The following is a 57,671-nucleotide window of genomic DNA, read 5'->3' as shown; positions in this document are numbered from 1 at the left end:
CTCTTCAGCTCCTCCGACCAGGGCAACCCCATACAAAGCCGCATACAGTTTTCGAATTGATTTTGCAACGTGAAGATCCTGCCAGGTGCAATGCTGATTTTTTGCCGGATAGCTACGTTGTAAAGATCCGTAGTATTGATGCCCGGAAGTTCCACCCATAGCGTTAGTCCGCCCTGTGGCCGGGATACTTTGGTACCAGCCGGAAAGTATTCGGCAATAGCAGCCATATAATGCTGGCAATTGGCCTGTAATGTTTGCCGCATGTTGCGCAGGTGGTTTTCATAACGCCCACTCTCCAGGAAACCCGCTACCACTTCCTGCGTAATAGCAGAGGAAGAGATAGCGTGCACCAGTTTTAACTTCAACACCTGCTCTTTGTAAATGCCGGGCGCCACCCAGCCCACTCTATAGCCAGGGGCCAACGTTTTAGAGATCGCGCTGCACCAAAGCACCGTGCCTGTTTTGTCGAAGGCTTTGCAGCATTTAGGGCGACTACTTCCAAAGTATAAATCACCATACAAATCATCTTCAATCAGTGGTATATGGTGTTGGGCCAATAGTTCTACCACTGCTTTTTTGTGGCTGTCTGGCATACAGCTGCCCAGGGGCGTATTAAAATTACTCACGAGCAAACAGCAATGGATATCGGGAATAGCTTTTTCCAGCGCTGTTATGTCTACGCCTGTCTGGGGATGGGTGGGTAACTCCATGACCCGCAGTCCCAGGCTCCGGGCCAGTTGTAATATGCCGTGGTATACGGGGCTTTCCACGGCGATGGTATCGCCGGGTTTAGTGGTGGCCATCATGCAGAAGGAGAGGGCATTCATGCCGCCGGCGGTGGTAATGATGTCATCGGGTTGCAGGTGGCCTCCCCAGGTATAGGAACGGCGTGCTACCGCCCTGCGCATTTTTTCGTTGCCGGGCAGGGGTTCATAAGCGGTGCCACTACCGGAAAGCGACCGCATGGCTTTGATCATTTCTTTATTGAGCCGGGCTACGGGCAACAATGCTTCGGAAGGTACGCCGATGGAAAATAAGGTAAGGTCAAGGTCGGGCTGTCCCATGTGGCTGTATACTTTGTTGATCAGCGGTACAGGTTCTTCTTCACTGAAGGCCGGTGCTGGCCGGCTGATTTCCGGCAGCGGCAAGGTACGGTGCCGTTGGTGGCTGACGAAGTAGCCGGATTGAGGCCGCGATTCGATGAGCGATTGACCTTCCAGCTCCAGGAATACCCGTTTGGCGGTGTTCATACTGATGCCGTGTTCCCGGCAAAGCATTCGCACGGAAGGGAGCCGGTCGCCCGGTTGAAGCGCCTGCTGCCGGATCAGGTGGGCGAGGTTCCGGGATATTTCCAGGTATAAATATTCCTTTTCCATCTCCAAATATAAACTGTATCTATTAATAAGTATAAAACTGTATCTGTGTCCATTGGTCGCTTTCCCCGATTTTTGTGGGAAAAAGGAAAGATGAACACATTAACAGTCACCATCAGAACGGGTAAAGACAACATGGATATCCCGATGATACATGATTATTTATCGACAGGCTCTTATTGGGCGCAGGGCATCTCCTATGCGGTGGTGGAGGGGGCTCTTGCACATTCGTTTTGTATGGGCGCTTTTGTGGAAGGGCAACAGGTGGCGTTTGCGCGGCTGATCACCGACTATCACACCTTCGGTTGGCTGGCCGATGTGTTTGTGCTGCCGGCATATAGAGGTAGGGGGATCTCCAAGCAGATGATGGCGTTTTTAAAGGAGCAACGGTGGACAAAGGGACTGAGGCGGATCATGCTTAGTACGCTGGATGCACACGAATTGTACCGGCAGTATGGGTTTAACGATATCAGCAAGCCATTGTCGCTGATGGAAATATACCGGCCCGATATACACCGCCACTTTACGGTCACGGAAGGGACATGTGGATGATAGCGGTATAACCGGGCCTGGTACGGTGTTTAGAATTTAATCAGCAGTTTCTCGGAAACCAGCTTATTCTCTTTATAATATTCGAAATACCAGTCGCCGCTCTTTTTCAACACAATGCCGTGAGTGGTATCGTTGTCGGCGATAAAGTAGTCCTGCACCGATGTTTTAAACAAGGTTAACACTTTCTTCGGAGTGAGGTCTATCAACTGGAAGCCATTGGGGGTTGCCTGTGCATATAAGGTGCCGGCAGCTTCCTTTACTTCGGCTACTGCAGCGGGAGCAGGAGCGGGTGTTGATGCCTGGATAGTGGCCGCTGGCGCCGGAGCTACTGCTACCGGTGTGGTAGCCTGCGGAGCTGCGGTAACGGTACCATTGTAAGCATAAGGGACATCTTTCAGGGACGTGAAAGCGTCTTGCAGAGCGAGGTTATAGGCAGTAGCGAATTCCTTCTCCCGGCTTTTTCCTTCTTTACTTTTAAAAATGATATTACCCTGGCAGTCTTTCAGGATGAGTGTCAGGTTGGTAACGAACAACCCTTTTTTCTGCGCTACATCTGCATTCAGCGCATTGCAGCGGTTGCCGGCCAGCTCCTTGGGCACTTCGGCATTATCGAAATAAACGGTAAATCCCTTTTCTTCCAGAAGCGATTTGGCCAGGGTGTTTAACCCATATTGGTTGTCTTCCCGGGTGAAACCGAATTTCTCAGGTACCAACACATATTTGTAATTATTAATTGTGTTCTGGGCATACGCCGTACAGGAAATAAGTAAAGCAATGATGAATGTGTATCTCTTCATATGGTAGTTTGTCTGCTGATGGGAACGAATATATATAAAATACTCATTAAAACCCTTCATCATTGAAGACAGACCGATCACTATTGTTGCAAAAAGATTCGATCAGGAACGCTATGATCACCGGTAGCCTGGTGAATGACGATAATGCAAAGATCACCGCCTAACAGGTATATGGCGTTGGAAAGTCATTAATCATTAGTGAGGACGCCATTGCTCCAATACCCCCTGCCGCAATATCCGCACGCTATTTTCCGCTTCTGGAAGTGTAAAATGCCCAAACCCCAGCCGCATGGCGGTAAGGTCTTTATGCTGATACAATAATGTTTTAGGTATAAACAGGTTGTTCCTGGCGCAGGCTTTACTCAATTGCAATAAGTTAATCGGTTGTTTCCACTTTGTCCATACCGCCAGGCCCCCGGCCGGTTTTTTAAAGTCGATGAATTCGTGTAGTTGTTCCTGTAAGATGTCGACAATATGATCCCGTCGCTCCTGGTACACTTTCAGCGATTTTTTCAGGTAACGGTGTATGTCTCCTGCTTCAATCATCTCTCCCAATACCTGTTCCATCAGTACATCGCCCTGGCGATCGATAATGCCCAGGTGTTTCCGCATTTCTACCATCAGGTTTTCGGGTGCCACAATAAATCCTGTTCTGAAGCCGGGGGCCAGCGATTTTCCGAAGGCGCCGGTATATACCACCATGCCATGGCTGTCGGCGCTGGCAAGAGGCAGTACGGGGCTGTTGTCGTAATGGAAATCGTAATCGTAGTCATCTTCCAGTATAATAAACCCAAATTCGCTGGCCAGGTGCAGCAGGGCAATGCGGCGGGCGGCGCTGAGCGTAACGGTGGTAGGGTAGTGGTGATGCGGCGTGATGTAGAGCATCCTGATTTTATGGTGCTGGCAAATGTTTCTCACTGCGTCTACATCAATGCCTTCATCGTCGATAGGCACCGGCATGATCCGGGCGCCTGATTTTTGGAAGATCATGTTCACCGAAAAGTAGCTGAGTGCGCCCACCAGCACGATATCACCGGGCGATAGCAATATTTCTGAAGTAATGAATACACTCATTTCCGTGCTGCGGGTGATGAGGATATTGTCTTTTGAAATGTGCAGACCGCGCGACTGGTTCAGGTAATTGGACAGGTGCTGTTTAAAAAACTCGCTGCCATCGTGGTTATAGTAGCCCAGTTTTTTATGGTTGCTTTTTCTTTTCAGGTTAGCGCTGTAAAGGCTGGACAGGTGATTGATCTGGGTAAGCCGTATATCTGGTGTGCCATCGTTGAACACATATTCACAGGAAGAGTGTTCAAAGGGATTATCTAACAAGTTGCTCTTTTTGAAAGAGAAGCCGGTCACCAGCGGATAGTGAGCCAGCTGGTTTTCCTGGGCACTGCGTATTTTCTGTGGTCGGGTGATTGTTTTCCCGATGATGAAAGTGCCTTTATTCGGGCGTGTTTCCACCCAGCCCTGGGCATCCAGCTCTTCATATACCGCCACGATGGTATTCCGGTTTACGGCCAGCAGGTCGCTGAACTCCCGGGTGCCTGGAAGCCGGGCGCTGGTAACCAGGAAACCACGCTGGATGGCGTTGATCAGCTGATGGGCTATCTGTAAATAAACAGGCGTGCCCGACCGCCGGTCTATCTGCACAAAACTTTTATAGGGTACCTGTGTCGGACTACTCATGTTGCTATTTTAAATATAGTTTAATAGTCCGGCAAGATATTTTATTTCTCCTGTATTTATTTATAATTAAAATATTTATAATGTATAGTGCATTTTTTATCTTTTTATAGAGAGAAAATAATGCCCGGAGGGCGCTGTTGATAAGATTTCTGGAGAGAGTATGTAAAACCGGACCAGTAAAAATGTGAAAACTGGCCTAGTGGAGTCATCCGGTAAGCGCCTACTTTTGGGCGGAAACAAGTTGACTATGGAAGAACTACTGCAACAGATTGTTGGTCGCGATACCCTGCATGCCCGGTGGCTGAATACCCTGTCTTTTATGGAAAATGCCGGCGCCCGGAAAATATCTGCCTGTGAGCATCCGACGCTGGTGAACTTTATCCAGCTGAAACACGCAGCAGAAGAGCATCGCCACGCCTATTACCTGAAAAAACAGATTGCCAAAGTAGATCCGGACCACTGTAAAACTTACCAATTGCACGAGCTGATGGCGCCGCACCAAACGCGGCATTACCTCCATCAGCTGGACATGCAAACCTGCCGTTACCTGAAAAAAGCGTTCGGCCTGGAAGGGCAGGCACTGAAATATGCCGCCTATCTCTTTGTCACCTACGCCATAGAAGTACGGGCCGACTTGTTATACCCGGTATACCAGGCTGCGCTAGACAAAGCCCAGAGCAAAGTAATGGTACGGTCTATCATCCTGGAAGAAGAAGGGCACCTGGAGGAAATGATTAACCAGCTCAATGAGTTTGCGGCCGATTGGGAAGTACATGCCCGGCAGGTACAGTTGCTCGAGCAACAACTATTCGATACCTGGATGGCCGCCGTAGGCCAGGAACTATACCAATACGCCTAACCACATTCATACACTACTTATAATCCACTCATAAGATGACATCCGCTATCAGAAACGACTGGACCCTGGAAGAAATCCAGGCCATCTACGACCAGCCTTTGCTGGAACTGGTTTTCCAGGCAGCTACCATACACCGGCAATACCATGCTGCAAAGGAAATACAGGTATGCACGCTTTTATCTATTAAAACCGGCGGATGCCCGGAAGACTGCTCCTACTGCGGACAGGCAGCCAGGTATCATACCGATATTAAAGTACAGGCCCTGCTGCCCACTGAAACGGTGATTGCACATGCGCAGAAAGCCAAAGATACCGGGTCTACCCGTTTCTGCATGGCCGCCGCCTGGCGCGAAGTGCGCGACAACAAAGACTTTGATCGCGTAATCGACATGGTAAAAGGAGTGAATGACCTGGGACTGGAAGTATGTTGCACACTGGGTATGCTCACGGAAGAACAGGCGGTGCGCCTGCAGGAAGCCGGGTTGCATGCTTATAATCATAATCTCGATACCTCCGAAGAATACTATAAAGAAATTATTTCTACCCGGAAATTTGATAATCGTATCAATACCATCAACAACGTACGCAAAGCCGGTATCACCGTTTGCTCCGGTGGTATTATCGGGCTGGGAGAAACGCATCGCGACCGTATTGCTATGCTGCTCACGCTGGCTACGATGCCTAAGCACCCGGAATCGGTGCCTATTAATGCACTGGCCAGGGTAAAAGGTACGCCGCTGGAAGATAATCCTAAAGTGGATGCCTGGGATATGGTGCGCATGATTGCCACCGCCAGGATCGTGATGCCGGCATCTACGGTGCGCCTCACTGCCGGTCGTATCGAAATGACGGAGTCTGAACAGGCCTGGTGCTTTATGGCAGGGGCCAACTCCATCTTTACCGGCGAGCGCCAAACCCTGCTGGTAACGCCTAATCCCGGCGTAACAGAAGATATGCAGATGTTACAAAACCTGGGGCTGGAGCCTAAGCTGAGTAAGAAAGAGGTATCGGCCTGCTGATAGCCCTAACGATCATAGCTATACGTAAATTAGAAGGGGAGCGCTGAAAGGCGTTTCCCTTTTTTGTTTACCCCCCTTCTGAAAAAAAATTAACTTTATTTGTCCCCCCGGGAAACTTTCATTCGTCATCTGGATGAAAACAAAACTGATAAACCATGAAAGAGTTTGTATTAATCTTCCGACTGAGTAATCAATCCCAGGAAAAGCCGTCCGCAGAACAAATGCAGGAAAGGATGAACTGGCTGGCCGGTATCGCCGCACAAAATAAATTAGTAGACAAAGGCAATACCTTATCGCCCGTAAGCGCCAGAACAGTAAGACCTGATAATGTTGTAACAGACGGCCCTTACACAGAAATTAAGGAGTTTGTGAGCGGGTATATTATAGTAAAGACCGACACCATCGAAGAGGCCGTAGAAATGGCCAAAGCCAATCCCATCTTTAAGCTGGGCGGCAATATAGAAGTACGGGAAATCATGAAACGTGATTAAAACCAGCAGCTGATGAGTGATCATGCAGCCTCTCCCCGCGAGCTATTGCCTCACCTGTTCAGGGTGGAGTATACCAAAATGACGGCCGTACTATGCCGTCATTTTGGATTGCAGCATATTGAAACAGCCGAGGATATTGCCAGTGAAACATTCCTAAAAGCTATGGAATCATGGGGCGCAAAGGGAATACCGGAGAATCCTACCGCCTGGCTATATACCGTGGCAAAAAATAAAGCCAAAGACTATCTCCGCCGGCAGGTGGTTTTTGAAACACAGGTAAAAGATGCGGTAAAGCCTCGTGAACAACTTGCCTTCGAGGAGCCTGACTTTACGCCGCAAATGATCAACGACAGCCAGCTGACCATGATATTTGCTGTTTGTAATCCCAGCAACGCACCAGCGGCGCAGATCTGCCTGGCCCTGCAGGTGCTCTGCGGATTCAGCATAGCGGAAATTGCCGCCGCCTTTCTCACCAAAACAGAAACGATCAAAAAGCGGCTGTTGCGCGCCAGGGCCAATCTCCGTAAAGATCACTTCCAGTTGAAACAGCTGGACCCCGCCGCTATTGCCGAAAGACTGGATACTGTTTTAAGAACCATCTACCTCCTGTTTAACGAAGGCTATTTCTCTGTGTCAGGAGATCAGCTGATCCGGAAAGATCTCTGTTCAGAAGCATTGCGGCTGGGACTCATCCTCACGGAAAATTCGCTTACCAATACTACCCATGCCAACGCCCTGCTGGCGTTGATGTGTTTCCAGAGCTCCCGCCTCGATGCCAGGGCTAATGAAGCCGGGGATACCATTCTCTTCGAACAGCAAGACAAGCACCTCTGGAGCCAGGAACTCATCGATAAAGGCAACTACTACCTGGTGAATGCCTGCACCGGCGACGAAGTATCCAAATACCACCTGGAAGCCGGCATCGCCTACTGGCATACTACGCCCACCGATCAGCATAAATGGGAGCATATTTTACATCTCTACAATCAGTTGATCTTGTTGGAGTATTCGCCGGTAACAGCGCTGAACCGGACCTTCGCTTTTGCCAAAGTGTATGGCTCCGAAGCAGGTATTAAGGAAGCAGAAAAATTGCAACTGCACGACAATAGCTATTATCATTCCCTGCTGGCCTACCTATGGGCAACTACCAACATCGATAAGGCTATTGCCGGTTACCAGCAAGCCATACGACTGACAAAATCGGCAACAGAAAAGAAAACGCTGGTAAATGCGATAAAGCAATTGGAAGAGAAGCGCTGGTAAAAAGAAGAGACTGTATTTCAACATAGAAATACAGTCTCTTCTTTTTACAGTCTGATTAAAATCAACGTAAAACTACTTCGCTTTTTTAGCCACCAGTTTACCAAGTACTTTACCGGCTTTAGCGTAGGCGTCGCCGATACGTGGACCGGTTGCAAACTGGCCTTTACCGCCTTTCATATCATTTAACATGATTTTGCAAAGCGGCTTGGATTTATCGGCAGCATCATAGATGTAAATTTCGAGATTGACAGCCGCTTTGGCAGACTGTATACCAACGTTATATCCGACCTCAATAAATTTAGTGTGGACTTCCATCAGGTATTTAGTCGTAGCATCTTCACTGATTGTTCTTTTGGAATATTTGGTGAAAGTCTCATTAAATTTAGGCTGATAGTGGACTGTTCTGTCGTTGATCCAGCTTTTTTCCCATTCATCTCCCGAACCGGGTGTTTTGGCATCTTTCTCCGCTTTTTTTCTTTTAATATAAGTAGCTTCTTTACCATCTTTACCAACGGTTATATTCTCATACACATATGCTACCTGTATTTCTTTAACATCTTTGAGAAACTCCAGGTTACCTTTAACGATATCCTGTGATTGTGATTTGTTACTCACAATGAACGATCCTGCCAACAGGATCAGGGCAAACAATTTTTTCATACGATAAAAAGATAAAATGAAAGTTTAGAAAATAAGATTATTAGAAATTAAAGAGCGAGCCGATACTGAATACATTAGGTTTGTCGTCTGTCAAACCTTTCATGTAACTCAATTTTACCTCAATGTTATGCACGCGGCCAACGCCTATGCGAAATCCTGTATTGGCCATTGGTCCGGTAGTATTGGATTTGGCGCTGGCGGAATAGTCGCCTGATACGTTGTCATGATAATCTTGATTGCGGCTGCTATAATGAAAACCGTAGCCTGCGCCCACAAAAAATCCAAAGCGGCCATCGGCATCACGGCTGGATCCACGTCCGAAGTTGGCATTAAATACCAGTGGGACGTTAAATATAAAGCTGAGATTATTGCTCTCTCCACTATAGGAACCATAGCTGCTATTGTAGCTGCCACCCAATCCTATACTCAGGGGAATACCCAGCGATAAAGACATATTGTCTTGCTCCATAAAGTTAAAACGGGGAGAATAGGTAAGACCGCCCACCGCAAAAGCATCAGACTTAGCTGCTGTTTGTACAAAAGCAACCACACCCGCGCCATGCATAAAACTTTGGGAATAGGAATTAACTCCGGCAGCACAAGCTGCGGCCAACAAAAATAATTTTTTCAATGTGATAGATTTAGGGATTTGAAAATGTATTACAGTTTATAGGTAAATTATCTCGGATAACAATACGGAGCGCAAGGTAGAAGTTTTACGGCGGCTTTCAGAAGTGGATGCGAAGAAATAGCACTAAAATGTGACGCTAAACCTTTCATGATAAAGGATTGAGCGCCAATTTTAGCAACTACGTTAGGACGCTGGAAGTGAAAACAATGGGACCTTTAGTTATCTTCTTCCGATTCGGTTGTTTCTTCCAGTTTATTATCGCTACCCCGGCGTAGTTGTACTTTAGGGTTGCTTTGTGTGCCGGTAACATTAAACGGAATACCGATAATACCGAATGGAGGTAGCCCCACACGTCCTTTCAGATTGAGTTTGCCATCCATGCTCACCTGTCCCTCAAACCGTGGCCGGAAGCCGGCAATACGGAGTTTGGTTCTCTCTATGGTAATAATATTATTGCTGATACTGGATTTAATATCGACTTTAGATACATCGGGATCTTTGATATCCGATTTGCCGGTGGACTGGCTCACAGCGTTCATCAGTTTAAATCCTTTCAGTTTTATTTTTTTCACCGACAGCACGCCGCCGCCTTTCAGGGAGGGGTAAATCGGGTTCATATTGCCATCCAGTTTACCATTGAGGTGGTAGTCTATCCCTACGATGCCGCTGGCGCTGGCAGCTGAACTGGCCATATCGTGAAAGATCTTTATTTCATTATAGGCGCGCCTGATATCGAATTCTTTTGCGCTGATATGGTAGTCGAATGCAGCCCGCTGGGGTTGGATGCAGGTGTAGGTAGCATCCATTTCCACGGGAGCGCCAATAATATTAAAGCCGGTTTTATTCATCACCACTTTGCCGCTGTCCAGCACTACCTGGCCATGGAAGCTGTCGATATCCATACCTTTAAAACGGATCTTCGCCGCCGCTGCGTTGAGGGTGAGCGCCAGGTTAGTGGGCAGCCGGACTACGCCGGAACCGGAGGATACGGCTTTAGGTGCTGTGGCGGCAGGCTCCGTGGCATTGGTCATCAGTTCATCTACCAGTATATAATTGCTTTTAAAGTCGAACGTACCGTGCAGGGTTTGATTCGGTTGGGTGGCATAACCAATCACGTTACTTAAGAAGCCGTTCATGGTCAGCTTTGATTTACCATAATTGGCCACGAAGGTATCGAACCACATCTTGTCCTGGTCGAATCGGAAAACACCATTGCTGATGCGGCAGGGCAGGGGGAGCAGGGAAGTGGTGAGTACAACATCCTTCACCGTGAGTGTACCCCGGTTATTAAGTTTATTATAACGCCCAGCAACAGCATCGGCCTGGGTACCACTGAGCGCCAGGTTGGTGGCAATGAAGCCTTTCACATCGTAGCCTTGCAGGGCAAATACTTTGTAGATGGCGCCCAGGTTGATCACCCCGTTGGAGGTAATATTGTACCGGAGGTTATCAAAATTGTTAAGGTCTGCTTTCAATACAAAGGGCTGTCCTTCGAATTCAAAGCCCACTGGCTTCAGGTTTATCTTCATCGACTGAAGGGTACCGGTGGTGTTGGTAACGGTGGCGTCTATATTAATTTTCTGGATAGGCGTTGGGTAATATTTGGTCCGTATAGTACCGTCGTTCATGGTGAGTTGGGCGGTAGTAATGGGAAAGCGCCTTTTCGCCGGGATATAACTGCCTTTGGTATTTACATCTATGTGTAGTGCCCCGGTGATATCGAGACTGTCCATACGATAAAATTGTTTGATGTCGGCTAGGTTCATTACGGCGGCCAGCTGGGCATCTACTTCCGGAGCTTCAGCGTTGTGGAAGCGGAAATAGCCCTTGATATAATTGCTCAGGAGGTTGGCGTTGATGTTGTCGATACTAAAATGCGTATGGGCGTAGTTGCTGTCGGGGCAGTTGGCCTGCACCTGGAAGCTGATATTTTTAAGGGCTTCCGGCAGGGAGGTAAATTTAAAGTAGCCGTTGTGCAGGCTGGCATCCAGGTTAAAGGCCGGGATGCTGGCAATTACGGTGTCGGGCCGGTGTTTGGGACCGCGGTCCTGTATGCGGGTGGCGTACAGGCCATCGGCCAGCAGGTGGGCCTGCAGGCGACCTTTCAGCTCAAAGGAAGGATAGCCCATGGCCTTACTCCACTTTTCCAGGTCCAGGTCTGTATTCATTTTTACATGCACCTCCGGTGTTTTGAGTCCTTTTACCCGGATGATGGAGCTGAAATAGTCTTTGTCAATGTTGAAGAAGATAGAATCCACGTTCACATAGAGACTATCCGTATTGAGTTGGGCGAGCTTCGACTGGAAGTTCAGGAACAGGTTTTTGATGGGCGCCGGTGCTTTCGGATTGGCGATCTGGCCATTACGTACCTGCATGTTAAAGGTGAGGGTGGGCATGGTGTTGGTGGCTGCAATATATTCACCAATGAGACTGGCATTTACATCGGCGGTACCCTGTACATCGGTATGTTGCATCCAGGTGAGGTATTCCGGTGGGAGGGCGCCGAAAATGGCATGCAGGCTGGATTCCATGGAGCTAAGGCGAAAGTCCATCTTGTAGCCGTTTTTCAGGAAGGCGAAGGCGCCTTTCAATCTTACCGGCAGCTCATTTATTTTCAGGTCATTTCTCTCGAAAATAAAATCGAGGGAGTTGGTATTTATTTTAGTGATCAGTTCTCCGTTTAGTTTTTTAGACAGGAGATAGGAGGTGTTGCCATAATTGAAATCGAGTGAGCCGATGTTGATTTTAGAGTACAGGTCAAAAACCGCTTTACTCAAGTCTCCTTTACCGATGTAGTTCACTTCTTTGGCTTGCAGGTACATGGGGAGCGACTGGTCATCGTAAATAAGGTGGCAGTGTTCTATCTGTATCCGTTCAATTTTCATGGAGGCGCTGCTGCTGTCGGATTTGTTGGTATTGGTGGCGGGGGCCGACTGGTATACGTTATAGTTCGGATGCCCGGCGGAATCCACCATGATATGTATTTTCCCTTTGGTCAGGTATATTTCGTCGATGTTGACGGCGCTGGAAAAGAGGCTGCCCAGGTTTACGCCCAGGGCTACTTCGTTGGCAGCAACCAGGGTATCCTGTTGGAAAGGCGCGCCTCCTTTGAGGCTAAAATCGTACAGGGTCAGCGTGAGTGCCGGGAAGTGATTAAAAAAGGATAGCCGGGCTTTGGAAAAGTTCAGTTCCCCGGTAATGCTGTTGTTGGCCCAGGTCTTTATTTTATTGGACACGGTGGTGGGAAACAGCATGGGGAGCAAAAACAAGAGCGCAAGAATAGCGGCTAAAGATATGGATATAATTTTTAATATTTTTAATGCGACTTTTTTAATGAAGGCATTACGCATATGATTCTCTGTATATATTATGGTCTTGCCCGCAAATACCCGAAAAATGGCGGTTTACATGCCAGGCAATTGATGATGGTTACCCGGCGAAGGTAGTTTTTTTTTAAGTGCGGGAAGGTAGGCGGGGGATAGTTTAATAGCATCTTAAGATTTGTGCTGCGGGAATAAAGGAGGTGGGTCAAAGTGAGGTAGCTCATTGCTATTTCGTATAGTCTTTATTGTTAGGAGTTGATAGCATGTTCAATATCCAGCCTTGTTGCTACCTGTAAATCACGTGGGTGCTATCATTCATTTTATTCATTCCCGGGCTAAGCATTGTTCATTCTTTAGCCCCTGGCCGGGAGCCGCTTTTTAATCTGAAATATTTATTGCATTTTTGCTCCCTGAAATATTCATTCATTATGTTAAAGAACCTATATCTGGCGTGTACGCTGTTTGTACCCCTTTGTACCCAGGCAGCCCCCATTAATGATTCCCTGGAAATTTCCAGTCAGCAGGTGGAAAAGACGATTGACTCCATCCGGAAAGCACAAAAGTATGAAACCGGTTTGATCCACCTTCCCGGTGGTAAGGCAGAAATCAAGATCCCGGCAGGCTTTAAGTTCCTGAACAAGGAACAGAGCAAATATGTATTGACCACGCTGTGGGGCAACCCTGAGTCGAATGCGGCCAATACCCTGGGCATGATCTTCCCGGAAAAATCAGATCCTTTCAGCGATAGCAGTTATGCGTTTGTGGTGGAATATGAAGACATCGGTTATGTAAAAGATGACGATGCTGAAAAAATCAACTACGATGAAATGCTGAAGAATCTGCAAAAGGACGAAAAGGAAGAAAATGCACAACGTCTGAAAGAAGGCTATCCGGCCATTCACCTGGTAGGCTGGGCGCAGGCGCCGTTTTACGACAAGGAAAATAAAGTGTTGCACTGGGCCAAGGAAATTCATTTCGGCGACCAGGACGGCATTAATACGCTTAACTACCAGATCCGTATCCTCGGCCGGCATGGTATCCTTTCGCTGAATGCGGTATGTACTATGCAGGAACTGCCACTGGTAAAAGCAGACATCGGCAAGGTACTGCACATGGCCACCTTCACCGACGGGAATGCATATACCGATTTTGATCCTAAGATCGACAACGTAGCTGCCTGGACTATCGGAGGACTCGTAGCCGGTAAAGTGCTGGCGAAAGTAGGTTTCTTTGCTATCATCGTGAAGTTTCTGGCAGCCGGCTGGAAGTTTATTTTGCTGGGATTTGCCGCCCTGGCTGGATTTATCAGGAAATTATTCCGTCGCAATAAGGAAGAAAAAACACTGGAAGGCGACACTACGGTAGGTGGCACTCCTGCCGAAGGCACTGTGCCTCCGGCAGAAGAACCTACCTCTTCCCTGTAACCAGTAGCGGTATACGATAAAGCATTTACATTTGTTGCAAAGGCGCGAAGCCACAAAGCGGTCAAACACTTTGCCCCTTTGTGGCTTCGCGCCTTTGCGCAGAAAATAGCGTATATTTAAGGATACCTCCCCGCTAAAAATAACGCTATGATTCCCACCGTATCACTCCGCAGTAAGGAAGGCAAATGGATCATGGTTGCCACCATCCTGGCTTCAGCGATGGCGTTTATAGACGGTACTGCACTCAACGTAGTGCTACCTGCACTACAGCGGGCTTTGCAAGCCTCCGCCGCTGATCTTTTCTGGGTATTGAATGCTTATATGCTGATGTTGGCTGCATTGATACTGATTGGCGGCGCGTTGGGCGACAAGTTAGGACGTAAGAAAATATTTATGACCGGCATTGCCATTTTCATATTGGGGTCGGCCGCCTGTGGCGTGGCGGATAGCGCGCTATGGCTGATTATCTTCCGGATTATCCAGGGCATCGGCGGCGCCTTGATGATACCGGGAAGCCTGGCCATGATTGCCGCTTCTATCGATGAAAATGAGCGGGGAAAAGCGATCGGTACCTGGTCGTCGGTTACTACGCTGGTAACTATGGGAGGGCCGGTATTAGGCGGCGCCCTGGCCGATGCTGGGCTGTGGCGTTACATCTTCTTCATCAACTTACCTATTGGAGTAATAGCGTTACTGCTGTTAGCTACCAGGGTGCAGGAAAGAAAAGAAGACAACAGCGCGCCCGGTATAGATTTTATTGGCGCCGGACTGATTGCCCTGGCGCTCGCCCTGCTTACGTTTGGACTGCTGCGTATGCCTTCACTGGGCTTCGCTCATCCGCAGGTGTATGGCAGTTTGATTGGCGGCGTATTGCTGCTGTTGATTTTTATCGGGATAGAATATAAAAGTGCAGACCCTATGTTGCCATTGACCTTATTCCGGAATATGACTTTCACAGGTGCCAATCTCCTTACTTTTTTCCTATACGCCGGCCTGGGCGCCGGCATGCTGTTCCTATCGCTCAACCTGGTACAGGTACAGGGGTACAGCCAGCTGGAGTCTGGACTTACCTTTTTACCTTTTACGATACTGATGATTTTGCTGGCCCGGTACGCTGGCAGCCTGGCAGATAAATATGGCGCCCGGCTATTCCTCGTATTGGGCCCGTGTGTTGCTGGCGCCGGTTTGTTATGGTTGTCTTTTGTAAAACAAACCCAGGGCCCGGCCGATTACTGGACTACCTTTTTCCCCGGTATGCTGGTATTGGGACTAGGCATGTCATTTACAGTAGCGCCATTAACGGCTACCGTGATGGGCGCTGTGAGTCCGCATTTATCGGGTACCGCCTCCGGTATCAACAACGCCGTTTCCCGTCTTGCCGGCGTTTTTGCCAACGCGGTATTTGGCGCGCTGGCCGTATTGTTTTTTTCCGCAGTGGTGCAACAGCGCATCGCCGCACTTTCGCTTACCTCCGCCCAGCGGGCTGCTGTAATGGAGCAAACGGTAAACCTGGGCAATGCCGCTGTCCCCGCCGGTATAGCCGCTTCACAGCATAGCAAGATCGTCGCTGTCTATCATCAGGGATTTATTGATGCCTACGGCAACATTTTACGTATAGCCGGTGGATTGGGATTCCTGGGGGGATTGATGGGAGGGTTGTTTGTAAAGCAGAAAGCTTGACGCTTTCTGCTTTACAAACAAAATTTAGTTGGAAGGATAATATTGCTGCAACCAGCCAATCAGCTTCGTAAATACATCCATGGTAGCCGCAGCGCCCACGCCATGCTTTTCGTGCGGGTATCTTTCGAATCGCGTGGGAATATGCAGGGACGCAAGTTTAGCATACAGCTTCTCTGATTGACTCACATGTACCAGCGGATCTTCGTCGCCATGAAACAACAAAGTAGGTACGCCATTGGCAGCACTGAGCCGATGATAAGGGCTGGCGTCATAGGCCAGTTGAGCCGCCGGATCAGCTACGCCCAGCAGGCGCACTACTTTTTCGTCGGCGTCTTTATTTTCCTGGCGCACTTTTTTATCTGTGAAGTCGGTAGGCCCCCAGAGGTCAACCACCGTTTTCACCTGGCGCAGGGAATCATAGGCATAGGCGTATTGTAGGGCCAGGTAAGCACCGGCGCTGCCGCCTATCAGCGCAAACTGCGTACCGTCGAACTGGTATTTTTTCGCTTTGCTGCTGATAAAAGCCAATGCCTTCCGGATATCGTCTAACTGTGCCGGGTATACGTTTTTTCCATCCCTGATAAGGCGGTAATTCATAGATATAACGCCATAATGCAGTTTGCCTGCCAGTTCGCTGATGAGCTGCGCAGGCAGTTCTTTTTTATCGCCGCCTGTCCAACCGCCACCATGCAAGTATACAATCATCTTTGTTTGCGGTTGGCGGTCTTCCGGAAGATAGGCATCCAGCATATTATCTTCCCCGGCATCGCCATAAGGTACATCACGAAGGGTGATATAACGACTCGCGGCAGGCGTATAGGCGTTAGCGTTAGCAAGACCATCCCGCAGATTATTTTTCCGGAGATAGCTGACCAATGTATCCGGGTGATCGCTTTGCATTCCCTGTACGCCCTTGCGTAACACGGCATTCCAGTCGCCGGGACCTTCCGTAGGCGTTTGTGCATCCAGCCACACGGCCACGTTATGCCGGCGGGCGACAGCCAACATAGTACTGTCGGTGAGGTTGTCCAGCACGGAAACCGTCACCATGTTCAGGAAGGCTTCCAGCTGTGCTGGCGTATTCATTTCATCGGGCAGGCTGGTCATCAGGGGTACCTGCGGCGCGATGCTTCTCCAGGGGCGGTATTGTTCTTTTTTATTCAGGTATACCACCACCTGTTTTTCCATGCCAGCGGCCTGTATTTGTTTCCAGGTTTCTGCTACATCGGCTTCTTTAAAATCGAGATAGATATTTACTTTCCCCTTTGCCGCCTGTAATGCTTCGGCAAAGGTAGGTATGCGGTAGGTCTTACCATCATTACCTTTCAGCGATAATTGCCGCAGCTGCGCCAGGGTGAGGTCGGCTACTTTTCCTTCACCGCCGGAGGTCCGGTTGACGGTGGCATCGTGCATCAATACCAGCTTCCCGTCTTTCGTGGTGCGCAGATCCAGTTCTGCATAATCGGCCCCGCATTGCGCGGTGGCCTCTATGGCGGCCACCGTGTTTTCAGGAATATGGATATGATAACCCCGGTGCGCCACTACAACAAATTTGTGCGGCGTAGCCGGCAGCACGGGTGTTGCCTGTTGAGCCAGAAGCGTATAGTGGGTGAGTAAGGTGCCTGCGAACAGCAGTAATTTTTTCATGCTATAATATCTGTTTAGTATCGGTTACAAATACACGCGTGCTAACGGTATAAGTGCCACCGGTAGGATTGGTGTATTTAAGGTCTACATAAAAAGCACGGTACCCGCTTTGCGGCAGGGGGGTGCTTACTTTTACGGTGGACTGGTGCGCAATGCCCATGCTTTTCGACGTCCATTTGTCGTTCCGGAAATCAATATCCGGGGAGTCGGCAGACCATAAGATTACGTCTACCAATTTGTCGGCAGTGGCTTTGGCGGTTACGCTTACTTTACCACGACGCGTACGGGTGGTCCAGTTGCAATCGGGATAGGGCTGTTTGGTGAGGGTGTTACCAAAGAAGGCGCTCAGCGTTTCAAAAGCCTGTGCTTTGTTGCCCAGGCTATGTCCTGCGTTGGGCACATAATTGATCAGATTTTTGCCGGGTATGCTGTCGATATAATTTTTGATATTATCTACCACCCAATACTCATCGTTGGTGCCCATAAAAATCATTTTGGGCATGGTCAGGTTTTGACGATAGGAGTAAGGATCAATCATGGTATTGATGGCCTGGCCTTCACCGGTATGGGCGGTTTGTGGGATGCCCAGTTTTACATAATCTTCTATCTGAATACTGTATTCTTTCCATGTTTTGATTTGGTAGTCGAGGCTTACCGGCATGTTCAGCACATCTATTACCATCGGGGCAATAGCTGCTACGCGGCTGTCGTTGGCACCGGTGAGCCAGGTGGTCCAGCCACGTTTGGAGGCGCCGGATACCACGAAGCGGGACACAGGAATAGATTTGCTTTTAGTGAAATCCTGTACAACATCCATAGCGCGCACGGCGCTTTTTACCATGGGAAACAGCAGCGGCCAGGTATAGTCGCCATCTTTTTTGAAGTTATGCAGGGTAAATGAAATCAGGGCATCTTCGGTGAGCTTCCCAAAGAGTGGCTGGTTGGGCGTTTGCCGCAATACAGAAGTTACTGCGTGATTGGTCGTGGCCAGGGCGGCTACCTGCTGGTATAGTTCATCCGTAGCGCCGTTCCAGTTAGGTTGTCCGTCGCGGTTAGAGCCGCCGGTTACAAACAGCAGTGCGCCATCGTAATCGATGGTACCGGGCACAAAGATAGTGAGTTGATGTGTCCAGGTATATTCCCGCCACTTTTGAGAGGTGAGCAATATGCTGTAGGCGGTGGTGTTATTTACCTGGAAAGAGTCTTTTACTTCCCAGTGAAAGGATTTGTCGTCGTTATCGAGATAGGCTCTCAGTGCAGTGGCGGCCGTGGTAGCCTGTTGAGCCATGGCCGCAGCCAGGAACAACATGTTTACCAGCAAAACAAAAAATAGCTTCTTCATATACGGATTAATTGTGGGTATAGTTATGATACGTTTAAGATAAGCAATACTTACCAGGGTTTACCAGTACCCTGGATAATCCATGGTTTGGACCAGGGACTATTTTGTGCGCCATTGGCGCCGAAAGAGGAATAGTTGGTCACTTCCAGCCGTTTCAGGGCATCGGTTAAATTGGCCTTATTCAAATTCCTTTCTTCCAGCATGTAATAAAGGCGTACTGGCACCACGGTGCCTTTGGCATAGGGGCCTGCATGTAGTTGCGGATAGCCGGTCCTTTTAAAGTCGGCCCAGGCTTCGGTGGCCGCGGTCCAGCTGGCGGCCCATTTTTGTTCCACAATCTGCTGTTGCGTATGATTGTATTTTACCGCAGGTTGGGAGATATAGGCGGCGTAGTAGCCTGCCAATCCCCAGGTAGTGAGCGAAGCCTTTATGGCGGCGTTATAATGCGTTTCGCCATCGCCGGCGGCCCAGCCCTTAATGCCAGCTGCTTCGGCTAAAATAAAGCGTACTTCTGCGGCAGAAATGAGCCGGGCTTTTAACAGCGGCCCTTTTGCCTGTTTGTAGATATCATTGAGCCAGGATACATGCGGGTTCCGGGAAGCCTGGCTGGCATCGGGACTTAAATTATACACGGCAGGACCTGGGATTGCAGGCGGCAGGCCTACATAGTCTACATCCTGGTTAATATCATGGAGGGTAAGTCCTTTAGATGCCAGTACGTCGGGCGATACATACCGCACTTTCCGGTTTTCGCCGTTCACTACGGTGTCTACCGGCTTGTATACATTGCCGGTACCGGGGGGCAGGTTATTATCTACCAATAAAAAGCACTGTACTTTATTTGCCCATACGCCCAGTCGCGGATCATGCCGGGCTTGCAGGTACGTTACCAGGGTATTGCACATTTTCAATCTCCGGTAATTACTGCTGTCGGTATCGTAGGTGGCATTGGCAGGCCAGGAGTCGGCATTGCTGTTGCCGGGAAACGCCATGGTCGCGTCTTCAGACGCATCGGTAATGATGGGATATTTTGCCGGGTCGCCGGCTATTTTTTCAATGCCCGCTTTGGCTACATCCGGCAACTTTTCCGACAGGCGCATATAATATCGCAAAGCCAGTGAATTGGCCATTTTTCGCCATTTGGTAGGATCGCCAGCGTAATATACATCCACGGCATCGATGGGATTGGTATACTCGCTTTTGGACTTAGACAGCAAAGTGTTGGCTTTGTCCAGGTCGGCCAGTATACCGGTATAAATCACTTGTTGAGGATCGTATACGGGTAACGTATTGTCTGTGCCGCCCAGCTGCCCTTTCAAAGCCTGGGTATAAGGCGCATCGCCCCATAGGTCGGTGATCAATCCAAACATCATAGATTTCATCACCAGCGATACACCCTGTTGCAGCTCATTGTTGAGCGTTACGGCCCGGTCATATACGAGTTGGTTATTTCTCAGGATATCGTAGTAGGCAGTCCAGCTGTTGGTGCCCGCCCAGTCGTATTCATTGTGGGTGGTGGTCCATCCATCTTTCTGGGTATGTTGCATTACGCCGGCCATATCCTGGTACCCCAGCGTTACGATCTCTATACCTGCCTGTGTCAATACCGTGGATAGCACCAGGTTGGGATTGATGGTAGCAGGATTGGAACCATTGGGGTTGTCGTTTAATTTGATGAGCTCCTTTTTACAGGCGGGCAAAGCAGTAAGCAGTAACCCCAGGCACAAAAGGATTGATTTATTAACTGGTTTCATATGTCAACGATTAAAGAAACGCTTAAAAGGTTACGTTCAACTTGGCGCCCATCGGAATAGACCATGGGGTTACGTTGTATCTTTCTATGCCCTGCATAAACTGCATACCGGAGCCTTGTACAGTGGTGGAAGGCTGGTAGGCATTTTCAGGATCTATGCCGATTTTAGCAGCGGTCCACAAGATGATATTCCGGCTATAGATAGACACGGCCGCGTTTTGCAGTTTTGCGGAGGCGATCCATCTTTTCGGCAGCTCATACGACAGCGATACTTCCCTCAACTTCAGGTAAGAAGCGGGGAACAGAAACGCCCGGGTAAAAGACCAGGCAGTGCTGGCGGCATACGGAAGGGTAACCGTGCCATCATTGCCGAGGTTTTCAATATAGCCGGTAGGGTTACCATTGGCATCATAACCTTTGGCTCTCACACCAGGAATGAACACGCCGCCGTAAGGCAATACGTAAGGTCCATAGGTAAAGGGAAAGCTATTGTATTCTGGAGTAGGGCCGCCTACCAACGGGAATTTGTTGCCGCTGGGTATGACCAGTTGATCCTGGTGACTCACCAGGTAATCCCGCAGTTCCTGGCCTTTCATGTTGCCCGGGTTGGTAAGCTTGTCGAGGAACAGCTGGGAGTTGCCATGTTCTTCTCCATAGCGGTAGGTCTGGGAAACAAAGTCACCCCCATTTCTCCAGTCGAAGGTCATGCTCAGCGTAAAGTTTTTATAGCTGATCGCCGTCTGCAAACCCATGATGAACTTAGGGTTGAAGTTGCCGATCTTGTTGCGGGTATTAATAGCATCTATACTTTGCCATTTGCCGGTATTATCCAGTATTGGATAGCCATAGTAGGGAGATGATTTATCCGTGACGGTTACCAGCTGTGCATCGTATATATCGCCAATATCTTCCCCTACGTACGTCCATGCACCGCCTTTTCCTTCTTCCCAGAGGGTGTAATAAGGCAGGTCGTTAGGCAGGGAAATAATTTTGGTACGGTTGCGGGTAAAGTTGACATTAACATCCCATCTCCAGTTTTTGCGATCTACCGGGGTGCCTCCCAGCGTGAGTTCTATGCCGCGGCTTCTCAATAAACCTGCGTTGATATTGCGGGAAGCGTAGCCGGAGGAAGGAGGTGTTTTGGGACTGAAGATCTGGTTTTTATTTTCCACCATATACCAGGTAGCCGCCATGCGCAGGCGGTTGCGGAACAGGTTTACATCTATACCACCTTCATACGAAGTAGCAATTTCCGGTTTCAGGAAAGGGTTCAATAAAGTGCCGGAAGTACTTTGGCGGGGAATATTACCCCAGGCGCCGGCATTGTATAAAGTCCCCAGCAGTTGATAAGGTGCCGCGTCGTTACCTACCTGTGCTGCGCCGCCCCGGAGCTTGATCATATTGATGTTATCAGAGGTGATGTGCATCATTTCATTGACCAGGAGGCTGAGGGAGGCGGAAGGGTAAAAATAGGCAGCAGCTTCGGGCAAGGTGCTGGACCAGTCGTTGCGGCCGGTGAGGTCCAGGTAGGCCATGCCTTTGTAGCCCACGTTCAGCATAGCGTATATACTGTTGACGCCTTTTTCGTAACGGGTACTGTTATAATCGAGGTTTTGCGGGGCAATATTTTGAATGGTGTATACCCCTGGAGTAATGAGCCCGGTACCGTCTTTGGTAGCGGTGGTAATGTTTTTACCAGTCTGGTATCGTTTGTTGCCGCCGGCAGATAGGGTGAAATCAACATCACCGATATCTTTTTTGTAGGTCAACAACACATCGATATTGCGTTCGTAGTTGTTGATGTTGATAATACCATAAGCGCCGCCCGGATTGCTGAGATAGCTGGCGGCTATCTGGGTTTCTCTTTTTTCATTATAGGTATCGAGCGCATAGCGGGCCATGAAGCTCAGGGAGGGCAATATTTTCCAGTCGGCTCTTACGTTACCGAATACACGATCTCTCACAAAACCATTTTTCACTTCATAGGCCAGGAAATACGGATTGTTGAATACGCCATTGTATTGAGTGCGTTGCTGCAATCCTTCCTGCCCGGGCATCCAGTAGTCTTTCAGATCGCGTACGTCGATATGTGGGGATATGCTGTACACGGCCTGGAGAGGATTGGCGCCACGATCGCCCGCCGGGCGGTTGTTGGAGTTGGTGCGACTGAAATCAACGTTGGTGCTTACGCTGAATTTTGAATTTACCTGTAAGCTGGAGTTTAGGTTCAGCGCATTTTTGAACAGGTCGGTATTCGGAATGATACCCTTGTTGTTCATGTTTACATAGGCCAGGCGGTAGGCAATCTTATTGTTATTATTAGCCAGTGAGACGTTGGTGGTAGTGGTGATGCCGGTATTGACAAAATTTTTCACATTGTCTTTATGTGATACCAGCGGCATGGGGATGCGTTTGCCGTTTTTATCGAGTGGGCTGTTCCACTGTACTTCTTCGTATCCCATATCCAGCTCCGCGCCAAAGGTGCCGTCTACATTTTCCGATATAATGGTTCCAAAGGGATTGGTAAGCAGGTTGCCGCTACGGGAAACCGGGATGCCGGAGAGCTGGCCGGAACCGAATTTATGTTGCCATTTCAGGAATTTATAGGGCTTGTCGAATACGGTATTGATGGAGGCGTTGACCGTAGTGCGATCTACCTTTTTACCGGTTTTAGTGGTGATGAGTACCACGCCGTTGCCGGCACGGGAACCATATAGGGCAGCGGCGCTGGGGCCTTTCAGGATCGTCACGCTTTCGATGTTATCCATATTGATATCGGAGATGGCGTTGCCATAATCCACCATATTATCTTTGCCTATTTTGCTGATATTGTTGATGGTGTTGGCCAGTGGCACGCCATCTACTACAAACAGTGGCTGGTTGTCGCTGCTAAGGGAGGTAGCGCCCCTGATGATCATGCTGACAGATGATCCGGGACCGCCGGTGGAGTTGATAGTTACGCCGGCTACTTTACCGGAAATGGCGTTGAGGAAATTTTCCTGGTTAACGCGGTTAAATTCTTTGCCTGCCAGTTCTTCCACAGAATAGCCCAATGCTTTCTTTTCCCTTTTAATGCCAAGGGCGGTCACCAGTACTTGTTCCAGTTCTTCTACTTTTTTTTTCAGGGTGACGGCCAGGGATAATTTGCTCGAATCGGTAATCGTATAGCCGTGCAGGGTATCCGTTACATAGCCCATTTGGGAGAGGATAAAATGATAAGGGCCGCCGGCGGGTAGTTTGGTAAAGGTGAAGATACCTTTGTCGTTGGTAACCGTGCTGGCCAGTATGGTATTGTCGGCGTTGGCTACTCTTACCATCACATTGGGAAGCCGTTCGTTCTTGTCATTTTTGATAATGCCGATGGCGGCAGGGTGGGCGTTTTGTGCCCATACACTACCAATGTACAGCTGTAGGAATAGTAGCAGCCATATAGTTTTGGTGCGGCGACAGATCGGGGATAGTCGTTTGTTTTCACGCATAATATTTCATTTTTAGGCAAAGGAATCGCCTGTCCCGTATTACGGGAGCAATTAGCCAGCGCATTGAATCGGTTTAGTAAAGGATTATTGTGTTATGTAAATAGTTTCATTGGTTTGCTTAATAGTAAGGTTGTTTAATGTGCTAATGGTACCCAGGAAATCAGCTAACGACTCTTTACTACTATCGAAAACGCCTGTAAAACTCATGTCTGCCAGGGTACTTTCCTGGTACTGGATTTTTACATGGAATTTTTCGGACATCAACCGGAAAATATTTGCCAGTGGTTCATTGCGGAAATTGAATATTTCATTTTCCGTTTTCACCGGCGCTTGTTGATTGTTATTGGTTACAGGTACCATGCCTTGCTGATCGAAGCAGAGTGCTTGTCCCGGCAGCAGGTAAGTGGCTTTGATGCCTTTGTTGCCCAGCAGGCTGTCTGCTTTCACCACTACCTTACCACTGATCAGCTGCACCCGGATCACACCTTTTTTGCTGTTGAGGGTAGTTATCCTGAATACTGTGCCCAGCGCGGTAGTGCCATAGTTGCCGGCATATACCGTAAAAGGCTTTTCCCTGTTGGCCGCCACGTTGAATAACGCCGTGCCGGAAAGGTGTATGGAGCGGTTATGCGTGGCAAATGGTTCTTCATAGCGTATCTGGCTTTGCGGAGCCAGTGCTACGGTGCTGCCATCGTTTAAGCGGAGCCGCATTGTTTTGGACGTACGGTTTACCTGCTGTGCAAATACCGGCGTTATAGCGCTGTGTGTTGTAACAGGCGGTGCGCCAAGGTGTTGTTTTATTGGCACAGGATGTTGCTGCATCCACCACACACCGGCTAAAGCGGGAATGGCAATAGCGGCAGCAACAGCCAGCCATTTATAGGAGCGGCCAGCCGGCGGCATCTTCCGGTACGTGCGACTTTCAATGGCGGCCAGCATTTTTTCAGAAATGTCGGTGGGTAGCAATGATTCCGGATGAAAAGAATGCCAGCTCTCTTCTGTCAGCCAGGGCTGCAAAGCCTCCGGGTGTTGTATAAGGTATTCCCTTACCACCTGGTTTTCTGCTTCATTGCATTCACCCCGGAAGAATTTTTCAAGTAATGTTGCTGGATGCTTCATATCTATGTATTCGTTTCAAAACAGCAAACCCCTCACTGTCGTTCATCAATTAATATTTGCATAACAAGAACATCAGAGCAGGTGCCGGATCAGGAGGATAAGTACCAGTAAGAGTGAGTCTTTCAACTGGCGTACTGCCCGCAGGATGTGGTTTTCCACGGTTTTGGGAGAGATGGATAACTGCCTGGCTATTTCTTTGTGAGGAAGTCCTTCGAAGCGGCTCAGTTTAAAAACATTTTTCCTGATGGGAGATAATTGTTCTATGCTATTATACACCTGCTGTAGTTCTTCCTTCACTGTAATATCTGTTTCCATATGCCAGTCGGGCTGTTCCTGTACCATGCAGGCGGTGTGCCTGTTTCTTACCTGCTGTTTGCGCAACAGGTCGGTCATAACGCTTTTAGCTATACGAAATAATTGGGCAGAGATATTATAACTGGTCGATAATTTTTCCCTTCGTTCCCAGAGCAGTATAAAAGACAGCTGCACGGTTTCTTCCGACAGGTAGGCAGAATGCGTACATTTCAATACGTAGAAATAGAGCTTTGCATGGTATTGTTGGTACACCATTTTAAAGCGTTCGATATTTCCATTCTTTATATCCTGTACGATACTTTCCATAATGATCGCAAATATCTGGTGGGCCTAAACAAGATACAAGGAATTACTGATTATGTTAATGTTATTTTAACCACTCTGCCGTAGCACCACTGTGGATTTTACTGCTTTTGCAGTTTCAGGATCAGCGGAGCGGTAGCTACTCCCGGAATGGTAACGGTGATCGATAATTCCAAGGTGTTGCTGCTCACATTTTGAATCCAGTGGGGATCGTTTACGCCTTTCTGGGAGGTGAGTAAAAATACCGCATCGTGTACATCCAGTTTCCAGGTGCCGCTATTACCGGCGGCGGGTAATATTAAATCTGTGCATCCATTGATCGAAAAGGTACCATCCGTGTTGAACTGGTAGCTATTGTTTTTGGTGCAGGTAATCAGTGCGCCGGCGGCGCCAAGTGCCGGTGCCAGTGCCAGGATGCTGGTGCCGGCAGGAAGGTTTTGTCCCCCCAGCTTGGCCGGTACGGCCAGCACAATATCCTGCTGTTTCCAGGTACCGGATACCTGTTCATATTTCTGTGACTTTTCCGGGGTAGCATCATGGTTCTTCTTGCAGGACAGGAGCAAGGAGGGGACCATCAATACGGCGACCACCATTTTAACAGGGATAAATGAACGCATAGTCGATGGAATTAATGTTACAAAGTACAGTGTGTAACGTCTTTACTATGTATTCGTTTGGCAAATAGAAATCCCTCAGCGCGTAACAATTCGTTAACCTGGTGCTTAGTGTGATTAAGATTGCAGGGGGAATGATACGGGGCGGTTTACATGCAGCTGCCGGTATAACAGGCCACCGATTAAGATGGTAATGATTCCCTGTAATAACACGGTATCGGGGGTGCCTATCCATTGGGAAACGGCGCCTACGAGGAGTCCGCCCAATGGTTGCATACCAAAGAACGCCATGGCATAGAAGCTGATCACCCTTCCGCGCATGGCCGGATCTACAGTGGTTTGGATCAGGGTATTGCTGATGGTGATCTGCGACATCATACCAAAGCCGGCCAGGGTTACGAATAAAAGTGCCAGGGGATACCAGGGAGTATGAGAAAATAGTACCAGCCCGGCGCCGAAGATCATCGTGTTAATCGCCAGGATTTTGCGCAGGTTTTTGCCGCGTTTCAGCGAAGCAAGGAAAATAGCGCCGCATAACGCGCCCAACCCAATAGCACTGTCTATCACGCCAAAGGTAGAGGCGTTGCCTTTGAAAATATCCTTGGCATATACAGGCATCAGCGTAGTATAAGGCAGTACCAGCAAACTGATAGAGGAAAGGGTGAGCAGCACCACGGAGATAGCGGGGGTAGCTTTGATGTAGGCAAATCCCTCTTTCAGTTCACCGGCCATATTTTTAGTGCGGGGCTTAGGCACATAGGCGGGCAATTTCATTTGTAACAGGGAGCCTATCACCGCGATGAAGCTAAGGGCGTTCAGCGCAAAGCAAATATCTTCCCCGAATTTTTCCAGGGCTAATCCGGCTATACCCGGACCAATCAGCCGCGAAAGGTTTACCATGGACGAGTTCAGCGCCAGGGCGTTGGGCAGGTCGGCTTTATCTTCCACCATTTCATATACAAGTGATTGGCGGGCGGGTACATCAAAGGCATTGATCAACCCCAGTAAGGCGCTTAACCCAATGATATGCCATACCGAATAATGATTGAAGTAGATAAGTACCGTCAGTGCCAGCGCCTGCACCATAGAGGCTACCTGTGTGAGCAGGAGCAGTTTATAGCGGTTGTACCTGTCGGAGGCTACTCCGCCGAGGAACGAGAACACAAAGGAAGGAAACATGGTAGCGAAGAGCGTAACGCCCAGCATAAACTTAGAATGGGTTTGGGCATAAATTACCCAGCTTACGGCAGTTTTCTGCATCCAGGTGCCGATTAGGGAAACAGATTGTCCGCTGAAGTAAAGTCGGTAGTTACGGCTTTTAAACGCGCTAAAGGTGCTTATTTTCATCTTACATTCGGCTCTTTATTCAAAATCCACCAGTTTGGATAACGGTGCAATGGCCGCCTGCAGGATAGCCTGTTCTTCGGGTGTGCAGGCACTGCTGATGGCGTAACTCAGCCATTCATCCCTTTCTTTCCTGACCCGCTCTATCCGTTCCTTACCGGCTTTGGACAAGGCGATGATAATTTTCCGTTTGTCGTCCGGGGAGATGGTTCTCGTGATAAGGTGTAGTGAGAAAAGATGTTGCAGTAGTTGTCCCATCGACTGCGGAGTCATTTTTTCCATTACCGCCAGTTCAGCCGACAACAGCTGTCCGTGCTGGTCCAATAATACCAGCACCGAGCGCTCGCTTTGCGACAGGTCTTCGTTGGCGGGCGATAACTTACGCAGTTTTCTTACCAGCCGGGCTAATACGGGCCGCAGTTGAGCAGCGAGCTGGTCTTGTTTCCTGGATGGCATAATTAGCAAAGTAAATTAATAAGTTTACCTTACAAATATAGCATTTTAATCCGGATAGCGGATGCAGTGTTTATTTTTTTGCGGGAGATTTTTCCTACTTTGGAAGAAAAGCGACGGTGGAATATATTTTAATTTCGGATTTATGGATGGCTCATTGGATTATGCTATCCTGGTTCATACCAGCAGGGATTCCCGTATCAACTCCGTAGCCATTCCGGGGTTATGTACCGGTGTAGGCCGTATGCAGCCCGTGATATGCGCCCGGCAAATGAAGTTTGCTTATGATGAGATCGTACTTGGAAAGAAACAGGATTTTGATACGTTTGCCGCTGCGCAAAAGTACCACTGGAATCTCAATCCACAGGGCATGATCTGGACACATTGATGATGAATACAATTTGATCTATTCTCCTCCTGTCTTTTGCAATCCTTTGTGATAATATAAATAAGAGACGATCAGACTGGCGAGGAAAGTTAAATGCCCCACTTCCAGCCACACACTATCCCCGCTGGACAAGTGCGCCACGGAAGCAGAGATAAGCGTAATACCGAAACCAAAGTACGCGAACTCTTTGACGCGGGGAGGTACAAATGGCAAGAGCAACGCCATTACGCCCAGCAATTTGGCTATGGTGAGCTCTACACGGAACCAGGGCGGTAGGCCCAGGTGAGCAAAGGCGCCTTTCATATTTTCGTTAAAAGCAAAGTTGAGCGCACTCCACAACATTACCCCAGTGAGTATGCCGGTGGCGATCCAGTAAATGATTTTATCTTTTTTCATGACCGGTAGCTTAATTGAATTTGAAAACGCTCAGGAGGATAATGGTGAAAATACCTGCCAGCTGTACCAGGTGAAAGCGGAGGGCCCGCTGCCTGATTTTAGCAACCGCCATAGGGTCGTCTTTTAAAGCCTTATCCAGCGAAACTCTCAGTCGCCTGCCCACGATAATGCCATTGAGTATTACCAGGAGCACAAGCGCGAATTTTATTCGAAACCATACCTGTTCCCCATACACGCCGTGCGTGAGATACATAATACCAATACCCGAAGGAATAATAACGCCCACGCCCGTACGTAACAGTACCTGCAATCCCGACATGGCTTGGAGCACCGTTGCCGCCCGGCCGGAGTCGATCGCATACTGTTTCCATAGCTGCCGGAAACCGAAGAAACTGGCGATAGTGCTTCCCGCAAAGAGCAGGAACCCGATCAGGTGCCCTACCAACAAGCTTTGATAAAGTGTTTGTGTTGACATATCCGTACTATTTTATTGTTTCGAAATAGAAGTAATTTATCCAAATGTATAACGGAAATGAAATAAAAACAAGATTTTCGGAGTATTTTTTATATTATTGCTTCGAAAGTAATATAAATGACAATGAATAAAGCTGTTACACTCATCACCGCATGGGGAGCATTTGATGAGCAACACCCGGAAGCCAGCCTGGAAGAGTTTTGCCGGCATTACCTGGCACACCGGGAAGGGAAGGCTAACGCGGCGCCCGCCGGGCGATTTATGCCAGTGAGCAGTGAAGGCATATTAATGCGTACCATCGGCAGGATATTTAAACTGCATACTATCTATACTGCCTCTGCACTGGAAGGCACCGGTATCAGCAACATCGATGAATATTCCCTCCTCAATACCGTAGCGCAGCTGCAAGAGCCCCGGAAAACAGAGGTGATCTATGCCGCCTTGCAGGAGCTATCTACCGGCACCGACAAACTTAACCGCCTGAAGAAACTAGGCTACCTGGCGGAATATGATGATAAGGAAGACAAACGCTCCAAACGGCTGAAAGTAACCGCTAAAGGTGAAAAGGTGCTGGTAACTTGCCGTAAGCGCATTACTTTACTGGCCACCATGATGTTTCATGATATGCAGGAAGACGATATGAAACTCTGTACCCAACTGCTCAAGGGAGTAGAATCAAAGTTCGCCGCTATCTGGCTGTCCCACAAAGGAAAAGACTTTGAGGAGATTTACCGCGAAGTTATCGGCACGTCCTGATTATTCACCCCGGTATTATTAAATGGTTGGATGATTTCTTACTATAACGGGTATACGCACTATTAATTTTCCTTTCAGTGCTGTATATTTAAGCATATAACTTTTTGATATGAGTAATACCGCCAGCGAAAGGGCTGCCATGCCCAAAGGTACCAGCAGTGTGCTGGACAGCCGCAGTTTGCAGAACAGTTATGCTACCCTGATTCCTCTCCTGCGGGAAGGTATGCGGGTGCTGGATGTGGGCTGTGGTACCGGCGCTATTTCTGCCGGCATCGCCGAAATGGTGGGTCCTACCGGCGCTGTGGTGGGGATAGACAGCAGTCCTCATTTAATCGCCAAAGGAAAAGACGATCACGCACATATTCCTCAGCTAATGCTGTTGGAAGCAGACCTCTTTACCTATGCACCCGCCCAGCCGTTTGACCTGGTGGTGTCTGCCCGCGTATTACAGTGGTTAAGCAACCCCAGGGCCGCACTGGAAAAGTTCGCTTCGTTGCTGCACCCCGGCGGATGGATCTCTATACTCGACTATAATCATACCTTACTGGAATGGACACCACAGCCACCTGCCAGTATGCAGCGGTTCTATCAGGCATTCCTCGACTGGCGTGCCGACGCCGGTATGGACAATGAAATAGCCGATCATTTACCCGCTTTATTTGAACAATTGGGTTGCCACAACATTACTACCCTAAATGCGGATGAAGTATACGAAAAGGGACGCCCTGATTTTGTGGACAAGGCCGGCATCTGGTCTAAGGTAGCAGAGCTGAGAGGCCCGCAGGTAGCAGCCAGCGGTTTTATCACAGACGCAGAAAGATTACAGGCGCTTAGCGAATATAATGACTGGTTGCAGTCGTCCGGGGAACGGATGATCATGAAGTTAAAGGAGGTGCGGGCTACGATTTGAGCAAAACCGGTCAGCCAATGTATCAAAAATGAACATATATCAATTAAATAACTTTTTAATTAATTGATAAATACATAGCATTGTCCATGGCATGTTTTTTCTCTCCTGAAAAATTACATACCTGGTTCATTATGATACGTAATTACTTCCGCATCGCCTGGCGTAACCTGGTTCGCCACAAAACATTTTCCACCATCAATATCCTGGGATTGGCACTGGGACTGGCCTGCAGCATGCTGATGATTTTATGGATCCAGGATGAAAGGAATATGGACGCCTTTCATGCACATGATAAGCAATTATACCAGGTATATATACGGGAGCTGGCCGGAGGAAAGATAAACGCCGGTTATCTCACCCAGGGACCGCTGGCCAGCGAACTAAAGAAAGAGATACCAGAAATCGTATATACCACCCCGTTACAATATTATCCCCCGGTAGCATTCCAGGTGAAAGAGAAAGCCTTTAAAATGACGGGCGCCTATGCCGGAGGGGATTTCTTTCGTATGTTCAGCTATCCCTTATTGCAGGGTAATGCTGCGACCGCATTAAGTAAACCCGCCAGCATCGCCATTTCCCAACATATGGCCGAGATTTTTTTTGGAGGCGCCAACCAGGCCATCGGGCAAATGATCCGCAGTGAGGATACCACTTTGCTCACAGTGAGTGCAGTGTTCCAGGTACCGGCCAGTTCTTCCCAGCAATTCGATTTTCTCCGCAACTGGGACGATTTCAGCAGTGCTTACGCCTGGACAAGAAACTGGGGTAGCTTTAGCCCTGCTACGTATATACGACTCCGTGATAACGCCGACCCCGGCAAGGTGGCCGCCAAGATAAAAGACTTTGTATATCATTATCAGCCAAAACAACCCGAATCTGTAATGGAGCTGGGAATACAGCCATACCATGATAAATATCTTCACGGCGTATTTGAAAACGGTGTTCCGGCCGGTGGCCGCATTGAATACGTTCGGCTGTTTACGTTACTCGCCATCTTTGTATTGCTGATTGCCTGCATCAACTTTATGAACCTGGCTACCGCACGCGCAGCGCAGCGAGCCAAAGAAGTAGGAGTGAGGAAAGTAGTAGGCGCCGGAAAAGGCGTATTGGTCATGCAGTTTATCGGAGAAGCCCTGTTGCTGACACTAATCGCCACCATTATGGCATTGGTGTTAGTATTACTGTTATTGCCCGCCTTTAACCAGCTGAGTGGTAAACAATTGTCCCTGCCCCTGGAAAGCCTTTCTTTCTGGGGCGTGTTGCTGACCCTGGTGGGCATCACCGGCTTTGTAGCGGGCAGCTACCCGGCATTGTTCCTGTCGTCGTTGCAACCGGTACGGGTGCTGAAGGGTAGTCTCCAGTTCAGCGCAGGTGCCACCTGGTTTCGCAAGGGCCTGGTAGTATTCCAGTTTACCTTATCTATTGGGTTAATGGTAGGGATGACGGTCATTTACCAGCAGATGAAGTATGTGCAGACCCGCAACCTGGGATATGACCGGACTAACCTGGTGTATATACCGATAGAAGGTGGACTCATTACGAAATATGAACCGTTTAAAACTGCGGCTACTACGATACCTGGTGTAGTAGCAGTGTCGAAGATGAAAGAAAATCCTACGGTGATTGAGCATCATAAGAGTGGCCTCAATTGGTCGGGTAAAGACCCCAACGAAGCGATATCGTTTGCAGATGCCGCAGTGGGATATGATTACGTGAAAACGATGCGGCTGACTTTAGTAGATGGCCGGGATTTTTCGAGAGACTTTGGCAATGATTCGGGTAGTTATATATTGAATGAAACTGCTGTGAAAAGAACGGGATATACACATCCGGTGGGACAACCTTTTTCCCTGGATGGCGTGTCCGGACGCATTATAGGCGTGTTAAGAGATTTTCATTTCAACTCGCTGCATGCCGCTATAGAGCCGCTGGTATTGCGTTTGGATGAGCATCCCAAATGGGGGAACATCCTGGTGCGTATTGATCCGGGAAAGACCAAACCGGTACTGGCAGCATTGGAAGGCATCTGTACGTCGATTAATCCCGGTTTCCCTTTTACCTACCAGTTTTCCGATGAAGAATATACGAAGCTGTATAAAAGCGAGCAAGTGGTCAGCCGTTTGTGCAACTATTTTGCGGTGCTGGCCGTATTTATATCCTGTCTTGGGTTATTTGGACTGGCCATGTTCACTGCGGCGCAGCGTACCCGGGAAATTGGGGTACGCAAAGTAATGGGCGCATCCGGCATCAGTATTTTTGTATTGTTATCGACCGGCTTTTTGCGGCCGGTAGTGGTAGGTATGGTGCTGGCATTCCCGTTGGCCTGGTATGCCATGGATCGCTGGCTGCAACATTTTGCGTACCGGGTAACGCTGGAGTGGTGGGTGTTTATACTGGCTGGCATGGTCACCTTGCTGGTAGCTGTGCTAACGGTGAGCTTCCAGAGTGTCCGTGCAGCCATGATGAATCCGGTGAGAAGTTTGCGCGTCGAGTAGTTTCCTTTTAGTAGATCCTCGCCACGTAGCTCCGCCTGGACAGGGCGCCGATCCGCTGTTCCAGGTCGATAATGAAGTTGTCGTGACTCTCCCTGGCCTTGTTGATTTTACGGGCTTCGCTGAACAATAATTCCATGCTCAATTCCAGCGAGCGGAATACATCCCGCCAGAATAACTTCCGTTCTTCCGGTGTATGGCAGGGATCCACGGTTTTATTTTTGAACTTTTCCGGGTCAATGATCAGCAGATCCTGGGCGTCGAGTCCCACCTCAGCTGCCTTTTCACGCAGCTGTTCCCGTAACTCCCAGTTATCGAACCACAGCGCGCCTTTTTCATGATCACATAAGAAATACCGTCCTATCCAGGTTACCTGGTTCCATTCCGCCAGGCCCAGTTGGTCGGCAATAGCCTTGTACGCCGGGTGCACAACAAAGCAATCCAGGTAGTCGATGTACTCAAATATTTTTACACTTTTCATAACCAGGGTATTGTTTTGGGGTAGGGGAAACAAGTATTTAAGGTACGTGATGATACCGAAAGTAAACAGCAGCGATTTGGTTTTTATAAAATACCAAAGTAACTTTGCAAAGTTTATTTGTTAATTATGACAACAAAAGAAGACCGGGCTATTGCCCATGCCTTACGGCATCTGATAACAAGGATGAATAAACGCCTGCGGCGGGAAATGAGTAATCCCGGCTCGCTGTCGATCGCGGAAAAAAACGTGATGAGCATCCTGATGAATCATAAAGCCATATATCCTTCAGAGCTGGGCGCCCAGCTGGATATATCTTCCCAGTTTATGTCGCAGATATTGAAGCGGTTGGAGGGATTAGGATATATTGACCGGAAAACGGCGCAGGAAGATAAACGGAAAACCTGGGTAACCCTTACCAAAAAAGGATGGCAGATGATCAACGACAGCAGGCTGGAGAGAGAGGAATGGCTGGCAGGGGTGATTAGAGATAAATATAACAGCAGGGAAAAGAAACTGATCCGGGAAGCGCTGGAGCTGTTGAGCGACATACCGGAATTATAGCAAGCGTGTATAACAACCTAAACATATGGATATGACTGCACAGAAGCAACAGCACACTGCGCTGCTGGTAATGGATTTTCAGCGTAAGATGATGGAAAGACTGGCGGATCCCACCGCGCTGCTGGACAATGTGGCCCGTTCGATAGCCGGTGCCAGGAAAGCCGGTATACCAGTTATCTACGTTGGACTCATGTTCAGACCCGGTTACCCGGAAGTCAATCAAAAGAATATCGCGATGGGCTATGTGAAAAAAACGGGTCTTTTTATTGAGGGCGACGAAGGTACTGCTATCCATCCGGCAGTAGCGCCATTGCCAGGCGAAACGATCATCGCCAAGAAGCGTTACAGCGCCTTCGCAGGTAGCGACCTGGACACCATACTGAAAGCGCAGCAGGTAGAGCGGCTGGTATTGGCAGGTTACTCCACCAGTGGCGTAGTACTCAGTACTTTAAGGGAAGCGGGAGATAAAGACTATCAGCTTACCGTATTGTCTGACGGTTGCGGTGATACGGACGCTGAAGTACATCAGCTATTGATGACTAAAGTATTTGTGAGGCAGGCCGAAGTGACCACGATAGATGAATGGCTGAAAACGTTGTAGCCGAAAACCGATAATATGCTACCTTAGCCGGTAAAAAGAAACGCATGTCCTCCTCTTTGCTGGATACCACCCATGATCCCTTACTGACCGCTTTTCTTGCCGGAAAATCTGAACAGGCGTTGTCACTGTTGCGGCATTTCCTGCAACAATACCAGCAGCTGGGTGAGGTATATTTATATCCTGCCAAATCGATGATCGGTATTGGTATTGGCGACCGCCGGGTGGCCTGGGTAAACCAGCTGGGAAAGGCGTTCATCAACGTAGTATTTCCGTTTGAAACACCCCACCCGGACAACCTGTGTTTTACTAAAATTGCCCAGGTGCCCGGTGATGCACACCAGTTCAACCACCATTTCCGGATGATGTTGCCGGAAGATGTAAATGACGAGGTGTTGCAATTTATGCGCTTATCGCTGCAATCCGTATAAGCGTTCCCATTATTCCGATTTCAGCGACTTCACAGGATTGGCCAGGGCTGCTTTTACCGACTGTAAACCCACCGTTGTTAGGGCAATGGCCATGGTGAGCAAGCCTGATATAGCAAATAACCACCATTGTATTTGTGTGCGAAACGCAAATCCCTGCAACCAGCGGCTCATGATATACCAGGTTAATGGGGTGGAAATTGCTACAGCAATAGCTACCAGTTTTACAAAATCTCCCGATAACAAACCTACAATACTGGTTACCGACGCCCCCAGTACTTTACGGATACCTATTTCTTTGCTGCGGCGACTGATGTTATACGCGGTAAGCCCCAATATACCCAGGCAGGTAATGAGTAAAGTAAATAATGAAAAAATGCGTATCAATGTGCCAAACTGTTGATCAGCCTTGTATTGCTGGTCATACAGCTGGTCGAGAAAATGATATTCGAAAGGATAGCCAGGATACTGTGTTTCCCAGTAGGATTCAATTTTAGCAAGGGTTTGCCGGATATCGCGGGTTTGCAATTTAACAGAAAAGAAGGAGCCCCTGCTTTCGTCGTACCAATGCATCATAGGAAGTATGGCCCCTTTTAACGACTGCTGGTGATAATTATCTATCACGCCTACGACCGTACTATACGGCTGTTCGTGAAAGGCCAGGGTCACTTTCTTACCCAGGGCCTCTTGGGGGTTACTAAAGCCCAGCAACCGGCACGCTTCTTTATTCAGTATTAATTCGTTCAGATTAGATTGCCCCGCCCTGAAATTATGCCCTGCCAATAATTTAATATTCATTAGCGGAAGGAAATCGGCATCGATGGAATAACAATAGAAATTGTAACCATTGCCTTCGCCGGATTCATAACGTTTAATGTTGTTGAATGTGCTCAGTTCGTGCAGGCTCACACCCGGCAATGATTCGGAGGTGCTGACATGTTCTACCTGGGAGAGTTGCCGTACCTGGCTTATAAATCCCTGGCTTTGCAGTCGCCGGATCGAATCAATGGATTTGCCCTCTCCATGCGGGGAGCGGAGTACCAATATCTGCGAGGTATTGAGCCCCAGATCCTGCTGCTGCATGAACGACAGCTGTTGGAAAATGATGCCGGAGGCGGAAAGCACCATGAGTGCGGCGGCAAATTGTCCGACCACCAGTACCTTCCTGAATGTGGCGTTTCCCGAAGCTGTGGTAGTTTTCCGGGTAATGCTCACCGGCTTAACACGGGAGAGGACCAGGGCTGGATAGAGGCCTGCCAGCAAGCAATTGAGCAGGAACAAGGCTGCAATTATCCACCAGGACAGGGCGGAATGGAAAAAGTAATGCGTAACCGGCTGGCCCGTGAGCCTCGTATATACCGGCAATAACAGTTGTATGAAGATAAGCGCCAGCCCGGTGGCGAGGGTATTTGTCAGCACCGTTTCTGTCATGAACTGTTTAATCAGCGACGTCCTGGATGATCCCAGGGCTTTACGCATACCGGTTTCGCGCGACCGGTCGGAGGCGCGGGCGGTAGTGAGATTAATGTAGTTAACAGCGCCTACCACCAGTATCAATACTGCTACGGCGAGCATAAACTGCACCGTTCTGACGTCGCCATTTTCTTCTGGCTCAAAGGATTTATGAGAGTGTAGATGAATGTCGCGAATGGGTTCTGCTATGTAAATATCCTTTTTCAATTTCTCCCGGGCAATTTGCCGGAGTTTATCATTGAAGGCCGCCAGGCTGGCGTGTGGCATCAGCTGTACGTAAGTATAGTTGTTATTGGCGTTCCAGGTATCCAGGTTCAGTCCCCGGGCAGTGAGCGAGGAGAAAGAAAACAGCAGATCGAATTTCAGGTGGGTATTGGGTGCTATATCTTTAACAACGGCACACACCGTATACGCCATTTCTCCGTCGATGATAGTTTTACCTATCGCAGATTGGCCGCCAAACATGCGGCGGGCGCTGGTTTCAGTTAATACGGCTTGCCCAGCCTGTTGCAGGGCAGTGGCGGCACTGCCTTCTATAAAGTCGAAGTTAAATATAGTGAACAGGGAAGGATCTGCTGCCAGCACATGGTTCATCTTGAAAATTTTACCATCCGCTTTTACCTCCGGCACCTCTTCCATATTTTCTACCCGCACATAGTCTGCCACCTCCGGCAATTGCCGTTTCAGTAACGGTCCCAGCGGGGGGTGTGTTTCGCAATCGGTACCAATGAAAGCAGCATCTTTATAAAGCTGTAAGGTAATGCGGTAGATATCGGCTGCATTTTTATAGCCATTTTCGTAGCTATATTCGAACCGGGCATAGTGTATGATCAGCAGGAAAGCCGTGGTGGCTAATGCAAGACCAACAATGTTAATAAAAGAGTAAAATTTATCTTTCTTCAGGTTACGCAGGGCGATCTTCAGATAATTTTGCAGCATACATCAGCAAATTGGTAAATTGTAGAAGAACGCACAAGAAGGTTGCCATAAATAGGATGTTTGATTGATGGGCATTTAACCGGCAAGCGATGGAGAAGGATGTCCGTTTCCGGACAAATATGTCCGGAATCGGGGCGTTAGCATCCAATGAAACTAGCCAACACTAAAGGCGGATTCTTGTTATATTTATGATGTAGCTTTAAATATAACGTATGAACAATTATCTGAGGCCTGGTTCCAGAAGTATGATTGAATCTATCCTGGTGCTGTTATTGTTGCTGGCATTGCTGCTGGCACTCTATAGTGTACTGCGTCTCTTTTTTGGGGTACTCACCTTTGCCCTGATATTTTCTGTTTCCTTTCATGGCTTTTTTGAGCGTATGGTCCGGTGGATGGGCGGTCGCAGGAAGTTGGCGGCCACCGTTTACGCTATTGCCGTCATGGCCGTCATCGCCTTACCGGTCACCTATATCATTGCAGAAATGAGTGCGCACCTGCGCGGGGCTATACATTGGATCCGCGATGCCAGGGAAAATGGGTTGCCCCCCTTGCCGGAATGGGCAGCCAACATGCCTTATGTAGGTGGTGATATCCGCAGTATCTGGCAGCAGATGCAGGACAGCCCTAAAGATTTGCTCAATGGCCACGAGAGCCAGGTGCGGATGTTATTAAACCGTATTATCAGCAGCGGAGCGGGCATCATAGGCGCCGCGGTGCAGCTGCTCATCGGTATTGTTGTATCTGCCTTTTTCCTGGTGAGTGGGGAAAAAGCGGTGAAGCCTATCCGCGCTACGGTGCAGCACCTGCTGGGGCGCAAAGATGGAGCTGACTTGTTGAATGCCACCACCATGGCCATCAAAGGCGTATCCATCGGTGTAATGGGCACAGCGTTTATAACGGCTATTGTAGCCTGGATAGGGCTTACCATTGCCGGTATTCCGTATGCGCTGGGACTGGCAGCCCTGATATTTTTCCTGGTAGTGATACAGATAGGTCCGCTCATCGTTTGGGTGCCACTCACCATCTGGGTGGCCACGCAAGGACATCCGGGCATGACGGTTTTCCTGATTATCTATGGCAGCGGCATCCTCATCGGGGAGGCGATATTAAAGCCCATCCTCATTGCCAGGAGTGGCAAGCTGCCCTTCCTGGTACTGTTTATAGGCGTTATTGGCGGCGTAGCAGCATGGGGATTTACGGGCATGTTTAAAGGCGCTATCATTGTAGCGGTATTCTATACCATCTTCAATTCATGGCTGGCGCGTAAAGACAGTGCGCGGGCTGGAGAATAGATAGTAACTTTGCCTCCTTATCCGGTTTATTATGAAGGCTGCTTCTATCAGCGAAATAAAGAAAGAATTATCTGTACTCGCGCCTGCCGAACTGGCGGCGTTGTGCCTACGGCTGGCCAAGTATAAAAACGATAACAAAGAGCTGCTGACCTACCTCCTGTTTGAAGCACATAACGAAGAAGGATATATTACCGCGGTGAAAGAAGAGATAGATAACGGGTTTGCCGAGATCGCCAATGACAAATTATATCATGCGAAAAAGCGCCTGCGTAAGATACTGCGTATAACGAATAAGCACATACGTTATACAGGCTCTAAACAGGCGGAAGCTGAGCTGTTGATCTATTTCTGTACCAAAATGAAACAATCCGGGTTATTATCTTCCTACAGTATTCAATTACATAACCTCTTCGAGCAACAGCTGAAGAAGATTAAGAAAGTGGTGGCCGCCCAGCATGAAGACTTACAGTACGACTATGAACGGCAGCTCCGGCAGCTGGCGGAAGATTGAGCAACCGTTATTCTGTTCGCAAACTCTTAACAGGATTTACCAGCGCCGCCCGGATAGCCTGGTAACTTACCGTAAACAACGCTATTACCAAGGCAAGCAGCCCCGAGCCGGCAAACATCCACCATTGCAGGTCAACTCTGTATGCGTAGGCCGACAACCATTTATCCATGGCATACCAGGCAATAGGTGTAGCGATGGTCACGGCGATCAATACCAGCTTCAGGAAATCGCCCGACAGCAATTGTACGATACCGCTCACGCTGGCGCCCAACGCTTTCCGGATACCGATCTCCTTCCTTCGCTGTTCGGCGCTGAAAGCTGCCAGGCCAAATAATCCCAGGCAGGAAATGAGGATAGCGATAATAGTGAAATAATTAATGATGCGGGAGAGGGTTACTTCTGTATCGTATTGCTTTTGTACCGCCTGATCCAGGAAAATATATTCAAACGGCACTTCCGGCAGGTAGCTTTTCCATACGCCTGCCATCTTGCTGAGCAGGGCAGCATAGCTTTTACTGCTGCTGTTAACGATCATGTAAGTATAGTCAGATACCTGTGTATCAAACAGGATCATAAACGGCCGCACATTGTCGTGCAGGGAATTGTAATTAAAGTCTTTCATCACCCCGGCAATTTCAATGCTGGTAGGCGCGCTCTGGTCGGCTGGTTGCGTGTAAAGCAGCTGTCCGGTTGCAGTTTCGGGGGTGAGTCCCAGTTTGCGGGCCATCGTTTCATTGATCAGCACCCGGCCGGAATCGGAGGGGAGAAAATCCCTGCCGCCCACGATCTGTATGCCCATAGACGGTGCAAAATGTTCGTCGGTGAGCATGAACTGCACATCTACCATGCCATCGCCACTATTGTTGGCCGTACGCAGGTGTATATCGTTGAATACAAACTGGCTGGGATAGTTGTTAGACAAGCCTACGGCTTTTATTTCGGGGAGCTGTCTCAATGCGGCAGCCAGTCCACTCATTTTATTCCGGGCATCGGGTGTATGGAAGCTGAGTACCAGTTGCTGATCTTTCTCAAAACCCAGGTCTTTTTGCCTGATATAATTCAGCTGGCTGTAGATGATAACGATGCCGGTAATCAATACAATAGCCAGCGAAAACTGGAATACTACCAGTATACGGCGTATTCCCGATGCAGACACCCGGTTCGTAAAATTGCCTTTCAGCACTTTGGTGCTGTTGAAGGCAGAGAGATAAAAAGCAGGGTAGCTGCCGGCGATGAGGCCTGTTGTCACGATGAGAAGTATGATGATAGTCCATAACCGGTAATCGGTGAGGAAAGACAGCTGTACCGTAGCTTGTGTAAGTAAGTTGAGCCAGGGAACGGCCAGGGCCAGGAGCGGGAGGGCAATCAATACGCCCAGGGCGGAGAGCAGAAGTGATTCTCCCAGGAATTGCTGCACCAGGTTGTTGCGTTTGGCACCCATCACTTTGCGGATGCCTACTTCTTTTGCCCTTTTGGAAGCGCGGGCGGTAGACAGGTTCATAAAGTTGATACAGGCAATCAGCTGTATCAACGCAGCAATCAATAACAGCAGGTACAGGAAGCGTGGGCTCACTGTTTTGCCCAGTCCCAGTTCAAAGTCGGTGCTGGTATGTACCTCCTTTACCGGTTGCAGCACCAGGGATTTTTCCATGCCGGTATGCTTTAGTTGTTCTGCGCCATGTTGCTGTAGAAAGGCCGGGAGCTTCTTTTCCAATGCGGTAACATTGCTATGTGGGGCGAGTTTCACATAAGAAGCCACAAAGTTGTTGGTTGCCCAGGCATCGCTGGTACGCACATAATCGCCAATGCCGCCACTATTCATCGAAAAGAAAATGGGCGCCTGCACATGCGATTTTCCCATGCTTTCATCTATGATGCCATCTACTTTAAAATCGTGTATGCCATCGGTATTTTCCACCCGTACTATTTTCCCGGTAGGATCTGTGGCGCCAAATAATTTCTCTGCCACACTTTTTAACAGCACAATGGAATACGGTCCGGATAAGGCTGTAGCGGGTTGGCCACTGATAAAATGATAAGTGAAAATTTCGAAGAAGGTGGAGTCAACATACGCGGCATCTGAGATATAAATAGCCTTATCCTGGTAATGCAACAGGTGTTTGTTGGCATCTTTGGGGATGACGATGCGGGTATATTGCTGTATTTCGCTGAAGTCGTTTTTTAGTGCCGGGGCAATAGGGGGAGAAGTGGTAGCGGTATGGTGCGTTTCTCCGGCCCGTTTCATCAGGGTATTGACCCGGTAAATATTTGCTGCATCCTGGTAGTGCTGATCGTAGCTGTATTGTTCCTGAACATACAGGAGGATATACAGGCAACATAGCGTGCCAATGGCCAGGCCGAATATATTGATAAAGCTGAAAGACCTGTTTTTTTTCAGGAAGCGAAGTGCTGTAAGAAAGTAGCTTTTGAGCATATGAACAAGATAGTCTTGTGGAGGCATACTAATCGGGTGCCAGAATCCGGTAACTTATAAATCAATAAATTACGTTTCATAAAATAACGAAAATGTCCGTTTCTGTACAGTCGTTGTTCATTTTTGCGGCCAAAGCAGCAACGCTTATTTGCTGTCTTCACCGGAAAAATCTATTTTGTAAGGACTCGTAATAACTGGATGCATGAAAATCTTATTTGAAACGCCCCGTTTGCAGTTACGTACGTTTGCTGCATCGGACGATAAATTTATCCTGGAGTTATTGAATACGCCCAGCTGGCTGCAATATATCGGGGACCGGCAGATACGTACCCTGGCAGATGCACAGCGCTATATCATGAATAATTTACTGCGTTTATATGCGGAGCAGGGATATGGAGCCTGGGTAGTGGTATTAAAGGAAACGAATGCGCCTATCGGTATTTGTGGTTTGTTTAAAAGGAAATACCTGGACCAGCCGGATCTTGGCTTTGCTTTTTTACCGGAAGCAGAAGGAAAGGGCTATGCTTATGAAGCGGCAGCGGCTACGCTGGAGTATACACGAAATGAGCTGGCCTTGCCTTATTTGTTTGCGATTACCCAGCAGGATAATCACCGGTCGGTACGTTTGCTTACGCGTTCCGGCTTTACCCTGCAGGGTACTATTCTTCCGCCGGGAGAGGCGGAGGAACTGATGTTGTTTAATATTGCATTAGGGCTTTGATCTGGCCTGCCGGTGTTGTTGCAGCAGGTGCAATCCCTTATTCAGCACCAGGTATATTAATGAACCCACACACAACACCACCAGCCCTGTTCGCAGCCAGGTGGCCGCGGTAACAGATAGCCCTATTCCTGTGCCCACTGCTACATAAGCAGCCAGACAAATGGGGCATTTAGGTATCAGTGCGAGGGTGATGCCCGGTAGCAGCCATCGCACGGTTTTGATGATACGCTGACGGAAGGAGGGCGAACCGGTGGATTGTGGAGGTGTTGCTTTGCTGCTGGTGTTGCTGCCCGTAGCACCACCGCAGGAGCAATACGGTTTCATGACGCACCCTCCGCTGAACTGCAACAGGAGCCGGGCGCCATTTTAGGACTATCGTATTTGTCGTGGTGACGCACCCAGTTGGAAAGATTGGTATCAGCTCCTTCATTACGCCCCAGTGGCGCTATATCCAGGTAATTATAGGTGACTAGCTGTAATTCTCCTCCTCTTGCATAGGTGGAGTAAGTATGATAGATCGTTCCTGTTTCATCTTTATAAAAGCAACTGAGTCCGGGCAGATCTTCCATATGCACCGGTAAATCGTCTATGGTGCTGTAATTGTAAGCTACCTTCCCTTTTGCTATATCTTCTTTGTGGAAGGATACGTGATAGTCGTAGTTGAAATCACTGCCGGCGGAAGATACCCAGGGGAATTTCCAGCCCATACGTTTTTTAAATGCATCCAGCTTCGGAAATGGTGCCCGGGCAACTACTACCAGTGATACGTCGTGGTTTTCCAGGTGGGGCAATGCGCCATCGATAGAGTCGGCCGCAAAAGAGCAGCCCACGCAACCTTCGGCATCGTTGGGGCCCAGCATAAAGTGCTGGATGATCAGTTGACTACGGCCATTGAATAAGTCGGAGAGGGTTACTTTTCCGTCAGGGCCTTCAAACACATATTCCTTTTCCACTTTTACCCATGGCAGGGCCATACGTTCACGGCTCAATTCATCGCGCAGGCGGGTGAGCCGTTTTTCTTTCTCCAGGAATTTTTTCCTGGCCACCAGCCATTCTTCTGAAGATACTACCTGGGGAGAGAAACCGGGTTTTACGGGTGAGGACGTTAAACCGGCAGATGCATTGGTACTCATGATTTCTGCTGTTTAGTGTCTTACAAATTTCTCCTGTTTAAGGGAAAAACCACCTGTGCAAACACGCCTAATTTAGGGGGCATTTGTGCCAACAGAATACCCTACTTTTGTATAGCATCATACACTAATTGCCATGAAAACAATTTCCTTGCTCATTTACGAAGATGCTATCCTTTCTTCTATCGCCAGTGTGATGGATATTTTCAACGGCGCCAACCGCTATTGCGCACAAGCGGGTAAAGAGCCTGCTTTTAAGCTGGAGCTCATTGGCGAAAAGATGAAAAACATACAGTTGCAGTCGCCGGCACAGTTTATCTGTTATAAAACCATCGATGAGGTAACACAGACCGACCTGATCATGGCGCCCGCTTTCCAGGGAACGCCCGATCATGTACTACCCAAAAATAAAGGGCTGGTAGATTGGATCCGCGACATGCATGCCGGTGGAACAGAAGTGGCCAGCTTGTGCCTGGGCAGCTATTTCCTGGCAGAAGCAGGACTGCTTTCCGGTAAGTCTTGTACTTCTCACTGGCAGGCACTGGATGATATGCGTACCCGATATCCCGACATCAATGTATTGGCCGATAAGGTAATGACTGACCAGGAGGGTCTCTACACCAGCGGCGGCGCCTTTGTTTCCCTGAACCTGGTATTGTACCTGATAGAAAAATTCTGCGGACGCGATGCCAGCATCTGGGTGAGTAAAATGTTTTCTATCGATATGGACCGCGTCAATCAATCGCACTTTGCCGTGTTCCAGGGACAACGCCGGCATGAGGACCAGGACATTCTCAAAACACAGGTATATATCGAGCAACATTTTGATGAGCAGCTGTCTATCGACCAGCTGGCCGCCATGGCCAATATGAGCAAACGAAACTATATCCGCCGGTTTAAACAAGCCACCCAGAATACCCCACTGGAATACCTGCAACGGGTAAAAATAGAAGCGGCAAAAAAAGAGCTGGAGAAAAATAGTCAGAACATTACTACGTTGATGTTTAATGCTGGTTATAACGATGTGAAAACATTCAGACAGGTGTTCAAACGCTTTACTGGTCTTACGCCGCAGGAATACCGCAAGAAGTATAGTCGCGCTGCTACCGATACGTCGTCTTCTTCAAAAAAATGGGGCACCCTGCATGGCCGTATGCAGTGAGCTATTCCGTAGCCAGGCTTTTTACAGGATTCATCAACGCTGCTTTTACGGACTGGTAACTGACAGTGAGCAAAGTCACAGCCAATGTGGCGGTACCGGCGCCGGCAAATAGCCACCCCGAAAGCGTGATATGATAAGGATAGTTTTTTAACCAGCTATGCATGCCATAGTACGCTATCGGTGTGGCAAGCAATAGCGATAATAATACCAGCCGGACATAATCTTTCGACAGCAACATCCATACGCTGCTCACAGAAGCACCCAGTACCTTGCGGATCCCAATCTCTTTGGTCCGTTGTTCGGCCATGAATGCCGCCAGTCCCCATACGCCCAGGCAGGAGATAAAGATGGCCAATACCGCAAACACTGCTGCCAGCCTCGCGATGCGCTCTTCATCGGAAAATTTCTGTGCATAGGCATCATCGGTAAATGTATAGTCGAACGGACCTTCGGGGTTGAATTGTTTAAACACCGGCGCCATACCTGCCAAGGCTTGCCGCATGGGCAGTTGCGGGTTGATGCGCACTGTTAGCGCATTCATCATCCCATAGCGAAGTTGAAAAATAGTAGGCTGTACCGGGGCATAAGGCGATTCCATGATCATATCTTTTACGATGCCGGTAATCCGGCAGGAGCGTCCATCTAATTGGATCAATTCTCCGGGAGCGCCGGCATCTCCCATCAGCCTGGCGGCGGCTTCATTCAGTACCACCGTCCCGGTATCGGTAGGGTAGGCTCGTGAAAAGTCGCGTCCTTCCTTTATTTGCCAGCCCATCGTATGTCCGTAGTCGTGGGTAACACCTATGACGCCAAAAGGTATTTCTTCCTGGAGCACTTTCCCTTTCCACTGTACATTGGTGTTGTATACAGGGCTGCTGGTAGAGGGCATATCTGATTTAGCCATGTCGGCCACTGCGCCGGTAGCCAGCAATGCGTTGCGCAGGGCATTGTAAGGTGCGCCGTACATTTCACCAGTGCTCATGGTAACCATAATCAATCCATGTCGATTATATCCTACCGGCCTGTTTTTGCCATATTGGATCTGCTGATAAATCACTACAGTACCAATCATCAAAGCAATGGATGCGCTGAACTGCACTACTATTAGGGTATTACGGGGCAACAGTGAAAAACGTCCACGGGGCTGTTGTCCTTTCAATACTTTTACCGGCCGGAAAGAAGATAGATAGAAAGCGGGATAGCTGCCGGCCAGCAGGCCGGTCAACAGGGCGAATCCGATCATAGTGCTCCACAATACCGGTGAAAAAGGAATGGATAATTGTTTTTCCGTCAGGCGGTTGAAAGCAGGTAATAAGCCCGCTGCAAGCGCCATAGCACCCACAAGGGAAAGAGCCGACAGCAACAGTGATTCGGCCATAAACTGCCAGATAAGTTGCAGGCGGGTAGCGCCAATGGTTTTACGCACACCTACTTCTTTGGAGCGTTTAGCGCTTCTCGCAGTTGCGAGGTTCATGAAGTTGATGCAGGCCAGTAAGAGTACCAGTGCGCCGATAATGCCAAACAGCCATATTAGCCGGACCCTTCCGCCTGTTACCTTCCCGTTTTTAAATTCGTTATACAGACGCCATTGGTCCATGGGATGAAGGAAGAGGGTTTCTGTACCTGTTTTGAGGTGCAACTGGGCCGCATTTTTAATCTTTGCATTTATTTTGTCGAGGTCCGCATGTTCGTTCAGTTCTACATATAATTTCCAGTACCGGTTATCCCATTGCTGTTCAGCTTCTTTCATCCAGGGTAAGGTGCTGAGGGCTTTGTCCCAGGCGAGGAAGAGCTGGGTGCCATAGAAGGAGCTGCTTTGCGGCAGGTCTTCAAATACACCGCCCACCTGTAAGTCGGTTCTGTTGTCTAGTTTAAAGCCTTTGCCTATGGGATCGGTATTACCAAATAATGCGTTGGCGAGGGAGCGGGTGATGAGGGCAGATGAAGGATCTTTCAAGGCATCCTGCTTACCACTGATCATTTTTAACGACAGCATAGCAGGCAAGTCGGGCTGTACCCATACGCCTGATTGGGATAGTTTGTGATCGCCTACCGTTACCGCATGTACGAAGTTGGGAAACAGGAGCGCTACATGTTTAAAATCGCCCGGGAAGTCATTGCGCAACGTGGCGGCCAGCGGGATGGCAATTGCCTCGCTGGTATTTACGTCGCCGTTAATGGTTTGTACGTCCATCACCTGGGCAATGTGCGCGTGACGGGAATGTACATGGTTGAAGCTGAGTTCATCCCAGATCCACAAACCTATCAATAGTGTAACAGCCATGCCTGTGGCCAGCCCGATAATATTGATGGCCGAATATCCTTTGTTGTTAAACAGGTTACGGAAAGCGATTTTAAATAGCTGCATGAAGTGGCAAGATTTAATAGCATTTCCCCTGGTCAGGAAAATTATACCGGAATCTAAGGTACTTGTTTTTATATTTTTTATATATAGACATGAGACGCTATGTGTTCGTTTTTGAAACAGTCCCTGCCCGTTTTTATGCAGCTAATTGATTAACTTCCCATAAAAGAACAGTTATGAAAAAGGCGATCATTCATTTAGACGGCAAAGACTATCATATCTTGCCTGCCGCGGATAAGGAGAAAACCTATCTCGTAAAAATAGATGAGCATGAGGTAATTTTCCGGCCGGACGACCAGGGGAAACTTGCGGCTTCGCACGATCATATTCCCAATGAATTTCTGTCGCGGCTGGCACAGAAGATCGAATCGTATTTCTTCTGACAAGGAGTATCCGTCAACTTTTCCCTATTTTTATCCCTGTAACCACTACTAAGGTATGAACAAGATCATGTATAGCCTGCTGTTGCTGATGGGTGCGCACACCCTGGCATCCGCACAGGAATTGTATATGCCCCGTAATATTAAGCGGGCATATGTTAATGAAACAAGGAGTAAAACCGGCGCACCCGGAAAACGTTACTGGCAGAATAAGGGACGCTATGATATCCAGTTGTCGGTGAATCCGCCTAACAGAACCGTTACCGGCACAGAAACCATCAGCTATGTAAATAACAGCCCCAATGCGTTGAAAGGAATGATGCTGCGCATCATCTGCAACCTGCATAAGTACCAGTCGCCCCGCTCCGGGTATGTGAGCAAGGATTTTTTAACCGACGGGGTCACCATCGATACGCTGCTTATCAACGGGGTGGCGGTTCAATTCAATAATGACGTAGGTACTACCGCATATGTATCTTTCCCGCAGGCACTGGCTTCGAAAGACAGTGTGCAGCTGCAGATCAACTGGCACTATGATTTGTCGGTACTGAGCGGCCGCGAAGGGATGATCGACAGCACCACCGTATATATGGCTTATGCGTACCCACGGGTATCTGTATACGATGATTACAACGGCTGGGATGGTATTGACCATACCGACCGGGTAGAGTTTTACAGTGATTTTAACGACTACCAGGTAGCGGTAAAAGTGCCGAAGAACTTCGTAGTGTGGGGGACCGGCGATTTGCTGAATGCAGCAGAAGTGCTGCAACCGGAGGTGGCCAGGCGTTTGAAACAATCGTATACCAGCGATGATATCCTGCATATTGCTACCCTGGACCAGATGAAGCGGGGGGCCGTTACGCAGCAGCGCGACTGGAACACCTGGAAGTTTGCAGCTCATCATATTGCCGATGTAACATTTGCAGCCAGCAATCATTATGTATGGGATGCGTCGAGCGTAGTGGTCGACAGCAGCACCATGCGTCGTGCCAGTGTGCAGGCAGCGTATAACGATACGGCTACTGATTTCCACCACTCCGTCGCTTTTTCACAAAATGCGTTGAGTTGGTTTTCCCATCACTATCCCGGCGTGCCTTATCCATTTCCCGTAATGACGGCCTTCCAGGGCTTTGCCGATATGGAATACCCGATGATGGTGAATGATGGATCGGTAGGGGATGACCTGGGCTTTGCGCAGTTGGTACAGGACCATGAAATAGCGCATACCTATTTCCCTTTTTATATGGGTATCAATGAAAGTCGCTATGCCTTTATGGATGAGGGGTGGGCTACCACTTTCGAATACCTGATCGGGATTGCAGAGAAGGGAAAGGAGGCAGCGGACAACTTCTACAAAAGGTTCCGGGTCACCAAATATATTACCGATCCTTCTACAGAAGAAGATCAGCCCATCATTTCCATGTCTAACCAGGTAAGCGGCATGGGGTATAGCAACAACTCCTATGGAAAAGCGTCGCTGTCGTACCTGGCTATTAAAGACCTGTTAGGGGAACATCTCTTTAAAAAATGTTTACATGCCTATATGGACAACTGGCATGGAAAGCACCCGATACCCTGGGATTACTTCTATTCATTTAACACTGCTGCCGGTCAAAACCTTGACTGGTTCTGGAATAACTGGTTCTTCAGTAATAACTACATTGACCTGACTTTGTCGGATATAAAAATCAGTGGAAAGAAAGCGCTGCTGCATATTACCAATACCGGTGGATTTGCCGTGCCTTTTGATGTAGTGATTACCTATGCAGACGACAGTAAAGAAAGCATTCATCAAACGCCGGCTGTATGGAAAGCAAATGCCAGGGTGGTGGTACTGCCGGTAACGTTGAAGAAAGCTGTGAAGCAGGTTACCCTGGATGGCAACCTGTTTATGGATGCCAACGAAAAGGATAACAGCTGGAAAAAGTAATACTTGCCGGATGCTTCCCCGGTTGCAGGTATGCAGTTGGGGAAGCAGAACCGGTTGTTTGTACCCCTTCACAGGGCATATGTCGCCAGCGTGCAAAAGATTGCGGCATATGTTGCAACTTTAGGATAAAAAAGCATGAAGTTGTTTCTTATCCATGCTGCCATCTGTCTCGCGGTGAGCATGAGTCCCCCCGATCAATATCTCCTTCATAAAAAACAATTAGTCGACAATGAGCTGGCGTTTGCCCGGCTGGCGGCCAATACCAGCATCAAGGCGGCATTTGATGCTTACCTGGCACCCAGGGGAATTTTGTTCCGGGCTGGAATGCCGGTAAATGGTCTTTCCCTGAATGCCAGGCGGACTGCTGTTCCTGCGGAAAAACTGCGTTGGTACCCCGAATACGCCCTGGTAACCCGTTCCGGCGATATGGGATTTACTGCTGGTCCCTACTGGTATTCTTTAAGGGATAGTGTAAAGGGTACCGGGTATTTTTTTAGTATCTGGGAGAAGAATGAGCAACAGGTATACAAGTTAATATTGGATGCAGGTATAACGCATACGGTAGCGGCTTTACCGTCTCCGGTTTGTGAAGCAGCAAAGATAGTATTGCCTGTGAGGGCACCCGTTTATGTGCCTGCAAAAGATAGCACCGCCGAAAGAGCATTTCAGCAATTTTGTGCCTCAGCGCAAATCCGGCCCGCGGAGGCTTACCGTCAATACATATCTGCTGCGCCGCTGGTGGTGCGTGCTAACTGGCCACAGTTGGCGGATTCCAGGGAAGCCCACCGTTACTTTAGTTCAGCCAACGCAACGCGCTGTGACTTTGAGGTATTGGGGCAAGGCGCATCCATTGCCCGTGAAATGCAGTATTATTATGGGAGGGCTATCATATATCATGGGAAGGGCAAGACTGAAAAAGGATATTTCGTACAGGTATGGCGTCCGGAGGCTGCTGGCTGGAAGCTGGTAGCAGATGTGTTTGAAGCCGATCGGGATCGTTAATGTGGCATTTAGGAGGATTTTTCGTGTAAGTTATCGAGCTGCTTTAAAATGTACGTATTCCGTTCTACATTTGGGATATGAACTTACTTGGTAATATTTTGTGGCTCATCTTCGGGGGCTTTGTTTCATTTATACAGTATATGATCAGCGGATTTCTCCTGTGTCTGACCATCATCGGTATTCCATTCGGCATACAGTGTTTTAAGATAGGGTTCTTTACCCTGTTTCCCTTTGGGCGGCACGTGCGGGAGGTACCAGGACAAACGGGTTGTTTGGCGACCATTTTTAATATTATCTGGATATTTATCGGGGGCATCTGGATTGCGCTGGCGCATTTATTTTTTGGCCTGTTGCTGTGCATTACCATCATCGGTATTCCCTTTGGGCGTCAGCATTTCAAGCTGATGAGCCTGAGTTTTACACCCTTCGGAAAGGAGATCTATTAACGGCTGTGTATGCCGGTGTTGGCATGACAATTGGGTTTTTACCATGGACCAAAAACCTGGCATATGAAAAAGATATTGATTGCAGCCGCAGCGGTGGGTACCGCAGTTTCCCTGGCAGCAGCTTTGTATATGAGGAAGCGCCAACAGGGTTCAGGTATTATAGATGACACCCGCAACGCGATGAAAAAAACAGGCCGCAAAGCACGGCGGTTTATGGAAGGCGTACAGGAAAAAGCAGATGGCATTTACAGTAACGCCATGGGATAAGTAAAAAATAATTATAAGTGGCAGGCGTCCGGGATTCCGGGCGCTTTTTTTATTTTATGGCGGCAAGCATTGTGTATTTCTGTAGAATGCGTTATGTTTGTGGCATCAGTATTTACGCATCATATCTCATCTCCCGGATCCAACATCCGGCTTCCCGGAAAGGAAGCGGGCTTTCCTTTCCCTGATATTTCTCACCTTATTATTTAATCCTGTTTTCCGCGCCATCGCGCGGCGGATATATATTTACTTTTATGTCTACAGTCAACAATAAGGCCATGGTATTGGCCGCCATAAAGCAGCTGATAGGGGAGCGTAACCCTGATGCAGTAGATACTTATGTACACGACGATTATATACAGCATAGTCCCCGGGTAAAAGGGGGCAAAGCGGGTTTGAAAGCCGCTTTAGAGCAGCTCCGGCAGCTGCCGGCAGCTGAGCAGCGGGAGTCGCCAATAGTGGTGGTAATGGCGGAAGATGATTATGTACTGTTGCTGATGCAGTTGAGTTTTATGGGAAAGCGCCTTGCTATTGCAGACCTCTACCGGGTGGCAGATGGAAAACTGGCTGAGCACTGGGATGCCACGCAGGAGGAGGCTACTACCATGATTATTCCGGGTGTTGCGGAGCCAAATGTTCCGGCGGAGAACAAGGCCATCGTGCGGCAGTTTTTTGGCAGTGCCGATGTTGCTTTAGTGGCGCAGGAGTACGTGGGGCCGCTGGATTTTGTCGGGCATACCCTTCACCGGATCATCGCAGAGGGAGCTTTGGTGATGGTACAGTCTACCTGCCATGGCGCTGTTTTTTACGATATTTTCCGTTTACAGGATCGGCTGCTGGTCTCACATTGGCGGGTGAGCCAGGAGATACCGGCGGTGATGCCGCATGAAAACGGCATGGTGTAATTCAATATGGCCGGGTCTTTCAGAAGGGCCCGGCTAATGAAATTTTTCCTGGCGACTGAGCATGTCGATGATCGTAACGATGCGTTTGGCCCTTGTCTCCGGTTTTTTGGCGGTTTGCAGGCGGAAGTAAATAGCGAATAAATTTTGCTTGTTGAGGGTATCAAAAAAGGCTTTGGCTTTTTTGTTTTTTTTCAGCGCCGCCATAAAATCTTCCGGGATGGCCGCTTCTTTTGAAGTGGCATAAGCGCTTTCCCAGCGTCCATCGGCTTTTGCTTTTTCCACTTCCCGCAGGCCGGCGGGCTTCATTTTCCCGGCGGTGGTGAGTCGTTCAATATGTTGAGTATTCCTTTGCGACCAGATGCTTTTGGCGCGGCGTGGTGTAAATTTCTGAATGAAAGAAACGTCGTCCAGCGACTTTTTTATTCCATCTATCCAGCCGTAACAGAGGGCTTCATCCAGCGCTTGTGCATAGTTGATCGAAGGTGTTTGGGTATTTTTTTTAAAGATCCGTATCCAGGCGCCATCTATATCGGCATGATGTTGATCCAGCCAATGGGCCCATTGTTCCTGGGTTTGAAAGGTTAATATGGGGGATTCTTTAGGAGTTGTCATGGTATCAAATATACGTTGCCAGACAACGTGTAACCATCAGCGTTATAAAAAAGATAAAAAAAATTTGGAAGTAATAAATTAATTACTACTTTTGCACTCCCATTAAATGAAACGATTCCCTAGCTCAGTTGGTAGAGCAATACACTTTTAATGTATGGGTCTTGGGTTCGAGTCCCAAGGGGATCACTGGAGAAACTTGAAACCTGCGCTTGGCGCGGGTTTTTTGTTTTTGGTCTATTTGTTAGTCTATCAAAGTGCGGATTTGCTTTTCGTGGTTACCTAGTTTTATTTGGGTTGACTTATCGTTACTAATTTACAACATTTGGACTTTAAGCGGATTAGTTTGTAGTTATAATTCCAGCGGGATCACAAGCAACTTCTAAAACCTTTGCTGGTCGCAGTTTTTTCTTTTAGTTGCGTTCCTTTTGTGTAACAGTATTTTCGTTACCGTACTTTATACTGGTTAAATAGCTTATACTAAGATACAGTTATCCACACGTAATTTAACATCTTTTCGGTACACAAACATTTTTCATAAAAAAGCTAAGATCAATTTTACCTTTAATCTTAGCTTTTTAGTTTACCTATTATTGGCATGTTGTATGGTTATAAAATTAGCAGGAAGTGCTCTTTTGTAAGGTCTTAGAGATCATATTTACTACTTGCCAAAAATGCGTATTAATTCCTCTCTTTTAGCGGCAGCTCTTTGCTCAATAAGTACACTTATTTCTTTATTCCAATTAGCAATATCAACGCTGTTGTCTGTTGCATATCTTACAGTCATACCCATAATTTCTTTAGCATTCGCAATGGCTTGCTGGGGATTTATGGACGGTAGTTCTACATAGATTCTAAATTGATTGCTATTGTTTATAAGAATGCCATGATCACTGCTATTGATGGTGGTCGCCATCGGTCTATAATCAAATAAAACTGAATTGCCAGTGAACGCCATTGTAATTGTATGAATATAGACGTCTCTACTCAGCCCCATCATCTGTTGAGTGATTGACAATTCCCTCCGTGTATATTCATGATCAACATACTTGGGTTCCTCAAACTTAATAGGAGCAATTTGTGTTGTATTGATAATGTGATCAACGGACTGTTTAAATTTGTCATCATCGCGCACATTATCAATTTTCAAATTATTGATAAGATAGTCTATCTTATCTACCCGTTGCTTCTTTAAATCCCAAATAATGGGCAACGTGTTGTGGCTTTTAAATTGATTCTGCATGTTAAAACATTTGTTGAGAGTCACTAGTTTCAAATGTCACGCCAGAGTAAAAAACGGCCATTGTGTCACATTTATTAGCCTGTTTTGTCATAATAGTTTATGTTTAATGGCAAAATGTCGTTTTTCTTTTTGAGTTTGGGTTTAGAGTCATTAAAATTTAGACACTTTACGTATATTTATATTTGTAAAAACTGAGTCTCTGAGCATTAAGAATTTGAAGCGTTTGAAGTCTTTTCCACATTCGACCTTTCTGTAAATTGTACATATATTTATACAAGTTTTTGTAGAATCCACAACGAGCAACGTAACATTTATGCACAATGGCCAACTACGGCTACACGAGGCCAAATGATTAACGATTTTTGGCAAAGTACACTAAAGCACTATCTGTTAATTGCTGCTGTAGCTCCACTACCAATTTATTGTCATGTTAAATTCTGGAGCTTGATATAATATTGACTTCTGAATAGGCTTCGTGAAGCCACAGGCTATGAGTTCTGCCTTTATTACTTCAAAAATTTTATCATCGAATCGCGGGTCAAACAATAGTTCATCAAATAAGTCTGTTGGATTGACCTCATATTGATAAGTGCCTTGGGTAATGTCATAATTATTTTTATCCGCGATATAAACTAGCCTAATCTCTTTTTCATGTGTAAACTCTTTTCGTTTGACAAGTACTGTAGTTGCTATTCCTTTGGCGCTTGAGGTTAATATATTCGTTAGGTTACCGGGATTCTCGAAATAATCTTGAATTTCATTTGCTTCTTTATAAATGATTTTGCCAATGAAATATGAGGTAATGACATTTTTATCTTTTTCATTACAGAAACCATCCCATAGTTTATTTAAGGTTGTCTTTACCCTTACACCATTTTTTGCATGAGAATAAATTCTCCACAAGGCATCTGATTCCTCAAGATTAAGTGTCCAACATTGCCCGTAAAGTGATTGTTGAATAGTGCCAAAACTTACTTCCCTTCCTGCCTTGGTTTTTACTGTTTGTTGCAGTATACAATTTTCAAATGGGTCATCCCACATTTGGGGTTTAACCAAAGTATTTCTTTTTGAAAAAATCAACTCAAGTAACCTATTGAGCGGGTAAACTCTTGAAATGGGAGTATCGAAGTCTATTTTGTCTTTATCCTCGTTGAAGTTTATTCTGTTGGCCAGCTTAGGATGAAGTGGGTGCATGCTGTTAGTAGTATTTTCAGGTGTTAGGAATCAATAGTTTTAGAGTCTATTTCGGGCATCAAATATAGGGAATTAGTATTGATTATTTGCGATATGTATATTTATATATGAGATAATAAATCTCTAAATTGGAGATTACTTTGTTTTTTATAAACAAGTATACTTAGCCAGTTTTCTTTTTATCGTATGTGCATATTCAAGCATTAAAATGGTAAAGTATGGACAAAAAAGAAAACAGTGTGTAGACGACAGCTCCAATGCTTTTCCCGATTGAACCGGAAAGGGAAACGCTGCGTTTATTGGTACGTGAAGAAGTTAACCGACTTTCACAGCCGGGGTCCCTCTACATTTCAAACTCCCTGACTTATTTATAAACCTTTGTTTAAAATTACCTAGGTGTGCTAGTTGTTCCACATCACTCAGCCAACAATCTCTGCTTGGCCCGTCGCGTTGTATCAGAGCCTCCCTAGTATAGCCTTCCCCCGAAGTTTGGACGCAGTTTAATCTCTATCAAAATTTTTACAGGTAGATGTTATTTCTGGCTTTTTAGCTATTTTCGATTAGATAAGTAGCCCCAATAATTTTAAAGCGAAGTGTATGAAAGAAAATGTGAAGATCGAAAAAGCTGTAACCCCCATGTTGTTTCCCTTTGATCCCGACCAGTATTGGCAACGGATAAGACTCATTATCCGGGAAGAAGTTACAAACGCCGAAAAGGGTAAACCCACTCAACTTCTTTATGAAACACCCGGATTGACCTACAAGCCCCTTTTAAAGCTCACAGAAGTCTGCAATCTATTTCAGGTTACCAAACCCACTATTTACGATTGGATCAGGCACGGTAAATTAAAACGCTGTAAAATTCGATCCCGTGTATTCTTTCTCTGGAATGACATTCAGGAATTATTAAAGACAGAAGAAAACCACAAAGATTAAACGTTCAGCTTCGCTGCCCGTTTGCGATGATTGAACAGACGGCTTCGCCATCTGTTCCGTGGAGATTGAACCGGCGGCGTTGCCACCAGTTCGTGAAGATGATACAGGCAGCTTCGCTACCTGTATGCGGAGATAAACCGGGCTGGCTTCGCCATCCGGTTGGGATTGAATTTTAATTGTAGCCAGTATTATGTTTATTGTACTAATGCTATTAAGCAGGAAGTGGATGTGCTACCAAAAAATGAACAGCTCGAGAGATTGATATGGATGCAAAAGCAAATAAATCAAATTCAATCAAAACCAGGAATCACTTATAGCCCGCTACATTATAGTCTGCAACAACAGTTACAGCATTGGATTGCAGAAGAAATTTACTACCTGAAAGAAACTGCCCGGTTTTCTAATAGCAAAGTTAACGCAGATGAAATTTTCCGTTGGAAGGATTTTAATGTGATTACTAAGTTTTCAGTGGCCCAGCTGGGTCATGTTATTAAGCTATTGGCGGATACCGGTATCTTTATCAACTCTACTCCTTACTGGCAAGATCGGCTGCGGTAAAACTTCCCTTATGACGCTCATGAGATCACTGACGCCGGAGTCGAACCGGTCGCATATGGTTTCCTGCCGGCAGATCAGTTTTGAGTTCAGCAAAATTGGGTACGATGTTATCAGCCGGTATAGTACCAACGCCTTTTTTCCGTATACCAACGTGCCGCGTGTGCATTGCTTTGATGACGTGGGCGTGGAGCAGACGGTGAACTACTGGGGAAATAACTGTAATGTGATGGGGGAGATACTGTTGTCACGGTATGATCTGTTTATCTCCAATAAGATGATCACACATCTGACGACGAATTTGAATAGTCAGGAGCTGGAGGCGGCTTATGGAAATAGATTGAGAAGCAGGATGAGGGCGATGTTTAACCTCATCGCTTTCGACGGTACCGCCTCTGATAAAAGATATTGATTTTATCAATGCAAATGATGAATTTTAAAATTTACTTTTATGTATCTTGGGATTGAGGTCCCCCCATTTGTCGGGTCAGTGTGAGATAGAGAAAGCCGGGCTATTGATGTCCCCCCATTTGTCGGGTCAGTGTGAGATAGAGAAAGC

53 protein-coding genes and 1 tRNA gene (1 of these 54 running past the window's edge) are annotated in these 57,671 nt (G+C 47.9%); 28 read left to right on the top strand and 26 right to left on the bottom strand.

Going from position 1 to position 57,671, the window contains the following annotated elements:
* Window positions 1-1,376 carry the 5' portion of an aminotransferase-like domain-containing protein gene (locus tag FHW36_RS26895; protein ID WP_145673870.1) on the bottom strand. Its footprint begins 43 nt before the window's first position, so 1,376 of the gene's 1,419 nt are visible here — the first part of the coding sequence; it begins with the start codon at window positions 1,374-1,376; its stop codon lies beyond the left edge, outside the window.
* A 90-nt stretch (window positions 1,377-1,466) separates the two neighbouring features.
* Between FHW36_RS26895 and FHW36_RS26890 the strand changes: the two genes are divergently transcribed.
* Window positions 1,467-1,925: a GNAT family N-acetyltransferase gene (locus FHW36_RS26890; RefSeq protein WP_145673868.1), complete on the top strand. Its 459-nt coding sequence runs from the start codon at window positions 1,467-1,469 to the stop codon at window positions 1,923-1,925.
* Window positions 1,926-1,954: 29 nt separating this feature from the next.
* Here FHW36_RS26890 and FHW36_RS26885 read toward each other — a convergent pair whose 3' ends face one another.
* The gene (locus FHW36_RS26885; protein WP_145673867.1) at window positions 1,955-2,722 is read right to left on the bottom strand and encodes a hypothetical protein; all 768 of its coding nucleotides are present in this window, start codon (window positions 2,720-2,722) and stop codon (window positions 1,955-1,957) included.
* Between the two features lie 195 nt (window positions 2,723-2,917).
* Window positions 2,918-4,414 (bottom strand): aminotransferase-like domain-containing protein, encoded by a 1,497-nt coding sequence (locus FHW36_RS26880; RefSeq protein ID WP_145673865.1) that lies wholly within the window; start codon window positions 4,412-4,414, stop codon window positions 2,918-2,920.
* 247 nt (window positions 4,415-4,661) lie between these two features.
* Here FHW36_RS26880 and FHW36_RS26875 point away from each other — a divergent pair, with 247 nt between their 5' ends.
* The 4 genes from FHW36_RS26875 to FHW36_RS26860 all read left to right on the top strand — a co-directional run bounded on the left by FHW36_RS26875 (window position 4,662) and on the right by FHW36_RS26860 (window position 8,046).
* The gene (locus tag FHW36_RS26875; protein ID WP_145673864.1) at window positions 4,662-5,273 is read left to right on the top strand and encodes a hypothetical protein; all 612 of its coding nucleotides are present in this window, start codon (window positions 4,662-4,664) and stop codon (window positions 5,271-5,273) included.
* Between the two features lie 35 nt (window positions 5,274-5,308).
* Window positions 5,309-6,292, top strand: coding sequence for a biotin synthase BioB (gene bioB, locus FHW36_RS26870; RefSeq protein WP_145673862.1), 984 nt, complete (start codon window positions 5,309-5,311; stop codon window positions 6,290-6,292).
* A 155-nt stretch (window positions 6,293-6,447) separates the two neighbouring features.
* Entirely contained in the window at window positions 6,448-6,783 is a 336-nt protein-coding gene (locus FHW36_RS26865; protein WP_145673860.1) for a YciI family protein, read from the top strand.
* A gap of 12 nt (window positions 6,784-6,795) precedes the next feature.
* Window positions 6,796-8,046, top strand: coding sequence for an RNA polymerase sigma factor (locus tag FHW36_RS26860; protein ID WP_222429200.1), 1,251 nt, complete (start codon window positions 6,796-6,798; stop codon window positions 8,044-8,046).
* Between the two features lie 72 nt (window positions 8,047-8,118).
* Here the strand turns inward: FHW36_RS26860 and FHW36_RS26855 are convergent, their stop codons facing one another.
* The 3 genes from FHW36_RS26855 to FHW36_RS26845 form a co-directional block, all read right to left on the bottom strand.
* Entirely contained in the window at window positions 8,119-8,706 is a 588-nt protein-coding gene (locus FHW36_RS26855) for a hypothetical protein (RefSeq protein WP_145673859.1), read from the bottom strand.
* Window positions 8,707-8,746: 40 nt separating this feature from the next.
* The gene (locus tag FHW36_RS26850; protein ID WP_145673857.1) at window positions 8,747-9,337 is read right to left on the bottom strand and encodes a hypothetical protein; all 591 of its coding nucleotides are present in this window, start codon (window positions 9,335-9,337) and stop codon (window positions 8,747-8,749) included.
* 215 nt (window positions 9,338-9,552) lie between these two features.
* Window positions 9,553-12,687 carry an AsmA family protein gene (locus tag FHW36_RS26845; RefSeq protein WP_145673856.1) on the bottom strand — a complete coding sequence of 1,045 codons (3,135 nt, stop codon included), beginning with the start codon at window positions 12,685-12,687 and terminating at the stop codon, window positions 9,553-9,555.
* Between the two features lie 401 nt (window positions 12,688-13,088).
* Between FHW36_RS26845 and FHW36_RS26840 the strand changes: the two genes are divergently transcribed.
* On the top strand, window positions 13,089-14,084 hold the full coding sequence (locus FHW36_RS26840) for a DUF2167 domain-containing protein (RefSeq protein WP_145673854.1): 996 nt from the start codon (window positions 13,089-13,091) through the stop codon (window positions 14,082-14,084).
* A gap of 147 nt (window positions 14,085-14,231) precedes the next feature.
* Window positions 14,232-15,764 carry an MFS transporter gene (locus FHW36_RS26835; RefSeq protein ID WP_246121237.1) on the top strand — a complete coding sequence of 511 codons (1,533 nt, stop codon included), beginning with the start codon at window positions 14,232-14,234 and terminating at the stop codon, window positions 15,762-15,764.
* A 24-nt stretch (window positions 15,765-15,788) separates the two neighbouring features.
* Here FHW36_RS26835 and FHW36_RS30620 read toward each other — a convergent pair whose 3' ends face one another.
* The 9 genes from FHW36_RS30620 to FHW36_RS26790 all read right to left on the bottom strand — a co-directional run bounded on the left by FHW36_RS30620 (window position 15,789) and on the right by FHW36_RS26790 (window position 28,136).
* On the bottom strand, window positions 15,789-17,411 hold the full coding sequence (locus tag FHW36_RS30620; protein WP_186452619.1) for a glycerophosphodiester phosphodiesterase family protein: 1,623 nt from the start codon (window positions 17,409-17,411) through the stop codon (window positions 15,789-15,791).
* 1 nt (window position 17,412) lies between these two features.
* Window positions 17,413-18,753 (bottom strand): PhoPQ-activated pathogenicity-related family protein, encoded by a 1,341-nt coding sequence (locus FHW36_RS26825; RefSeq protein WP_145673852.1) that lies wholly within the window; start codon window positions 18,751-18,753, stop codon window positions 17,413-17,415.
* Window positions 18,754-18,803: 50 nt separating this feature from the next.
* The gene (locus FHW36_RS26820) at window positions 18,804-20,507 is read right to left on the bottom strand and encodes a SusD/RagB family nutrient-binding outer membrane lipoprotein (RefSeq protein WP_145673850.1); all 1,704 of its coding nucleotides are present in this window, start codon (window positions 20,505-20,507) and stop codon (window positions 18,804-18,806) included.
* 22 nt (window positions 20,508-20,529) lie between these two features.
* Window positions 20,530-23,985: a SusC/RagA family TonB-linked outer membrane protein gene (locus tag FHW36_RS26815; RefSeq protein WP_145673848.1), complete on the bottom strand. Its 3,456-nt coding sequence runs from the start codon at window positions 23,983-23,985 to the stop codon at window positions 20,530-20,532.
* 84 nt (window positions 23,986-24,069) lie between these two features.
* On the bottom strand, window positions 24,070-25,104 hold the full coding sequence (locus tag FHW36_RS26810; protein WP_145673847.1) for a FecR family protein: 1,035 nt from the start codon (window positions 25,102-25,104) through the stop codon (window positions 24,070-24,072).
* Window positions 25,105-25,176: 72 nt separating this feature from the next.
* On the bottom strand, window positions 25,177-25,725 hold the full coding sequence (locus FHW36_RS26805; protein WP_145673845.1) for an RNA polymerase sigma-70 factor: 549 nt from the start codon (window positions 25,723-25,725) through the stop codon (window positions 25,177-25,179).
* A 98-nt stretch (window positions 25,726-25,823) separates the two neighbouring features.
* On the bottom strand, window positions 25,824-26,339 hold the full coding sequence (locus FHW36_RS26800; RefSeq protein ID WP_145673843.1) for a DUF5004 domain-containing protein: 516 nt from the start codon (window positions 26,337-26,339) through the stop codon (window positions 25,824-25,826).
* A gap of 114 nt (window positions 26,340-26,453) precedes the next feature.
* Window positions 26,454-27,683, bottom strand: coding sequence for an MFS transporter (locus FHW36_RS26795; RefSeq protein ID WP_145673841.1), 1,230 nt, complete (start codon window positions 27,681-27,683; stop codon window positions 26,454-26,456).
* 15 nt (window positions 27,684-27,698) lie between these two features.
* Window positions 27,699-28,136 carry a MarR family winged helix-turn-helix transcriptional regulator gene (locus FHW36_RS26790; RefSeq protein WP_145673839.1) on the bottom strand — a complete coding sequence of 146 codons (438 nt, stop codon included), beginning with the start codon at window positions 28,134-28,136 and terminating at the stop codon, window positions 27,699-27,701.
* Window positions 28,137-28,278: 142 nt separating this feature from the next.
* Here FHW36_RS26790 and FHW36_RS26785 point away from each other — a divergent pair, with 142 nt between their 5' ends.
* Window positions 28,279-28,521 carry a hypothetical protein gene (locus FHW36_RS26785; protein ID WP_186452618.1) on the top strand — a complete coding sequence of 81 codons (243 nt, stop codon included), beginning with the start codon at window positions 28,279-28,281 and terminating at the stop codon, window positions 28,519-28,521.
* 18 nt (window positions 28,522-28,539) lie between these two features.
* Here the strand turns inward: FHW36_RS26785 and FHW36_RS26780 are convergent, their stop codons facing one another.
* Window positions 28,540-28,917, bottom strand: a complete 378-nt coding sequence (locus tag FHW36_RS26780) for a DoxX family protein (RefSeq protein WP_145673838.1) — start codon at window positions 28,915-28,917, stop codon at window positions 28,540-28,542.
* Window positions 28,918-28,927: 10 nt separating this feature from the next.
* Window positions 28,928-29,392 carry a DUF2214 family protein gene (locus FHW36_RS26775; RefSeq protein ID WP_145673836.1) on the bottom strand — a complete coding sequence of 155 codons (465 nt, stop codon included), beginning with the start codon at window positions 29,390-29,392 and terminating at the stop codon, window positions 28,928-28,930.
* A gap of 123 nt (window positions 29,393-29,515) precedes the next feature.
* Here FHW36_RS26775 and FHW36_RS26770 point away from each other — a divergent pair, with 123 nt between their 5' ends.
* The 3 genes from FHW36_RS26770 (at window position 29,516) to FHW36_RS26760 (ending at window position 33,553) form a co-directional block, all read left to right on the top strand.
* Window positions 29,516-30,148: a MarR family winged helix-turn-helix transcriptional regulator gene (locus FHW36_RS26770; protein WP_186452617.1), complete on the top strand. Its 633-nt coding sequence runs from the start codon at window positions 29,516-29,518 to the stop codon at window positions 30,146-30,148.
* Between the two features lie 109 nt (window positions 30,149-30,257).
* Complete coding sequence (locus FHW36_RS26765) at window positions 30,258-31,058, top strand: methyltransferase domain-containing protein (RefSeq protein WP_222429199.1); 801 nt, start codon at window positions 30,258-30,260, stop codon at window positions 31,056-31,058.
* Window positions 31,059-31,189: 131 nt separating this feature from the next.
* Window positions 31,190-33,553, top strand: a complete 2,364-nt coding sequence (locus tag FHW36_RS26760; protein WP_145673833.1) for an ABC transporter permease — start codon at window positions 31,190-31,192, stop codon at window positions 33,551-33,553.
* 7 nt (window positions 33,554-33,560) lie between these two features.
* On the opposite strand, the gene FHW36_RS26755 is transcribed toward FHW36_RS26760, so the two are convergent.
* Window positions 33,561-34,031, bottom strand: a complete 471-nt coding sequence (locus FHW36_RS26755) for a hypothetical protein (RefSeq protein WP_145673831.1) — start codon at window positions 34,029-34,031, stop codon at window positions 33,561-33,563.
* A gap of 126 nt (window positions 34,032-34,157) precedes the next feature.
* Here FHW36_RS26755 and FHW36_RS26750 point away from each other — a divergent pair, with 126 nt between their 5' ends.
* The 3 genes from FHW36_RS26750 to FHW36_RS26740 are packed head-to-tail and all read left to right on the top strand — an operon-like array spanning window position 34,158 to window position 35,621.
* Complete coding sequence (locus FHW36_RS26750) at window positions 34,158-34,592, top strand: MarR family winged helix-turn-helix transcriptional regulator (RefSeq protein ID WP_145673828.1); 435 nt, start codon at window positions 34,158-34,160, stop codon at window positions 34,590-34,592.
* Between the two features lie 31 nt (window positions 34,593-34,623).
* Entirely contained in the window at window positions 34,624-35,193 is a 570-nt protein-coding gene (locus tag FHW36_RS26745; protein WP_145673826.1) for a cysteine hydrolase family protein, read from the top strand.
* A 44-nt stretch (window positions 35,194-35,237) separates the two neighbouring features.
* Window positions 35,238-35,621: a hypothetical protein gene (locus tag FHW36_RS26740; RefSeq protein ID WP_145673824.1), complete on the top strand. Its 384-nt coding sequence runs from the start codon at window positions 35,238-35,240 to the stop codon at window positions 35,619-35,621.
* Window positions 35,622-35,630: 9 nt separating this feature from the next.
* Here FHW36_RS26740 and FHW36_RS26735 read toward each other — a convergent pair whose 3' ends face one another.
* On the bottom strand, window positions 35,631-38,030 hold the full coding sequence (locus FHW36_RS26735; RefSeq protein ID WP_145673822.1) for an ABC transporter permease: 2,400 nt from the start codon (window positions 38,028-38,030) through the stop codon (window positions 35,631-35,633).
* Window positions 38,031-38,242: 212 nt separating this feature from the next.
* Here FHW36_RS26735 and FHW36_RS26730 point away from each other — a divergent pair, with 212 nt between their 5' ends.
* On the top strand, window positions 38,243-39,322 hold the full coding sequence (locus FHW36_RS26730; RefSeq protein ID WP_145673820.1) for an AI-2E family transporter: 1,080 nt from the start codon (window positions 38,243-38,245) through the stop codon (window positions 39,320-39,322).
* 31 nt (window positions 39,323-39,353) lie between these two features.
* Entirely contained in the window at window positions 39,354-39,833 is a 480-nt protein-coding gene (locus tag FHW36_RS26725; RefSeq protein ID WP_145673818.1) for a hypothetical protein, read from the top strand.
* A 7-nt stretch (window positions 39,834-39,840) separates the two neighbouring features.
* Here the strand turns inward: FHW36_RS26725 and FHW36_RS26720 are convergent, their stop codons facing one another.
* The gene (locus FHW36_RS26720) at window positions 39,841-42,267 is read right to left on the bottom strand and encodes an ABC transporter permease (protein ID WP_145673816.1); all 2,427 of its coding nucleotides are present in this window, start codon (window positions 42,265-42,267) and stop codon (window positions 39,841-39,843) included.
* A gap of 202 nt (window positions 42,268-42,469) precedes the next feature.
* Between FHW36_RS26720 and FHW36_RS26715 the strand changes: the two genes are divergently transcribed.
* Window positions 42,470-42,988 carry a GNAT family N-acetyltransferase gene (locus FHW36_RS26715; RefSeq protein WP_145673814.1) on the top strand — a complete coding sequence of 173 codons (519 nt, stop codon included), beginning with the start codon at window positions 42,470-42,472 and terminating at the stop codon, window positions 42,986-42,988.
* Here the strand turns inward: FHW36_RS26715 and FHW36_RS26710 are convergent.
* Together FHW36_RS26710 and FHW36_RS26705 are read right to left on the bottom strand one after the other, a co-directional pair.
* The gene (locus FHW36_RS26710; protein ID WP_145673812.1) at window positions 42,977-43,312 is read right to left on the bottom strand and encodes a hypothetical protein; all 336 of its coding nucleotides are present in this window, start codon (window positions 43,310-43,312) and stop codon (window positions 42,977-42,979) included. The two genes, FHW36_RS26715 and FHW36_RS26710, sit on opposite strands and share 12 nt — an antisense overlap.
* A complete protein-coding gene (locus tag FHW36_RS26705; RefSeq protein ID WP_145673810.1) occupies window positions 43,309-44,121 on the bottom strand; it encodes a DUF899 domain-containing protein in 813 nt (270 codons plus the stop codon). The genes FHW36_RS26710 and FHW36_RS26705 overlap by 4 nt, the downstream gene beginning before the upstream one ends.
* A gap of 133 nt (window positions 44,122-44,254) precedes the next feature.
* Between FHW36_RS26705 and FHW36_RS26700 the strand changes: the two genes are divergently transcribed.
* The gene (locus FHW36_RS26700; RefSeq protein ID WP_145673808.1) at window positions 44,255-45,280 is read left to right on the top strand and encodes a GlxA family transcriptional regulator; all 1,026 of its coding nucleotides are present in this window, start codon (window positions 44,255-44,257) and stop codon (window positions 45,278-45,280) included.
* A 1-nt stretch (window position 45,281) separates the two neighbouring features.
* On the opposite strand, the gene FHW36_RS26695 is transcribed toward FHW36_RS26700, so the two are convergent.
* Complete coding sequence (locus tag FHW36_RS26695) at window positions 45,282-47,648, bottom strand: ABC transporter permease (protein WP_145673806.1); 2,367 nt, start codon at window positions 47,646-47,648, stop codon at window positions 45,282-45,284.
* A 173-nt stretch (window positions 47,649-47,821) separates the two neighbouring features.
* Between FHW36_RS26695 and FHW36_RS26690 the strand changes: the two genes are divergently transcribed.
* From FHW36_RS26690 to FHW36_RS26665, 6 genes are all read left to right on the top strand, one after another.
* Window positions 47,822-48,028: a hypothetical protein gene (locus FHW36_RS26690; RefSeq protein ID WP_145673804.1), complete on the top strand. Its 207-nt coding sequence runs from the start codon at window positions 47,822-47,824 to the stop codon at window positions 48,026-48,028.
* A gap of 55 nt (window positions 48,029-48,083) precedes the next feature.
* A complete protein-coding gene (locus FHW36_RS26685; RefSeq protein WP_145673802.1) occupies window positions 48,084-49,958 on the top strand; it encodes a M1 family metallopeptidase in 1,875 nt (624 codons plus the stop codon).
* A gap of 135 nt (window positions 49,959-50,093) precedes the next feature.
* Complete coding sequence (locus FHW36_RS26680; RefSeq protein ID WP_145673800.1) at window positions 50,094-50,960, top strand: hypothetical protein; 867 nt, start codon at window positions 50,094-50,096, stop codon at window positions 50,958-50,960.
* Between the two features lie 77 nt (window positions 50,961-51,037).
* Complete coding sequence (locus FHW36_RS26675) at window positions 51,038-51,406, top strand: YccF domain-containing protein (protein WP_145673799.1); 369 nt, start codon at window positions 51,038-51,040, stop codon at window positions 51,404-51,406.
* Window positions 51,407-51,469: 63 nt separating this feature from the next.
* Window positions 51,470-51,673 carry a hypothetical protein gene (locus FHW36_RS26670; protein ID WP_145673797.1) on the top strand — a complete coding sequence of 68 codons (204 nt, stop codon included), beginning with the start codon at window positions 51,470-51,472 and terminating at the stop codon, window positions 51,671-51,673.
* A 251-nt stretch (window positions 51,674-51,924) separates the two neighbouring features.
* Window positions 51,925-52,575, top strand: coding sequence for a nuclear transport factor 2 family protein (locus FHW36_RS26665; protein ID WP_145673793.1), 651 nt, complete (start codon window positions 51,925-51,927; stop codon window positions 52,573-52,575).
* Between the two features lie 33 nt (window positions 52,576-52,608).
* Here FHW36_RS26665 and FHW36_RS26660 read toward each other — a convergent pair whose 3' ends face one another.
* Window positions 52,609-53,187, bottom strand: coding sequence for a YdeI/OmpD-associated family protein (locus FHW36_RS26660; RefSeq protein WP_145673791.1), 579 nt, complete (start codon window positions 53,185-53,187; stop codon window positions 52,609-52,611).
* A 113-nt stretch (window positions 53,188-53,300) separates the two neighbouring features.
* Between FHW36_RS26660 and FHW36_RS26655 the strand changes: the two genes are divergently transcribed.
* A tRNA-Lys gene (locus tag FHW36_RS26655) sits at window positions 53,301-53,373 on the top strand.
* A 472-nt stretch (window positions 53,374-53,845) separates the two neighbouring features.
* Here FHW36_RS26655 and FHW36_RS26650 read toward each other — a convergent pair.
* Window positions 53,846-54,427: a hypothetical protein gene (locus FHW36_RS26650; protein ID WP_145673790.1), complete on the bottom strand. Its 582-nt coding sequence runs from the start codon at window positions 54,425-54,427 to the stop codon at window positions 53,846-53,848.
* A gap of 411 nt (window positions 54,428-54,838) precedes the next feature.
* Window positions 54,839-55,621, bottom strand: coding sequence for a DUF2971 domain-containing protein (locus tag FHW36_RS26645; RefSeq protein WP_145673787.1), 783 nt, complete (start codon window positions 55,619-55,621; stop codon window positions 54,839-54,841).
* Between the two features lie 597 nt (window positions 55,622-56,218).
* Here FHW36_RS26645 and FHW36_RS26640 point away from each other — a divergent pair.
* From FHW36_RS26640 to FHW36_RS26630, 3 genes are all read left to right on the top strand, one after another.
* Entirely contained in the window at window positions 56,219-56,557 is a 339-nt protein-coding gene (locus tag FHW36_RS26640; protein WP_145673785.1) for a helix-turn-helix domain-containing protein, read from the top strand.
* A 267-nt stretch (window positions 56,558-56,824) separates the two neighbouring features.
* Complete coding sequence (locus FHW36_RS26635) at window positions 56,825-57,115, top strand: hypothetical protein (protein WP_145673783.1); 291 nt, start codon at window positions 56,825-56,827, stop codon at window positions 57,113-57,115.
* Window positions 57,116-57,125: 10 nt separating this feature from the next.
* On the top strand, window positions 57,126-57,524 hold the full coding sequence (locus FHW36_RS26630; protein WP_145673781.1) for a hypothetical protein: 399 nt from the start codon (window positions 57,126-57,128) through the stop codon (window positions 57,522-57,524).
* Window positions 57,525-57,671 lie beyond the last annotated feature (147 nt).

This window comes from Chitinophaga polysaccharea (genome assembly GCF_007829335.1).
Taxonomy (GTDB): Bacteria; Bacteroidota; Bacteroidia; order Chitinophagales; family Chitinophagaceae; genus Chitinophaga; species Chitinophaga polysaccharea_B.
This window is presented reverse-complemented; position numbering and strand designations above follow the sequence as displayed.

Excerpts from the sequence above, each read along its gene's own strand:
- FHW36_RS26890 (WP_145673868.1), top strand. The coding sequence starts at position 1,467 with ATGAACACATTAACAGTCACCATCAGAACGGGTAAAGACAACATGGAT.
- FHW36_RS26885 (WP_145673867.1), bottom strand. The coding sequence starts at position 2,722 with ATGAAGAGATACACATTCATCATTGCTTTACTTATTTCCTGTACGGCG.
- FHW36_RS26880 (WP_145673865.1), bottom strand. The coding sequence starts at position 4,414 with ATGAGTAGTCCGACACAGGTACCCTATAAAAGTTTTGTGCAGATAGAC.
- FHW36_RS26875 (WP_145673864.1), top strand. The coding sequence starts at position 4,662 with ATGGAAGAACTACTGCAACAGATTGTTGGTCGCGATACCCTGCATGCC.
- bioB (WP_145673862.1), top strand. The coding sequence starts at position 5,309 with ATGACATCCGCTATCAGAAACGACTGGACCCTGGAAGAAATCCAGGCC.
- FHW36_RS26865 (WP_145673860.1), top strand. The coding sequence starts at position 6,448 with ATGAAAGAGTTTGTATTAATCTTCCGACTGAGTAATCAATCCCAGGAA.
- FHW36_RS26860 (WP_222429200.1), top strand. The coding sequence starts at position 6,796 with ATGAGTGATCATGCAGCCTCTCCCCGCGAGCTATTGCCTCACCTGTTC.
- FHW36_RS26855 (WP_145673859.1), bottom strand. The coding sequence starts at position 8,706 with ATGAAAAAATTGTTTGCCCTGATCCTGTTGGCAGGATCGTTCATTGTG.
- FHW36_RS26845 (WP_145673856.1), bottom strand. The coding sequence starts at position 12,687 with ATGCGTAATGCCTTCATTAAAAAAGTCGCATTAAAAATATTAAAAATT.
- FHW36_RS26840 (WP_145673854.1), top strand. The coding sequence starts at position 13,089 with ATGTTAAAGAACCTATATCTGGCGTGTACGCTGTTTGTACCCCTTTGT.
- FHW36_RS26835 (WP_246121237.1), top strand. The coding sequence starts at position 14,232 with ATGATTCCCACCGTATCACTCCGCAGTAAGGAAGGCAAATGGATCATG.
- FHW36_RS30620 (WP_186452619.1), bottom strand. The coding sequence starts at position 17,411 with ATGAAAAAATTACTGCTGTTCGCAGGCACCTTACTCACCCACTATACG.
- FHW36_RS26825 (WP_145673852.1), bottom strand. The coding sequence starts at position 18,753 with ATGAAGAAGCTATTTTTTGTTTTGCTGGTAAACATGTTGTTCCTGGCT.
- FHW36_RS26820 (WP_145673850.1), bottom strand. The coding sequence starts at position 20,507 with ATGAAACCAGTTAATAAATCAATCCTTTTGTGCCTGGGGTTACTGCTT.
- FHW36_RS26815 (WP_145673848.1), bottom strand. The coding sequence starts at position 23,985 with ATGCGTGAAAACAAACGACTATCCCCGATCTGTCGCCGCACCAAAACT.
- FHW36_RS26810 (WP_145673847.1), bottom strand. The coding sequence starts at position 25,104 with ATGAAGCATCCAGCAACATTACTTGAAAAATTCTTCCGGGGTGAATGC.
- FHW36_RS26805 (WP_145673845.1), bottom strand. The coding sequence starts at position 25,725 with ATGGAAAGTATCGTACAGGATATAAAGAATGGAAATATCGAACGCTTT.
- FHW36_RS26800 (WP_145673843.1), bottom strand. The coding sequence starts at position 26,339 with ATGCGTTCATTTATCCCTGTTAAAATGGTGGTCGCCGTATTGATGGTC.
- FHW36_RS26795 (WP_145673841.1), bottom strand. The coding sequence starts at position 27,683 with ATGAAAATAAGCACCTTTAGCGCGTTTAAAAGCCGTAACTACCGACTT.
- FHW36_RS26790 (WP_145673839.1), bottom strand. The coding sequence starts at position 28,136 with ATGCCATCCAGGAAACAAGACCAGCTCGCTGCTCAACTGCGGCCCGTA.
- FHW36_RS26785 (WP_186452618.1), top strand. The coding sequence starts at position 28,279 with ATGGATGGCTCATTGGATTATGCTATCCTGGTTCATACCAGCAGGGAT.
- FHW36_RS26780 (WP_145673838.1), bottom strand. The coding sequence starts at position 28,917 with ATGAAAAAAGATAAAATCATTTACTGGATCGCCACCGGCATACTCACT.
- FHW36_RS26775 (WP_145673836.1), bottom strand. The coding sequence starts at position 29,392 with ATGTCAACACAAACACTTTATCAAAGCTTGTTGGTAGGGCACCTGATC.
- FHW36_RS26770 (WP_186452617.1), top strand. The coding sequence starts at position 29,516 with ATGAATAAAGCTGTTACACTCATCACCGCATGGGGAGCATTTGATGAG.
- FHW36_RS26765 (WP_222429199.1), top strand. The coding sequence starts at position 30,258 with ATGAGTAATACCGCCAGCGAAAGGGCTGCCATGCCCAAAGGTACCAGC.
- FHW36_RS26760 (WP_145673833.1), top strand. The coding sequence starts at position 31,190 with ATGATACGTAATTACTTCCGCATCGCCTGGCGTAACCTGGTTCGCCAC.
- FHW36_RS26755 (WP_145673831.1), bottom strand. The coding sequence starts at position 34,031 with ATGAAAAGTGTAAAAATATTTGAGTACATCGACTACCTGGATTGCTTT.
- FHW36_RS26750 (WP_145673828.1), top strand. The coding sequence starts at position 34,158 with ATGACAACAAAAGAAGACCGGGCTATTGCCCATGCCTTACGGCATCTG.
- FHW36_RS26745 (WP_145673826.1), top strand. The coding sequence starts at position 34,624 with ATGACTGCACAGAAGCAACAGCACACTGCGCTGCTGGTAATGGATTTT.
- FHW36_RS26740 (WP_145673824.1), top strand. The coding sequence starts at position 35,238 with ATGTCCTCCTCTTTGCTGGATACCACCCATGATCCCTTACTGACCGCT.
- FHW36_RS26735 (WP_145673822.1), bottom strand. The coding sequence starts at position 38,030 with ATGCTGCAAAATTATCTGAAGATCGCCCTGCGTAACCTGAAGAAAGAT.
- FHW36_RS26730 (WP_145673820.1), top strand. The coding sequence starts at position 38,243 with ATGAACAATTATCTGAGGCCTGGTTCCAGAAGTATGATTGAATCTATC.
- FHW36_RS26725 (WP_145673818.1), top strand. The coding sequence starts at position 39,354 with ATGAAGGCTGCTTCTATCAGCGAAATAAAGAAAGAATTATCTGTACTC.
- FHW36_RS26720 (WP_145673816.1), bottom strand. The coding sequence starts at position 42,267 with ATGCTCAAAAGCTACTTTCTTACAGCACTTCGCTTCCTGAAAAAAAAC.
- FHW36_RS26715 (WP_145673814.1), top strand. The coding sequence starts at position 42,470 with ATGAAAATCTTATTTGAAACGCCCCGTTTGCAGTTACGTACGTTTGCT.
- FHW36_RS26710 (WP_145673812.1), bottom strand. The coding sequence starts at position 43,312 with ATGAAACCGTATTGCTCCTGCGGTGGTGCTACGGGCAGCAACACCAGC.
- FHW36_RS26705 (WP_145673810.1), bottom strand. The coding sequence starts at position 44,121 with ATGAGTACCAATGCATCTGCCGGTTTAACGTCCTCACCCGTAAAACCC.
- FHW36_RS26700 (WP_145673808.1), top strand. The coding sequence starts at position 44,255 with ATGAAAACAATTTCCTTGCTCATTTACGAAGATGCTATCCTTTCTTCT.
- FHW36_RS26695 (WP_145673806.1), bottom strand. The coding sequence starts at position 47,648 with ATGCAGCTATTTAAAATCGCTTTCCGTAACCTGTTTAACAACAAAGGA.
- FHW36_RS26690 (WP_145673804.1), top strand. The coding sequence starts at position 47,822 with ATGAAAAAGGCGATCATTCATTTAGACGGCAAAGACTATCATATCTTG.
- FHW36_RS26685 (WP_145673802.1), top strand. The coding sequence starts at position 48,084 with ATGAACAAGATCATGTATAGCCTGCTGTTGCTGATGGGTGCGCACACC.
- FHW36_RS26680 (WP_145673800.1), top strand. The coding sequence starts at position 50,094 with ATGAAGTTGTTTCTTATCCATGCTGCCATCTGTCTCGCGGTGAGCATG.
- FHW36_RS26675 (WP_145673799.1), top strand. The coding sequence starts at position 51,038 with ATGAACTTACTTGGTAATATTTTGTGGCTCATCTTCGGGGGCTTTGTT.
- FHW36_RS26670 (WP_145673797.1), top strand. The coding sequence starts at position 51,470 with ATGAAAAAGATATTGATTGCAGCCGCAGCGGTGGGTACCGCAGTTTCC.
- FHW36_RS26665 (WP_145673793.1), top strand. The coding sequence starts at position 51,925 with ATGTCTACAGTCAACAATAAGGCCATGGTATTGGCCGCCATAAAGCAG.
- FHW36_RS26660 (WP_145673791.1), bottom strand. The coding sequence starts at position 53,187 with ATGACAACTCCTAAAGAATCCCCCATATTAACCTTTCAAACCCAGGAA.
- FHW36_RS26650 (WP_145673790.1), bottom strand. The coding sequence starts at position 54,427 with ATGCAGAATCAATTTAAAAGCCACAACACGTTGCCCATTATTTGGGAT.
- FHW36_RS26645 (WP_145673787.1), bottom strand. The coding sequence starts at position 55,621 with ATGCACCCACTTCATCCTAAGCTGGCCAACAGAATAAACTTCAACGAG.
- FHW36_RS26640 (WP_145673785.1), top strand. The coding sequence starts at position 56,219 with ATGAAAGAAAATGTGAAGATCGAAAAAGCTGTAACCCCCATGTTGTTT.
- FHW36_RS26635 (WP_145673783.1), top strand. The coding sequence starts at position 56,825 with ATGCAAAAGCAAATAAATCAAATTCAATCAAAACCAGGAATCACTTAT.
- FHW36_RS26630 (WP_145673781.1), top strand. The coding sequence starts at position 57,126 with ATGACGCTCATGAGATCACTGACGCCGGAGTCGAACCGGTCGCATATG.